At 67.8% G+C, this 57,671-nt stretch carries 45 protein-coding genes (1 of these 45 only partly in view); 29 read left to right on the forward strand and 16 right to left on the reverse strand.

All coding sequences use genetic code 11. From position 1 onward, the window contains the following. Positions 1-306, forward strand: the end of a protein-coding gene (locus tag QSJ18_RS07365; RefSeq protein WP_286325686.1) for a DUF3558 family protein. The gene continues 573 nt to the left of window position 1, outside the view; only the last 306 of its 879 coding nucleotides appear in the window; the start codon falls outside the window, past its left edge; the stop codon is at positions 304-306. After that, complete coding sequence (locus QSJ18_RS07370) at positions 303-854, forward strand: DUF3558 domain-containing protein (protein ID WP_286325687.1); 552 nt, start codon at positions 303-305, stop codon at positions 852-854. Before QSJ18_RS07365 ends, QSJ18_RS07370 begins: the two co-directional genes overlap by 4 nt. 75 nt (positions 855-929) lie before the next feature. Here the strand turns inward: QSJ18_RS07370 and QSJ18_RS07375 are convergent, their stop codons facing one another. Continuing rightward, positions 930-1,757, reverse strand: coding sequence for an acyl-[acyl-carrier-protein] thioesterase (locus QSJ18_RS07375; RefSeq protein ID WP_286325688.1), 828 nt, complete (start codon positions 1,755-1,757; stop codon positions 930-932). Positions 1,758-1,856: 99 nt separating this feature from the next. Between QSJ18_RS07375 and QSJ18_RS07380 the strand changes: the two genes are divergently transcribed. The 5 genes from QSJ18_RS07380 to QSJ18_RS07400 all read left to right on the forward strand — a co-directional run bounded on the left by QSJ18_RS07380 (position 1,857) and on the right by QSJ18_RS07400 (position 7,601). Next, positions 1,857-3,536, forward strand: a complete 1,680-nt coding sequence (locus QSJ18_RS07380) for an FAD-dependent oxidoreductase (protein WP_286325689.1) — start codon at positions 1,857-1,859, stop codon at positions 3,534-3,536. Between the two features lie 2 nt (positions 3,537-3,538). Further along, a complete protein-coding gene (locus QSJ18_RS07385; protein ID WP_286325690.1) occupies positions 3,539-4,801 on the forward strand; it encodes a glycosyltransferase family 4 protein in 1,263 nt (420 codons plus the stop codon). Continuing rightward, complete coding sequence (locus QSJ18_RS07390) at positions 4,801-5,526, forward strand: class I SAM-dependent methyltransferase (RefSeq protein WP_286325691.1); 726 nt, start codon at positions 4,801-4,803, stop codon at positions 5,524-5,526. The genes QSJ18_RS07385 and QSJ18_RS07390 overlap by 1 nt, the downstream gene beginning before the upstream one ends. Next, positions 5,523-6,578 carry a prenyltransferase/squalene oxidase repeat-containing protein gene (locus QSJ18_RS07395; RefSeq protein ID WP_286325692.1) on the forward strand — a complete coding sequence of 352 codons (1,056 nt, stop codon included), beginning with the start codon at positions 5,523-5,525 and terminating at the stop codon, positions 6,576-6,578. Before QSJ18_RS07390 ends, QSJ18_RS07395 begins: the two co-directional genes overlap by 4 nt. 165 nt (positions 6,579-6,743) lie before the next feature. Next, positions 6,744-7,601 carry an LLM class F420-dependent oxidoreductase gene (locus tag QSJ18_RS07400; protein ID WP_286325693.1) on the forward strand — a complete coding sequence of 286 codons (858 nt, stop codon included), beginning with the start codon at positions 6,744-6,746 and terminating at the stop codon, positions 7,599-7,601. A 48-nt stretch (positions 7,602-7,649) separates the two neighbouring features. On the opposite strand, the gene QSJ18_RS07405 is transcribed toward QSJ18_RS07400, so the two are convergent. Beyond that, complete coding sequence (locus tag QSJ18_RS07405; protein WP_286325793.1) at positions 7,650-8,252, reverse strand: TetR/AcrR family transcriptional regulator; 603 nt, start codon at positions 8,250-8,252, stop codon at positions 7,650-7,652. A gap of 131 nt (positions 8,253-8,383) precedes the next feature. On the opposite strand from QSJ18_RS07405, the gene QSJ18_RS07410 reads away from it, so the two are divergent. The 3 genes from QSJ18_RS07410 to QSJ18_RS07420 are packed head-to-tail and all read left to right on the forward strand — an operon-like array spanning position 8,384 to position 11,489. Further along, positions 8,384-9,811 carry a flavin-containing monooxygenase gene (locus QSJ18_RS07410; RefSeq protein WP_286325694.1) on the forward strand — a complete coding sequence of 476 codons (1,428 nt, stop codon included), beginning with the start codon at positions 8,384-8,386 and terminating at the stop codon, positions 9,809-9,811. Continuing rightward, positions 9,808-10,728: an alpha/beta hydrolase gene (locus tag QSJ18_RS07415; RefSeq protein WP_286325695.1), complete on the forward strand. Its 921-nt coding sequence runs from the start codon at positions 9,808-9,810 to the stop codon at positions 10,726-10,728. Before QSJ18_RS07410 ends, QSJ18_RS07415 begins: the two co-directional genes overlap by 4 nt. Further along, a complete protein-coding gene (locus QSJ18_RS07420) occupies positions 10,725-11,489 on the forward strand; it encodes an SDR family NAD(P)-dependent oxidoreductase (protein ID WP_286325696.1) in 765 nt (254 codons plus the stop codon). The genes QSJ18_RS07415 and QSJ18_RS07420 overlap by 4 nt, the downstream gene beginning before the upstream one ends. 16 nt (positions 11,490-11,505) lie before the next feature. Here the strand turns inward: QSJ18_RS07420 and QSJ18_RS07425 are convergent, their stop codons facing one another. Continuing rightward, positions 11,506-12,207 carry a class I SAM-dependent methyltransferase gene (locus QSJ18_RS07425; RefSeq protein WP_286325697.1) on the reverse strand — a complete coding sequence of 234 codons (702 nt, stop codon included), beginning with the start codon at positions 12,205-12,207 and terminating at the stop codon, positions 11,506-11,508. Positions 12,208-12,389: 182 nt separating this feature from the next. Between QSJ18_RS07425 and QSJ18_RS07430 the strand changes: the two genes are divergently transcribed. The 4 genes from QSJ18_RS07430 to QSJ18_RS07445 all read left to right on the forward strand — a co-directional run bounded on the left by QSJ18_RS07430 (position 12,390) and on the right by QSJ18_RS07445 (position 16,402). Continuing rightward, entirely contained in the window at positions 12,390-13,358 is a 969-nt protein-coding gene (locus QSJ18_RS07430) for an NADPH:quinone oxidoreductase family protein (RefSeq protein ID WP_286325698.1), read from the forward strand. Between the two features lie 40 nt (positions 13,359-13,398). Further along, entirely contained in the window at positions 13,399-13,668 is a 270-nt protein-coding gene (locus tag QSJ18_RS07435; protein WP_286325699.1) for a DUF2277 domain-containing protein, read from the forward strand. Between the two features lie 227 nt (positions 13,669-13,895). After that, a complete protein-coding gene (locus QSJ18_RS07440; RefSeq protein ID WP_286325795.1) occupies positions 13,896-15,620 on the forward strand; it encodes an ABC transporter substrate-binding protein/permease in 1,725 nt (574 codons plus the stop codon). Between the two features lie 11 nt (positions 15,621-15,631). After that, the gene (locus tag QSJ18_RS07445) at positions 15,632-16,402 is read left to right on the forward strand and encodes an amino acid ABC transporter ATP-binding protein (RefSeq protein WP_286325797.1); all 771 of its coding nucleotides are present in this window, start codon (positions 15,632-15,634) and stop codon (positions 16,400-16,402) included. Here the strand turns inward: QSJ18_RS07445 and QSJ18_RS07450 are convergent, their stop codons facing one another. Beyond that, positions 16,403-17,626: a CoA transferase gene (locus QSJ18_RS07450; protein ID WP_286325700.1), complete on the reverse strand. Its 1,224-nt coding sequence runs from the start codon at positions 17,624-17,626 to the stop codon at positions 16,403-16,405. A gap of 80 nt (positions 17,627-17,706) precedes the next feature. Between QSJ18_RS07450 and QSJ18_RS07455 the strand changes: the two genes are divergently transcribed. Beyond that, positions 17,707-19,116: an amidohydrolase family protein gene (locus QSJ18_RS07455; protein ID WP_286325701.1), complete on the forward strand. Its 1,410-nt coding sequence runs from the start codon at positions 17,707-17,709 to the stop codon at positions 19,114-19,116. On the opposite strand, the gene QSJ18_RS07460 is transcribed toward QSJ18_RS07455, so the two are convergent. Both QSJ18_RS07460 and QSJ18_RS07465 read right to left on the reverse strand, forming a co-directional pair. Next, positions 19,117-20,076 (reverse strand): amidohydrolase family protein, encoded by a 960-nt coding sequence (locus QSJ18_RS07460; protein WP_286325702.1) that lies wholly within the window; start codon positions 20,074-20,076, stop codon positions 19,117-19,119. Further along, positions 20,073-20,819 carry a TetR family transcriptional regulator gene (locus QSJ18_RS07465; RefSeq protein WP_286325703.1) on the reverse strand — a complete coding sequence of 249 codons (747 nt, stop codon included), beginning with the start codon at positions 20,817-20,819 and terminating at the stop codon, positions 20,073-20,075. Before QSJ18_RS07465 ends, QSJ18_RS07460 begins: the two co-directional genes overlap by 4 nt. Before the next feature lie 315 nt (positions 20,820-21,134). Here QSJ18_RS07465 and QSJ18_RS07470 point away from each other — a divergent pair, with 315 nt between their 5' ends. Further along, positions 21,135-22,382: an ABC transporter substrate-binding protein gene (locus tag QSJ18_RS07470; protein ID WP_462476008.1), complete on the forward strand. Its 1,248-nt coding sequence runs from the start codon at positions 21,135-21,137 to the stop codon at positions 22,380-22,382. Between the two features lie 148 nt (positions 22,383-22,530). Here the strand turns inward: QSJ18_RS07470 and leuS are convergent, their stop codons facing one another. The 3 genes from leuS to QSJ18_RS07485 all read right to left on the reverse strand — a co-directional run bounded on the left by leuS (position 22,531) and on the right by QSJ18_RS07485 (position 28,137). Continuing rightward, complete coding sequence (gene leuS, locus QSJ18_RS07475; RefSeq protein WP_286325704.1) at positions 22,531-25,377, reverse strand: leucine--tRNA ligase; 2,847 nt, start codon at positions 25,375-25,377, stop codon at positions 22,531-22,533. 45 nt (positions 25,378-25,422) lie between these two features. Further along, positions 25,423-25,956, reverse strand: a complete 534-nt coding sequence (locus QSJ18_RS07480) for an OsmC family protein (protein WP_286325705.1) — start codon at positions 25,954-25,956, stop codon at positions 25,423-25,425. A gap of 165 nt (positions 25,957-26,121) precedes the next feature. Then, positions 26,122-28,137, reverse strand: a complete 2,016-nt coding sequence (locus QSJ18_RS07485; RefSeq protein WP_286325706.1) for a CocE/NonD family hydrolase — start codon at positions 28,135-28,137, stop codon at positions 26,122-26,124. Between the two features lie 188 nt (positions 28,138-28,325). Between QSJ18_RS07485 and QSJ18_RS07490 the strand changes: the two genes are divergently transcribed. From QSJ18_RS07490 to QSJ18_RS07520, 7 genes are all read left to right on the forward strand, one after another. Then, the gene (locus tag QSJ18_RS07490) at positions 28,326-28,907 is read left to right on the forward strand and encodes an SdpI family protein (protein WP_286325707.1); all 582 of its coding nucleotides are present in this window, start codon (positions 28,326-28,328) and stop codon (positions 28,905-28,907) included. A gap of 22 nt (positions 28,908-28,929) precedes the next feature. Then, positions 28,930-29,922, forward strand: a complete 993-nt coding sequence (locus tag QSJ18_RS07495; RefSeq protein WP_286325799.1) for a bile acid:sodium symporter family protein — start codon at positions 28,930-28,932, stop codon at positions 29,920-29,922. Positions 29,923-29,994: 72 nt separating this feature from the next. After that, complete coding sequence (locus tag QSJ18_RS07500) at positions 29,995-33,456, forward strand: DUF4132 domain-containing protein (protein ID WP_286325708.1); 3,462 nt, start codon at positions 29,995-29,997, stop codon at positions 33,454-33,456. Next, positions 33,453-34,568, forward strand: a complete 1,116-nt coding sequence (locus QSJ18_RS07505) for an ATP-binding protein (RefSeq protein ID WP_286325709.1) — start codon at positions 33,453-33,455, stop codon at positions 34,566-34,568. Before QSJ18_RS07500 ends, QSJ18_RS07505 begins: the two co-directional genes overlap by 4 nt. 4 nt (positions 34,569-34,572) lie before the next feature. Then, entirely contained in the window at positions 34,573-37,011 is a 2,439-nt protein-coding gene (locus QSJ18_RS07510; RefSeq protein WP_286325710.1) for a DUF5682 family protein, read from the forward strand. Continuing rightward, positions 37,008-38,186 carry a VWA domain-containing protein gene (locus tag QSJ18_RS07515; protein WP_286325711.1) on the forward strand — a complete coding sequence of 393 codons (1,179 nt, stop codon included), beginning with the start codon at positions 37,008-37,010 and terminating at the stop codon, positions 38,184-38,186. Before QSJ18_RS07510 ends, QSJ18_RS07515 begins: the two co-directional genes overlap by 4 nt. Continuing rightward, entirely contained in the window at positions 38,183-39,937 is a 1,755-nt protein-coding gene (locus tag QSJ18_RS07520; RefSeq protein ID WP_286325712.1) for a hypothetical protein, read from the forward strand. The genes QSJ18_RS07515 and QSJ18_RS07520 overlap by 4 nt, the downstream gene beginning before the upstream one ends. A 35-nt stretch (positions 39,938-39,972) precedes the next feature. Here the strand turns inward: QSJ18_RS07520 and QSJ18_RS07525 are convergent, their stop codons facing one another. Both QSJ18_RS07525 and QSJ18_RS07530 read right to left on the reverse strand, forming a co-directional pair. Continuing rightward, complete coding sequence (locus tag QSJ18_RS07525) at positions 39,973-40,587, reverse strand: DedA family protein (RefSeq protein WP_286325714.1); 615 nt, start codon at positions 40,585-40,587, stop codon at positions 39,973-39,975. Between the two features lie 21 nt (positions 40,588-40,608). Beyond that, a complete protein-coding gene (locus QSJ18_RS07530) occupies positions 40,609-41,289 on the reverse strand; it encodes a YqgE/AlgH family protein (protein WP_286325715.1) in 681 nt (226 codons plus the stop codon). A gap of 49 nt (positions 41,290-41,338) precedes the next feature. Between QSJ18_RS07530 and QSJ18_RS07535 the strand changes: the two genes are divergently transcribed. After that, positions 41,339-42,661 carry an MFS transporter gene (locus QSJ18_RS07535; RefSeq protein ID WP_286325716.1) on the forward strand — a complete coding sequence of 441 codons (1,323 nt, stop codon included), beginning with the start codon at positions 41,339-41,341 and terminating at the stop codon, positions 42,659-42,661. A 4-nt stretch (positions 42,662-42,665) separates the two neighbouring features. On the opposite strand, the gene QSJ18_RS07540 is transcribed toward QSJ18_RS07535, so the two are convergent. Next, complete coding sequence (locus QSJ18_RS07540) at positions 42,666-43,205, reverse strand: hypothetical protein (protein ID WP_286325717.1); 540 nt, start codon at positions 43,203-43,205, stop codon at positions 42,666-42,668. A 92-nt stretch (positions 43,206-43,297) separates the two neighbouring features. Between QSJ18_RS07540 and QSJ18_RS07545 the strand changes: the two genes are divergently transcribed. Continuing rightward, positions 43,298-44,389: an aminotransferase class V-fold PLP-dependent enzyme gene (locus tag QSJ18_RS07545; RefSeq protein WP_286325720.1), complete on the forward strand. Its 1,092-nt coding sequence runs from the start codon at positions 43,298-43,300 to the stop codon at positions 44,387-44,389. A gap of 31 nt (positions 44,390-44,420) precedes the next feature. On the opposite strand, the gene QSJ18_RS07550 is transcribed toward QSJ18_RS07545, so the two are convergent. Further along, positions 44,421-45,962 (reverse strand): glycerol-3-phosphate dehydrogenase/oxidase, encoded by a 1,542-nt coding sequence (locus tag QSJ18_RS07550; protein ID WP_286325721.1) that lies wholly within the window; start codon positions 45,960-45,962, stop codon positions 44,421-44,423. Further along, positions 45,962-46,561 carry a TetR/AcrR family transcriptional regulator gene (locus QSJ18_RS07555; protein WP_286325722.1) on the reverse strand — a complete coding sequence of 200 codons (600 nt, stop codon included), beginning with the start codon at positions 46,559-46,561 and terminating at the stop codon, positions 45,962-45,964. Before QSJ18_RS07555 ends, QSJ18_RS07550 begins: the two co-directional genes overlap by 1 nt. Before the next feature lie 20 nt (positions 46,562-46,581). On the opposite strand from QSJ18_RS07555, the gene QSJ18_RS07560 reads away from it, so the two are divergent. Continuing rightward, positions 46,582-47,553: a diacylglycerol/lipid kinase family protein gene (locus QSJ18_RS07560; RefSeq protein WP_286325723.1), complete on the forward strand. Its 972-nt coding sequence runs from the start codon at positions 46,582-46,584 to the stop codon at positions 47,551-47,553. A gap of 53 nt (positions 47,554-47,606) precedes the next feature. Here the strand turns inward: QSJ18_RS07560 and QSJ18_RS07565 are convergent, their stop codons facing one another. Continuing rightward, on the reverse strand, positions 47,607-49,052 hold the full coding sequence (locus tag QSJ18_RS07565; RefSeq protein ID WP_286325724.1) for a CCA tRNA nucleotidyltransferase: 1,446 nt from the start codon (positions 49,050-49,052) through the stop codon (positions 47,607-47,609). Positions 49,053-49,165: 113 nt separating this feature from the next. Here QSJ18_RS07565 and QSJ18_RS07570 point away from each other — a divergent pair, with 113 nt between their 5' ends. The 3 genes from QSJ18_RS07570 to murJ are packed head-to-tail and all read left to right on the forward strand — an operon-like array spanning position 49,166 to position 56,608. Beyond that, complete coding sequence (locus QSJ18_RS07570; RefSeq protein WP_286325725.1) at positions 49,166-50,332, forward strand: NUDIX hydrolase; 1,167 nt, start codon at positions 49,166-49,168, stop codon at positions 50,330-50,332. Then, positions 50,325-52,946 (forward strand): DUF6049 family protein, encoded by a 2,622-nt coding sequence (locus QSJ18_RS07575; protein WP_462476019.1) that lies wholly within the window; start codon positions 50,325-50,327, stop codon positions 52,944-52,946. Before QSJ18_RS07570 ends, QSJ18_RS07575 begins: the two co-directional genes overlap by 8 nt. After that, a complete protein-coding gene (murJ, locus tag QSJ18_RS07580) occupies positions 52,943-56,608 on the forward strand; it encodes a murein biosynthesis integral membrane protein MurJ (protein ID WP_286325728.1) in 3,666 nt (1,221 codons plus the stop codon). The genes QSJ18_RS07575 and murJ overlap by 4 nt, the downstream gene beginning before the upstream one ends. A 19-nt stretch (positions 56,609-56,627) precedes the next feature. Here the strand turns inward: murJ and QSJ18_RS07585 are convergent, their stop codons facing one another. Next, on the reverse strand, positions 56,628-57,665 hold the full coding sequence (locus QSJ18_RS07585; RefSeq protein WP_286325729.1) for an alpha/beta hydrolase family protein: 1,038 nt from the start codon (positions 57,663-57,665) through the stop codon (positions 56,628-56,630). Between the last annotated feature and the right edge of the window lie 6 nt (positions 57,666-57,671).

Below are 57,671 nucleotides of genomic sequence, written 5' to 3' on the forward strand. Positions count from 1 at the left end.
TGCGAATGGGACACCGACGGCACGCGCACCGGCGCGACGGCCTCCTTCAACTGGTATCGGGGCTCGCCGATCGGGCGTGAGCGGGCCACCGAGCAGTTGTCCCGCCAATCGACCACCGACATCGAGATCAACGGGCACCACGGCTTCATCGCCTCCGACGTCGGCATCTGCGAGATCGGTATCGCCTTCGACGCCGACTTCTTCGAATGGTCGGTGAGCGCCGGAACCGGATCCGAACGCACCACCGAACAGATCTGTGACTCCGCACGGCAACTCGCCCGCATGTCGATCGAGCGTGCGTCATGAACCGGCGCGTGCTCGCGGTGCTGCTCGCGCTGCTGCTGGTCTTCGCCGGTGCGGTGGGCTGCGCCCGGACCGTCGACGGTCAGGCGGTCTCCGCCGACGCCGGTGGCGGTGGCGACGACACCGGGAACGTCGACACCGACGAGTTCGACAAGCTCACCCTGGAGTGCGCGATTCTCTCCGAACCGGAGATCGCCAAGGCGGTCGGCGGGACATCGGCGCGCAGCACCTTCAACGGTGCGATCTGCCGGTGGATCGTGAACGGTCCGGCGCTGGTCAACGTGACGTTCAATTGGTTCGAGTGGGGTGACTACACCGTGGAGAAGGACGTCGCGAAGCGGCTCGGCTACCAGACCGAGAACATCAAGGTGGCCAGTCAGGTGGCGTTCACCCAGGTCAATCCGAAGCGGCCCGGATCATGCGGGGTGACCACCCGGGCACCCAGTCGCGGCATCTACACCTGGTGGGTCGAGTCGAGCGGTTCGACGGGTACGGACTCCTGCGCCGCTGCGACCAAGCTGATGGAACTCGTCCTGCACGGCGGGCAGTAACCCCGACAACCGCCGTCCCGACACCGGCCGTCCCGGCGCCGGCAGTCCCGGCAACCGGTCCGGCGGCCCCGGTGGTCACTCCGGCCGGGCGTGTACCGACACCGTCGCCGCGACCACCGGCTCACCGGCCGCGTCGGGGATCAGGAACCACACCATCAGCCCGTCCTCGTCGCGATGGCGGCGCAGGGTGATGGGAGTGCCGGGAACGATGGGCCGGATGTATTCGATGATCGCTCGGTGCGGTCCGGCGATCAGGTCGGGATGGTCGACGAGTTCGTCTTCGACCGCCTCCAGGTAGGCGGCGTTGTTCAAATGTTTGAACGGGTCGAAGTCCGTGCTGCGCAGGATGTGTTCGCGGTCGGGCAGGGCGACGTCGGCGGGTGCGGGCGCCTTCTCCGGGTTCATCGCCTTCCACCGCAGCCGATGCTCGTCGTTCATCGACGACAACATCTCGAATGCGTCATCCGACAGGCGGGACGGCATGCCCTGATCGTTGACGTTGATCCAGAAGGCCTCGGTCTCGATCAGACCCGGCTTGCGCGGGTCCGGATTGAAGCGGTTGGTCTCGTGTTCGGCCTGCAACCGGACCCGCATATTCGTCCAGCGCGTCGACAAGGCTCCGCACCACCGTTCTGCGGTGAAGCCTGCGGGCCAGGAGAATGGGCGGATGACGTCGATGATGGTTCTGCGCACGATCCAGAACGGATCCGACGAATGGAATGTCGTCGCTTCGATGTTGTCGTTGGCGACGTCTTGCAGATACCGTGCGACGGAGTCGAGTCGGACCCGCATCTGTTGGTCGACATCACCGGTGCGTACCCGATATCCGGCTTCGAAGTACTGCGCCCCGTCCTTGCGTTCGGGGAGTGATTCGGGGCTGGACGCCGAAGTTGGAGCACTCACGCGGATCCCTTCTCGTTTCTCTGTGGGGGTTCCGGTTAAGATACAGTCAGCCCGAAAACTAGAACACGTTCATCGTGTTGGACTCCGAGGAAACAGCAGATGGCGCACGTAATTACCAGACCATGTTGTAACGACGCCAGTTGCGTCAGCGTGTGTCCGGTGAACTGCATTCACCCGACGCCTGACGAGCCTGAGTTCCTGACGGCGGAAATGCTCTACATCGATCCCGAAACCTGCATCGATTGTGGCGCGTGCATCGACGAGTGTCCGGTCGAGGCGATCATCCCGGATGATTCGCTGGAGGCTCAGGACGAACCTTACCTGCAGATCAACGCCGACTACTACAAGGACCACGACGTCGACGGTGGGCTCGTCCCGCCCAAGAAGGGTCCGCAGCTGCCGGACAAGGAACTGCACGTCGCGATCATCGGCGCCGGTCCGGCTGCCTTCTACGCGGCCGAGGAACTCGTCCGCAAACCGCAGATCAAGGTCGACATGTTCGACCGGCTGCCGGTTCCGTACGGCCTGGTCCGCGCCGGTGTCGCGCCCGATCACGCCGCCACCAAGGGCGTCGAGAAGACCTTCGCTTCGATCGCGAACAAGAAGAACTTCCAGTACTTCCTCAATGTCGAGGTCGGCAAGCACATCAGCCACGACGAGCTCACCAGTCGCTACCACGCGATCGTCTACGCCGTCGGCGCCGCGACCGACAAGCGGCTGGGGCTGGAAGGCGAGGACCTGCCCGGTTCGCTGCCTGCCACCGAATTCGTGGCCTGGTACAACGGGCACCCCGACTACGTCGATCTCGACGTCGACCTGTCCGCGGAGCGCGCGGTGGTGATCGGCAACGGCAACGTCGCACTCGACGTCGCGCGCATCCTGGTCAGCGATCCCGACGCGCTCGCCACGACCGACATCGCCGACCATGCACTGGCGAAGCTGCGCGAGTCGAACGTCAAGGAGGTCGTGCTGGTGGCCCGCCGTGGCGTCGCACAGGGCGCCTACACCAACAGCGAGTTCCTCGCACTCGGCGACGTGGATGGTGTCGACGTCATCATCGACCCCGCCGACCTCGTGCTCGACGACGCCACGCAGGCCGCGCTGGACAGCGATTCGCTCGACTCGACGATCGCGACCAAGATCCGGTTGGCACGTGAGTTCGCCGAGCGTCCGACGACACCGGGTAACAAGCGCATCGTGTTCAAATTCCTGGCGTCGCCGCTGGCGATCGCCGGGGACGGCAAGGTCACCGGCCTCACCTGCGTGCGCAACGAGTACGCGGCAGCCGGTGACCGGGTGTCGGTTGCGCCGACCACCGACCAGTTCGACATCGAGGCGGGGTTGTTGCTGCGCGCGATCGGATATCGCGGTGTCCCCGTCACCGACCTGCCCTTCGACGAAGGACACGGCGTGGTGCCCAACACCGAGGGCCGAGTGCAGGACGCGGCCGGCGGCGAGGTCATGCGCGGCCTCTACGTCACCGGCTGGATCAAGCGTGGCGCCACCGGCGGTATCGGCATGAACCGCCAGTGTGGTCAGCAGACCGCGGAATCGGTGCTCGCCGACTTCATCGGCGAGGCGCTGTCGGATCCGTCGGTCTCGCGTGAGGATGTCGCGGCGATCGTCGCCGATCGCGGCGCGCACCGCATCGATCTGGCGGGCTGGAAGGCCATCGACGCAGCCGAGAAGGCCGCGGGCAAAGCCGCGGGCCGCAAGCGCCTCAAGTTCGTCAGCATCGCCGACTTCGAGGCGGCCGCGGCGGCCGGGCAGGTGCAGTAGCCGTGCGGATCGCGTTGCTGTCCTACCGCAGCAAACCGCATTGCGGAGGACAGGGCGTCTACGTGCGCCATCTGTCGCGGGAACTGGCGTTGCTCGGGCATTCGGTGGAGATCTTCTCCGGCGGGCCGTATCCCGAGCTCGATCAGTCCGCCGTCGACGCCGGGGTCACCGTCACCAAGGTGCCCAGCCTCGAGCTCTATGACGAGCCGGACCCGTTCCGCACGCCGCGGCTGAGCGAGTACCGCGACTGGATCGACGCCATCGAGGTCGGCTCGATGTGGACGGCGAGCTTCGGTGAACCGCTCACCTTCAGCCTGCGCGTCGCCCGTTTGCTCGCCGACCGTCGCGACGACTTCGACATCGTGCACGACAACCAGTGCCTCGGCTACGGTCTGCTGCAGATTCAGAAGGCCGGATTCCCGCTGATCGCCACCATTCACCATCCGATAACGCGGGATCGGACCTTGGCGGTGAAAGCGGCCAAGGGCTGGCGCAAGATTTCCGCCTGGCGCTGGCATTCCTTCCTGCGCATGCAGGGCCGGGTGTCACGACGGATCCCCGAACTCCTGACCGTTTCCCGCAGCAGCGAGGTCGACATCCGCAAGGCCTTCGACATCCCGGCGGGCCGGATCACCACCATCCCGCTCGGCGTCGACACCGAGGTCTTCGCACCGGCGGTCGAGCGGGTGCCCGGGCGCATCGTCTGCGTGGCCAGCGCCGACGCTCCGCTCAAGGGTGTGTCCTATCTCCTGGAGGCGGTCGCCAAGCTCAGTGCGGAGCGCGACGTCGAATTGGTACTCGTGTCCAAACTCGACCCGAATGGTCCGTCCGCCAAGATGATCGACGATCTGGCGATCGCCGACCGGGTCTCGGTGCGGTCGGGGCTCACCGACGAGGAACTGGGGCAACTGCTCGCCTCGGCCGAGGTGGCCTGTGTCCCGTCGCTGTATGAAGGGTTCTCGCTGCCCGCGGTGGAGGCGATGAGCTGCGGAACCCCGCTGGTCGCCACCCGGGCTGGGGCGATCCCGGAAGTGGTGGGGGAGAACGAAGAAGCGGCACTGCTGGTGCCGCCGCGCGATTCGGGACGTCTGGCGCAGGCTATCGGCCGGCTGCTCGACGACCCGCAACTGCGAATCCGCATCGGCGACGGTGGCCGTCGTCGGGCGGTGGAGAACTACAGCTGGGCCGCGGTCGCCGCGAAGACGGCGGCGCACTACGAGACAGTGCTGGCAAAGGCCGGTCTGCCGACGGAAGGGAACTCCTAGTGCTGACAGTGGATTTCGATCGGCTCGGAGTTGGTCCGGGCACCACGGCGATCGACATCGGGGCGGGACAGGGTAGGCACTCGTTCGAGATGTTCCGGCGTGGCGCCGACGTGATCGCCTTCGACCAGTCGGAGAGTGACATGTCCGACGTGGCGGAGATGTTCGACGCGATGATGGCCGAGGGGCATGTGCCGGCGTCGGCGAAGGCGCGGGCCGAGGTGGGTGACGCGCTGCGGCTTCCCTACGCCGACGACTCCTTCGACGTTGTCCTGATGTCGGAGATCCTGGAGCACATCCCGTCGGATGAGGCCGCCATCGCCGAGATGGTGCGCATCCTCAAGCCCGGAGGCGTGGCCGCGGTAACGGTGCCGCGCTACTGGCCGGAGAAGGTGTGCTGGGCGCTCTCCGACGAGTATCACGAGGTCGAAGGTGGCCACGTTCGCATCTACAAGGCCTCCGAACTCGCGGGCAAGGTGCGCGCCGCCGGCCTGGAGGTCACCGGTACCGATCACGCCCACGCACTGCACGCGCCCTATTGGTGGCTCAAATGCGCTGTCGGCGTGGAGAACAACGACAACTTGCTGGTCAAGGGGTACCACCAGTTGCTGGTGTGGGACATGATGAGCAAGCCGCTGCTGACCAGGGTCGGCGAGCAGGTGCTCAACCCCTTCATCGGGAAGTCGGTCGCCCTGTACCTGCGTAAGCCGGACACCGCGTCTTCATGACGGCGATCCCCGCGATAGCGGGTGTCGTCTCCGCGGGGCAGATCCACGCCACCGGTGCCGCCATCGCCGCCATGCAGGAGGAGTCCGGGGCGTTGCCCTGGTTCCCCGGCGGTCAAACCGATCCGTGGGATCACATCGAATCGGCGATGGCCTTGTCGGTGACCGGCTTCGTCGCCGAGGCTCAGGCCGCCTACGAATGGTCGAGGCGGACACAGCGTGCGGACGGGTCGTGGCCGATCCGGATCGTCAACGGACACATCGAAGACGACGGCGTGGACAGCAATTTCTGCGCGTATATCGCGGTCGGCGTCTGGCATCACTACATGATCACCGGCGACCTCCGCTTCTTGGAACGTATGTGGCCGATGGTGTGGTCGGCGATGGAATGTGTCTTGCGCTTCCAGCGGTCCGACGGCGTATTCCGCTGGGGCGGTGATCATCACACCGGGGCGATGTTCTCCGAGGCGCAGATCACCGGCAATGCCAGCATCTTTCAGTCGTTCGACTGCGCCATCCGGATTGCGGCGGAGATGGATCAGGATGACTCGCTCTGGGTTGCGGCGCATACCGTCCTCGGTGACGCCCTCCGCGCCGACGTCGCGCGTGAGGAGTTCGAGATCTTCGTTCCGCCGTCGGAACATTCGATGGATTGGTACTACCCGGTCCTCGGTGGGGCGGTGCGCGGCAAACTGGGGCAGGAGCTGATCGCGTCCCGCTGGAACGACTTCGTGGTGCCCGAACTCGGTACCCGCTGTGTCGATCATCGGCCCTGGGTGACCGGCGCCGAGACGAGTGAACTGGCACTCGCGCTCGATGCGCTCGGCGACACCGCCGACGCGATCGAACTGATCAAATCTATTCAGCACCTTCGGGATCCGGACGGCTCCTACTGGACGGGGCTGGTCTATGCGGATGGTAAGCGCTGGCCGGTGGAGAAGAGTTGCTGGACTTCGGCCGCCGTCGTACTCGCCGTGGATGCGGTCAGCCGCACCAGCGTCGGCAACGGCATCTTCCGCGACGTTCGGCACCGGTTGAGCGCTCGCGTCGGCTGAACCTCCAACACGCCAAAACCACCACAAATGGACAGAACCACCGGTTGCAGGCCGGTGGTTCTGTCCATTTGTGGTGGTTTTGCATCCCAGGGTCTGGCCTGCGCGGGCGTCGTCAACTAGACTAGTGTCCAGTCAAATGTCCGGAAGGCGTCAACGGAGGGCCCAATGGAATTCGGAATCGTGCAGTTCACCAGTGATCGCGGACTCAAGCCGCAGGTGCTGGCCCCATTGATCGAGCAGGCCGGTTTCGCCTCGTACTACGTCCCCGAGCATGGGCACATCCCCACGCGACGCGACGCGGCCCACCCGCGCACCGGCGACGCCTCGCTCCCGGACGATCGCTACACCCGGACGCTCGATCCGTGGACGTCGCTGGCCGCGGCGGCTGCTGTCACCGAACGGATCCGGCTGGCGACCGCGGTAGCGCTGCCGGTGCAGTCCGATCCCATCACGCTCGCCAAAACCCTTGCGACGCTGGACCACATCTCCAATGGGCGGCTGACGCTGGGTGTCGGGTTCGGCTGGAACCTCGACGAACTGTCCGATCACAAGGTGCCGCCGGGGCGTCGTCGCACCATGCTGCGCGAGTACCTGGAGGCCATGCGAGCGCTGTGGACTCAGGAAGAAGCCGAATACCACGGCGAATTCGTAGAATTCGGTCCCAGCTGGGCCTGGCCGAACGCCACCCAGGACCGCATCCCGACGCTGGTCGGGGCGGCAGGCAACGAGAAGAACTTCAAGTGGATCACCCGTAGTGCCGACGGATGGATCACCACCCCCGGTGAAGAGGATATCGAGGGGTCGGTCGAACTCCTCAAGCGCATCTGGGCCGACGCGGGTCGTGTGGGTGAACCGCAGATCGTCGTGCTGGACTTCAAGCCGGTACCGGAGAAGCTGGAGCGCTGGCGTGAGATCGGCGTGACGGAGGTGCTCTACGGCCTGCCCGACGATACCGTCGAACGTGCCTCCGGCTACCTGGCCAAGCTGGCCGGGAAGCTCGGCGTCGCCCCCGCCGTCGTCTGACCCTGGCGGCGCTGTTCGTCCCCTGCCTTCTGCGGGGCGGGTTCGGGCCTAAGGTGCGGGTGGCGTCCGCAATCCCGGCATCACGTAGCGGTCGATGTGGCGTCGTACCTGTGCTGCGTCGTCGGGGTCGATGGCATCGCCGGGTGCGGTGCCCAGGCTGATCTCGACGCGGGCGATCCATTCGGCCACCTCGCCGAGGTCGTGCGCCGGGTCGATCTCCCCGCGTGTGGCCGCGGCGTCGACGTACGGACGCCAGAACAGTGCCAGGGCGGGAATGAGTCCGGCGACGCCCGCCCCGGCGCATGCGGCGAACTCCTCGGGTTCGGACGTTCGTAGGCGTAGCAGTAGCGCGCCGGGGTCGTCGTAGGCGCCCCGGCCGATCCGCACGCCCGCGGTGAGCTGTCCGGCGAAGTCGGGGATCGAGTCGAGTTCGATGCGGGCATCGTTCCAGAATGCTTCGTTGAGGCGGACGATGGTCGCTCCGATCATCGCCTGCTTGTCGGGGTAGTGGCGATAGAGCCACGCTCGTGACACACCTGCCAGCTCGGCAACCTGCTGCATGGTCGTCGACCGAATGCCCTTGTCCGCCAGTAGCTTCTCGGTGGCGATCAAGAGCCGTTCGGATACGGTCTCTGGTGTCGTCTGGGTCATGTCGTCGGTCGCCTCTCGCTGATCACGTCCAATCATCGCACCGCGACTAGACAGTTCTCTGAATCTGTATACAACGCCGTGTCGCGTCGTGTAGACAGAATGAAGATTGTGTCTACCTCATGGGAGTTTGGATGAGTTCACCGACGGTGGCGATCATCGGCGCCGGCATCAGTGGCCTGACCGCAGGCAAGATGCTCGCCGATTACGGAGTGACGTATACGTGTTTCGAGAGTTCCGACCGCATCGGCGGCAACTGGGCTTTCGGGAATCCGAACGGGCACAGCAGCGCCTACCGTTCGCTACACATCGACACCTCCAAACATCAGCTGTCCTTCCGGGACTTCCCGATGCCCGACGAATATCCGGACTTCCCGCACCACACCGAGATCAAGAAGTATCTCGACGACTACGCGGAGGCCTTCGGGCTGTTGGAGAACATCGAGTTCACCAACGGGGTGGTGCATGCCGAGCGGTTGCCCGGTGGCGGCTGGGAACTGGAAACCCAACGCGGAGAACGGCGACGATTCGATCTCCTGGTCGTCGCGAACGGTCACCACTGGGATCCGCGGGAGCCGGAGTTTCCCGGCCAGTTCAACGGCACCACGATGCACGCCCACCATTACATCGATCCGAAGACCCCCCATGACTTCACCGGGAAACGAATCCTGGTGGTGGGGCTGGGGAACAGTGCCGCCGACATCGCCGTCGAACTGTCGTCGAAGGCGCTGGAGAACAAGCTCACCCTGTCGACCCGGTCCGGTGCGTGGATCGTCCCGAAGTACTTCGCCGGGAAGCCGGCCGACCGCTACTATCACACCTCGCCCTATATCCCGTTCTCCTGGCAGCGCAAGTTCATGCAGGTCATGCAGCCGGTGACGGCTGGGCGTCCGGAGGACTTCGGCCTGCCGACCCCGAATCACAAATTCTTCGAGGCACACCCGACGCAGTCGGTCGAACTGCCACTGCGGCTGGGGTCCGGCGACGTCATACCGAAACCCAATATCGACCGATTCGACGGTGACACGGCCTATTTCGAGGACGGCACCTCCGACGATTTCGACATCGTCATCTATGCCACCGGGTACAACATCGCCTTCCCGTTCTTCGACGAGAACTTCATCAGCGCCCCCGACAATCGCATCGACCTGTACAAGCGGATGTTCTATCCGGGTATCGACGATGTGGTCTTCGCGGGCTTCGCGCAGGCAACCCCGACGCTGTTCCCGTTCGTCGAATGCCAGGCCAGGCTGATCGGTGCCTATGCCATCGGCCGCTACCGACTGCCGTCGCTCGAGCAGATGCATCAGACGATCGCCGACGACACCGAGTTCTACACCGGGCATATGCTCGATCGTCCGCGGCACACCCAGCAGCTCGACCACTATCTGTATGAACACAATCTGCGGGTCAAAGAGATCCCCGCGGGCGCCCGGCGGGCCGCAGCACAGGGGCCACCACGCTGGGCCGAGGTGGAAAGCGCCGACGATGCGATCGTCGAATCTGCCGCCGCAACAGGAGGACTGGCGCCGGAAGAGATGACCACGGGGGGAATGCAGTGACGACGACGCAGACGCGTGCCGATGTGACCTTCGATTCGGGCGGTACGGAGTGTGCAGCCTGGTTCTATCCGGGCTGTGACATCTCGCCGTTCGCAACCGACGCGGGACGGCCGGTCGTCGTCCTCGCACATGGCTTTGCCGGGACCAAGGATTCCGGCCTGGATGCCTTCGCGCGACGGTTCGCGGCCGCGGGTCTGGCCGCCTTCGCCTTCGACTACCGCGGCTTCGGCATGTCCGGAGGGATTCCACGCCAGCACATTTCGATGCAGGCGCAGGCTCAGGACTATCGCGCGGCGATCGAGGCTGCGAAGAAGCAACCCGGTGTCGATCCCGGGCGCATCATCGTCTGGGGGGTGTCGCAGTCGGGCGGTCATGCGCTCAACGTCGCCGTCGACCGCGACGACATTCGTGCCGTGATCGCCATGGTGCCGCTGGTCAACGGGCTGGCCGCGGGTAAACACGCCTACCCGCAGACCGGTGCGGGTGCGATGGCGCGGTCCGCGGTCCGCGGGATGTCGAGCGCGATCGGTGGCAAGCTCGGCCGGCGCCCGATCATGATGCCGGTGGTCGGCAGACCAGGGGAGCGCGGAGCGTTGACCGCACCCGGTTTCTACGAGAGCTACACCGCGATCGCCGGACCGTCGTGGCGCAACGAGGTCGACGCGGCCGTCACCACCGAGGTCGGTGGCTTCCGTGCCGATCAGCACGGCGATCGTATTCGTGGCAAGGTGCTGGTCCAGATCGCCGACTACGACCGGGGGGCACCGCCGCACGCGGCGGCGAAGGCGGCCTTCAGGGCGCACGCCGAGGTTCGTCACTACCCGTGCGATCACTTCGACGTCTTCGAACCCAACGACTGGTTCGAAGCGGCCGTGACCCACCAGCTGTCCTTCCTGACAAGGCATCTCGGCTCGTGAGCACATCGTCGCCGGGGGTGGCGGTCGTGGTCGGCGGGGCGTCGGGAATCGGGCTGGCGTCGGCTCGACGCCTGCGCGCGTCGGGTTTCGACCTGGTCATCGCCGATATCAACGACGAGGCCGCCGGCACCGTGGCCGCCGAACTCGATGGCCGTGCGATTCATCTCGATGTCACCGACGAGGGGTCGGTGACAACGGGTTTCGCCGGTATCGAGGACCTGCGGGCCGTGGTCAATTGTGCCGGACTGTCCATTCCGGGAGCGATCACCGAACTGGAACTGGCCGGTTGGCAGACGACGGTCGACATCTGCCTCACGGGTAGCTTCCTGGTGCTCAAACATGCCGGTCGGCACATCGCCGACGGGGGAAGTATCACGATGATCGCTTCACTAAACGGACGTCAGCCCGGAACCGGGATGGCCGCCTACTGCGCGGCGAAGGCCGGTGTGCTGATGTTGGTCGAGGTTGCGGCGCTGGAACTGGCCGAACGTGGCGTGCGGGTCAATGCGGTGTCGCCGGGTCTCGTTCAGACCCCGCTGACCGAGCCGCTGTCCTTCATTCCCGGGCTGACCGAGGAATATCTGGAGAACACCCCACTGGGACGGGTCGGGCAACCCGACGACGTCGCCGCCACGGTCGCCTTCCTCGCCTCCGCGGATGCCGGTTGGATGACCGGTGCCGCAATCGATCTCAACGGCGGTGCGCACCTGCAGCGGTACCCCGACATCCTCGGGAAGGTGCGCGCGCTGGCGCAGCCCTGACGCCGGGATCGGCTGATCAGGCCGATGCCTGGACCAGTCGTTCGCCCACTTCGCCGGAGATCCGTTCGAGCACCCGCAGCGAACCTTCGGCGCGCACCTCGACGAATTGACCGGTAGCCAGTGCCTGGCAATAGATCTCGTAGGGCGGGCGGCCGCCGTCGGCCGGATCGGGGAAGACGTCGTGGATCAGCAGTGCCCCACCGACGCGAACCCACGGCGCCCAGCCGTCGAGGTCGTTCTGTGCTGCCTGCATGCTGTGACCGCCGTCGATGAAGACGAAGTCGGCGGGGGATCCCCAGATTCGTGCGGCGACGGTGGACGGGGCCAGCACGCCGATCACGGTTCGTTCCAGGTCGGCTTCGAAGATGGTGCGGCGGAAGCGCGCCGACGTGTCCAGCGTGCCTGCGTGCGGGTCGACGAGCTCGGGATCATGGTATTCCCAGCCCGGCTGATGCTCTTCGGAACCTCGATGGTGGTCGACGGTGACGATGGTGGCGCCCAGTGGTGCGGCCGCGGATCCGAGAAAGACCGTCGACTTGCCGCAATAGGTGCCGATCTCGATACCCAGTCCGACCGAATCCGTTTGTGCCAAAATTCCTTCGGCGATCTCGAACAGCGTCATCGCCTCGTCGAGCGGCATGAATCCGGGTGCGGCTTCGGCGGCGGCGAGTCGCTCGGTGGTGAGTCCGCCGGTGGTCGAGGTCTGCGATGCGCTCATGCCGCCGATCCTATCGAATGGGTGACCCGGGACACACATGAGGAACCGGTGGGCGCGCGCGAGGGGCCCCGGAGCCGTCCGCGCCTCGTGTCATCTCGATCGAAACGGTGCCCGACGTCGGCGCCCACCGGTGCGCGTCGAACCGTACGAACGTTCGATCTGTGCCGAGTAGGGTTGGCCCCATGAAAGCTCAGGTGCTCACCGCTGAAACCGGACCCTCCGCCCTCGAACTGACCGACCTGCCCGATCCGGTCCCGGCCGAGGGACAGGTGGTCGTCGACATCAAGTCCTGTGGCGTGTGTTTCCCGGATCTGCTGATGAGTCAGGGCAAATATCAGCTGCGCGTGCCGACGCCGTTCACGCCGGGTACCGAGGTGGCCGGTGTGGTGCGCAGCGCCTCCGCGGGCGCATCGGTCGCGGTGGGCGACAAGGTGCTGGTGGCCTCGATCGTCGGCGGATTCGCCGAGCAGGTCGCAGCGGCACCCGAGCAACTCCTGCCGCTACCGGCAGGTCTGACCTTCGACCAGGGTGCCGCAATGGGCATCAACTACCAGACCGCGCTGTTCGCGCTGAAGGTGCGTGCACAGACCGCGCCGGGCGAGATCGTCGGCGTGCTGGGTGCCGCCGGTGGTGTGGGCACCGCGTCGATCGCCGTCGCCAAGGCGATGGGGGCCAAGGTGATCGCGATCGTGCACCGCACCGGCGCCGAAGAGCTACTCCGGGAGGCTGGTGCCGACGAGATCGTGCAACTCGAAGAGGGCTGGGGCGCCAAGCTCAAGGAGGTCGCGCCCGAAGGTGTCGACGTGATGATCGATCCGTCCGGTGGTGAGGTCTTCGACGAGGCGTTGCGGCAGGTCGCGCCGGACGGCCGCTACGTGGTCATCGGATTCGCAGCGGGTGGTATCCCGACGGTCAAGCTCAACCGGGTCCTGTTCCGCAACATCGCCGTGGTCGGCGCGGCATGGGGTGAGTATGTGCGCACCCACCCCGACCTGCCTGCTCTGCTGCATGACGAGCTCACCGAGATGATCGAGGCGGGTCTGGTGCCCCTGGTCAATCAGACCTACACCCTCGATCAGCTGCCGCAGGCGTTGACCGATCTCGCCGAGGGGCGGATCCTGGGCAAGGCAGTCGTCAAGATCGCCGAGTGACCGGGCGCCCCCAGGGCCGCCCGATCTGAAGGAGTGCCGGATGTGCCGCAACATAACCGAACTACGAGGCCTCGAACCGCCCGCCACCGGTGAGGAGGTGGAGGCGGCCGCGCGGCAGTATGTGCGCAAGGTCAGTGGTGTGCGGCACCCATCGGCGGCCAACGAGGAAGCCTTCGAAGCCGCGGTGGCGGCGGTCACGGCCGCCACCAGGGTCCTCCTCGACGCGCTGCCGGACCGTCGACAGCCACCCAAGACCGTCCCGCCGCTGCGCCGGCCCGAGGTGCAGGCGCGCATCGCCGCACGCCACTGACATCGGGTCATCGCCCGGGCAGATCGGATGACCGTCGGCACTACACCGTGAGGTAGATGTCCACCAGGGTTTATTGGTGTGACGCGTGGAATGTTTGCCTGCGAAGTCGCAGTACTCGTTAGTGTTCCTTAGTGACCAGAAGATCATCGGGCGCGGGTTCGGTGCCCGCGCGTACGCCCCGGTCCATCACCATCGTTGCTTTTGCGGTGCTGTTCGTTCTCGTCGGTATGCTCACCGCCTGCGGCGATGGCAGCACGTCGTCGTCGGATAGCTGTTCGCCGCCGGGGATCGAGTCGGCCTCGGCCGCGCCGGTGAACCTGGCCGCGGCCGCCCAGGGCGGGGAGGACCGCTACACCACCCCGACGACGACGCCGGTCGACCAGATTGACACGGGCTCGCTGGAACTGAACGTCCCCGGCACGATCTCGGTGGGCACCTTGTCCGACGCCGGGCCCAGCATCTGCCTCAACAGTGCCGGCAGCTTCACCGGCTTCGACAATGAACTTCTCAAGGCGATCGCCGCCAAGCTCGGGCTGCGGATCGAGTTCGCCGGCACCGAGTTCTCGGGTCTGCTGGCACAGGTCGCCAACGACCGGTTCGACGTCGGCTCGTCGTCGATCACCACCACCGACGAACGCCGTCGGACCGTCGACTTCACCAACGGCTACGACTTCGGCTACTTCTCGCTGGTCGTCGCGCACGGCAGCCCGATCAAGGGCTTCGGCGCGCTGTCCGCCTCGACGCGCATCGGCGTCGTACAGGGCACCGTCCAGGACGATTACGTGGTCAACACGCTGAAGCTGGATCCGGTCAAGTTCCCCGACTACGCCACGGCATACGCCAACCTCAAGAGCGGCTTGATCGATGCCTGGGTCGCCCCGTCGCAGCAGGCCGAAGGTGCGGTCGCCGACGGTGGCGCGACGATCATCGAGAACACCTTCAGCGTCAACAATTTCGTCGGTTGGGCAGTCGCCAAGAACAAGCCGCGTCTGGTGGCGGCGCTGAACTCCGGGCTGGACGCGATCATCGCCGACGGAACTTACTCGCGGCTGTACACCGACTGGGTACCGCGGGAACTCCCACAGGGCTGGAAGCCGGGGAGCAAGGCCGCGCCGGCCCCGCAGCTGCCCGACATCGCCGCGATCGCCGCGGCCAACGCCGCGAACGGCGGCGGACCCGCCGAGGCCGCCGACGAGAAGAGCACCCTGCAGAAGCTGGGGGACACCTTCTTCGACTGGGGGCTGTACAAGGATTCCTTCCCCGATCTGATCAAGACCGGACTGGTCAACACGCTGATCCTGTCGCTGGTATCCGGCATCCTGGGCACCATCCTGGGCATGCTGCTGGCGGTCGCGGGTATCTCGCGGACCCGCTGGCTGCGCTGGCCGGCACGGATCTACACCGACATCTTCCGCGGTCTCCCAGCGGTCGTGATCATCCTGATCATCGGACTCGGTATCGGGCCGGTGGTCAAGGACCTCACCAACGGGAACCCGTACTGGCTTGGTGCGATTGCGCTGGCGCTGCTGGCCGCGGCCTATATCGGCGAGATCTTCCGGTCGGGCATTCAGAGCGTCGACGACGGCCAGATGGAGGCCTCGCGTGCCATCGGCCTGTCCTACCGGCAGTCGATGTGGCTGGTCATCGTCCCGCAGGGCGTACGACGGGTGTTGCCCGCCTTGATGAATCAGTTCATCAGTCTCATCAAGGACAGTTCGCTGATCTACTTCCTGGGTCTGCTGGCCAGCCAACGTGAACTGTTCGCCGTCGGCCGGGATCTCAACGCCCAGACCGGTAACCTGTCGCCGCTGGTCGCGGCGGGCATCGTGTACCTGGCGCTGACCATTCCACTGACCCACCTGGTCAACTACATCGACAAACGGTTGCGTACCGGCCGACCCTCGACCATCGAGGATGACCCGCTGCCCGTCACCGCCGTGGAGAAGGGATAGCCGTGTCGGACATCAACACCAGAGGGATCGACTCCCCGCGAATCAGCGACGGGCTGCCCGCGGTGTCGCTGACGGGTAGCGGACTGCACCTGTCCTTCGGCAAGCACCATGTGCTGCGCGGGGTCGACATCCAGGTGAATGCCGGAACGACGACGTCGGTGATCGGACCGTCGGGGTCGGGCAAATCGACGCTGCTGCGCGTACTCAACCGGCTGCACGAACCCGACGCCGGGGACATTCTGCTCGACGGGCGTTCGGTGCTGACGGACAACCCCGACGAGTTGCGGCGCCGGATCGGGATGGTCTTCCAGCAGTTCAACCTGTTCCCACATATGACGGTTGCGGAGAACATCGCCCTCGGGCCGCGCAAACTGCGTGGGCTGAACAAGGAGCAGGCGCGGGCACTGGCGCTAGAACAGCTGGCGATCGTCGGGCTGGTCAACAAGGCGGACGCTCGCCCCGGGAATCTGTCCGGTGGCCAGCAGCAGCGGGTGGCGATCGCACGTGCGCTCGCGATGGCGCCGCAGGTGATGTTCTTCGACGAGGCGACGTCTGCGCTGGATCCCGAACTGGTCAAGGGGGTGCTGGCGTTGATGGCCGACCTCGCCGGACAGGGGATGACGATGGTCGTCGTCACCCACGAGATGGGTTATGCCCGCAATGTTTCCGACAACGTGCTGTTCATGGACCACGGTGCGGTCGTGGAAACCGGTGAGCCGGAACAGATCTTCACCGACGCCAAGTCCGAGCGGCTGCGCGCGTTCCTGTCGCAGGTGCTGTAGTCAGCACCGTGCGGCGACGAGCCGGCGTACCTCGACGTTGTCGGCGCCCAGTTCGGATGCCCGTGGGACGCCGCCCACACCCACAGGCGGCTGCGGTTCGGCGACCGCGGTATCCCCACTGGCGCGTTCGGCCGAAACAGGGGTGAGCGCCGCATATGTCGCGGCGACGTGTGCGAGTGCGATGTCGACGGTAACCCCGCCGCCGTTACCGAGAGCCGCGGCGACACTGGCCGCGGCCTCGATGCCGGTGAGCGGGTCGGCGATGGCGTCGCCGCAGAATGTCGGGCCGGTGGGGGTGTCGGCGACCAGGCCACCTGCGACGGCAGCGTCGTCGCCGAAACCGATCCACTCGTCGCCCGGCGGTCGGGACCCGTGGGCCGTCAGTCGTACCCACACCTGACCGGGTCGCGGCGAGAGTTGATCTGCGGACAGCCCCAACGCCCGCAGAGCGCGCGGCCGGGAGCCCTCGATGACGACATCGGCGACACCGATCAGCTGGGCGAGATGATCCCGGTCGGTGTGGAAGTCGAGTGCGTACGAGAGCTTTCCGGCGTTCATCCAGTCGTAGAAGCGTGACTCGCCGCGGCGGGTGCCGTCCGGTCGGTGCGGGCTCTCGACCTTGACGACGGTGGCCCCGGCACGGCTCAGCAGACGGCTGCACAGCGGGCCGGCCCATAGCGAGGAGAGATCGGCGACGAGGATCTGCGACATCGGCGGACTCGCGGCTCGCTCACCCCGGCTGCGCACCTCCGGCGCGCGCGGCGCGGTCTCACCTCGAACGGCCGCAGGCAGGCCGAGGAGCCGTGCCCGGTCGACGACCTGCGCGGCGGGCCGGTGCCGGGAGTCGGCTACGACGGCCCGCCATGGGTCGCCGTCGACGTCCCCGCCGAGCAACGCGGGTACGAGCGCCAGATCGTCATTGCGGGCCAGCGACAAGGCGAACCATCCGTCGGCGGCGCGGATCAGCCGGCACGCTCCGCCCACGGAGATCTGCCCGCGTCGGCGATGGCCGGTCAACCCGGCACGGCCCGCGAGGAGTTCGGCGGCATCCACGTCGCCGAGATCGGTGCCATCTCCGCCGAATGCGGTGGCGAAGGCGGTCAGGCGGGCTCGGGCCTGCGCGAGGACCGGGGCGCGTGAGAGGTCGGGCGGACCGTCGGACCGCCCGGTCACCGCGGCCAGGCCCGACCGCGCCCAGTCCTCGATACGCGGATCGGTGGCCATCTGCTCTCCCGGGTCGGGGTGCGCCACCGGACATCGGTGACGAAACCACAAGTACCAGGTGTGCTGGCTAGGATGCGGGAATGGGAGCGGGTGTGGTCGTGGTCGGTGCCGACACCGGATCGGATCGGCATCTACAGATCCGCGTCGAGTCCCACGACGAGACGGCCGTCATCACCGAGATCGCCGAGAACCTCGATTCCGGCGGTGCGCCGGTCGTGGACGCCGGGGGCCGTGCGGTGCTGCCCGGATTCAGCGATCATCACCTCCATCTCTTCGCCCTCGCGGTCGCGGACGCCTCGGTGCGGTGTGGCCCTCCAGCGGTCGCCGACGCCGGACAGCTCGGTGCCGCGCTGAGGGCTGCGCGTCCGGACGGTGTGGGATGGATCCGGGGCACCGGCTACGTCGAGTCGGTTTCCGGGGACCTCACCGCGAAGCGCATCGACGCGCTCGAATCGGCACGGCCCGTGCGTATTCAGCACCGCAGCGGTGCGATGTGGATGCTCAACAGCCGTGCCGTGGCGCAGTGCGGCCTGGCCGCCGCCCGCCATCCCGGCATCGAACGCGACGACGCGGGCTACCCAACCGGACGGGTCTGGCGGGCCGACGACTGGCTGCGGGAGCGGTTACCCGACACCGGTTTTCCCGCTCTCACCGGTGTCGGCGATCGCTTGCGTCAGCTGGGGATCGTCGAGGTCACCGACGCCACCCCCGATCTCGACGACCGGGCGGTCGCCGCCGTGGTCGACGCGGTGGACCGCGGCGAGATCAGTGGGCGCGTGCAGTTGTTGGGGGCCGGATCCGAGGTACGGATCGACCATCCGCGGATCACGGTGGGCCCGGTCAAGATCGTCATCGGCGACTCATCGCTACCCGGCCTCGACGAACTCGCACACGCCGTCGCGGCATCCCACGACGCCGGCCGGGCGGTCGCCGTGCACTGCGTCAGCCGGGTCGCGCTGGCGTTGCTACTGGCCGCCTTCGACATCGCCGGGACGCGCCGCGGTGATCGTATCGAACATGGCGGCATGATTCCCGCCGATGCTGTCGCCGACCTGGCCCGGCGAGGCCTGACCGTCGTGACCCAGCCGGGTTTCCTCGCCGACCGCGGCGACGACTTCCTGGCCGGCACCGCCCCCGCCGACCACGATGATCTGTATCGCTGCGGCAGCCTGATCGACGCCGGGGTTCCCGTCGCGCTGAGCAGCGATGCCCCCTACGGACCACTGAACCCGTGGACCACCATCGCTGCGGCCGTCGACCGCCGCACCGCGTCGGGACGACGGGTCGGCGCGTCGGCGGAACGGATCACGGTGGCGCAGGCGCTCGCCCGGCACCGCACCCCGATCGGTGCCCCGGCCGGAGCTGCGCGCCGCATCGCGGTCGGGCAGCCCGGCGACCTCATCGTCGCCGATCGCCCCTATGCCGCGGTGCTCGACGATCCGGGGTCGGTGTCGGTGACCATCAGGGTCATCGGCGGCCGGGTCTGCTGATCAGATGCCGACACCGAACAGCTGTGCCGCATTGTGGTAGAGCACATTCCGCAGCCAATCGGCGCCGAGATCGAGACGGACCAGCGCTTCGACGGCGTGCGTGTAGGTGTACGGGATATTCGGGAAGTCGCTGCCGAAGAGCACTTTGTCCCCGAGCGCGGCCAGCCTCGGCCGCAACTCGACCGGGAACGGGGCGCTCGCCTCGGAGAAGTCGGTGAACGACATCGTCGTATCCAGTGCGACGTTGTCGAAACGCTCGGCGAGGTCGAGGAACTCCGCGTACTCGGGGGTGCCCATATGTGCGACGATCAGATGTAGGGACGGAAAGCGTTGCAGGAGAGCCGCAATCGGCTCCGGGCCGGTGTAGTTTCCGGGAGCGGGGCCGGAGCCGCAATGAATGACGATCGGCGTACCAACGTCGGCCAGCTGGGCCCACACGCCGTCGAGCATCGAGTCGAGTGCGGAGAAGTCGCCGACCTGGATATGGCATTTGAAGATTCGGGTTCCGGCGGCGATGGCCCGGCCGACGTAGGCCGGAGCCGACGGCTCGGGGTAGAACGTTGCGGTGTGCAGGCAGTCGTCATGTGCGGCGGCGAAATCCGCCGCCCACCCGTTGAGCCATTCAGCCATGTCGGCCTTGTGTGGATACACCAGTGACGAATAGGCGCGAACACCGAACGCCCGAAGTGCGTCGATGCGGGCCTGTTCGTCGGCACGATAGGTGACGGGCCATTCGCGCCCGAGGAGCGGACCCGCCGAATCGAAATAGGCCCACACCTTGTCCATCACCCGACGGGGCATGAAATGGGTGTGCACATCGATGATGCCCGGCAGGCCCAGATCTGCGGAGAACGCTTGTACTGCTGCGGCTTCGGCATCGCTGAAGGGGGCGGCGTACCCATCCGAGGCGTTGTCCGGAGGGGCGCCGGTAGGCGTGCCGCAGCAGTCCGGGCCACTCATACGGTCAGCCTACGCTCGGCCGCGGAGATCATTGCCTCGAAACCGAAGTCGAAGGCCATGTCCTCGACGTTGGTGATCTCGTGGCCCTTGCCCGCCAGATCGGTGAACAGTGGAATCGGTACGCGATCGCCGGTTCCGCGTCCGGGAGCACCGCCGGAATAGGTGCTGAACATCTCCTGGTAGTCGACCATCGCGGCGCCACAGACGTGCGCCATGAGCGCGAGATAGATCTCCAGGGCGTCGTCGATCGCAAAGCCGACCTCGACCATCGCCGACACCACCGAGTCGACGAGATCGGCGGTGGCGGGCTGTGATTGGGCGTTGAGCCGATCACGCCGGGAGCGCAGCAGGATCAGCTCGACGAGTACGGGACGACCACGCAGGATGCGACGGATCGCATTGAAGTGGCGGCGCAGGGCATCCTGCCAGCTGTCGACTCCGTCGAAGGGGGTCGTGTCGTGGTAGTAGCTGTAGGCCTCGTCGGTCATCGCATCGAGCAGGTCTTCTTTCTTGCGGAAATGCCAGTAGAGACTCGTCACGCCGACGTCGAGGTGTTTGGCGAGCATCGGCATGCTGAAATCGGCCAGCGACACCTCGTTGGCGACCTCGAAGGCGGCGGTGACGATATCGGCCGCGGTCAGCGAACCGCGGGCGAGGCGCGCGTTGGCGCCCCGCTTGCGCCGCGGCTTCTCACCTGCCGTCTTCTTCGCTGCCGCACCGTTCGCGGTCCTGGCCGTCGTCATCGTCTGTATCTCCCTGTCATCCGTGCCCGGCACGGCTCCGGACGTATCCGACCCTACGTGGACGACCGCCCATCTGGCGGCCCGCGTAGCCGTGTCCGATGCCCGCACGGTTTCGTCTTCGGTGCCTGCACCCTGCCCGTCGGCGCCGGATCTCCCGCAAAAATCGCGAAACCGACCCATCGGCGCACAAGCGACGTTATCTTGCTCACAGAAGGTTCTACAGTGCCTCTTACTGTTGACACTTCAGTTCGACTTATTTGCTGGTCAGCAAGGTATTTGCGGATCAGTTGTGTCACAGAGCTCGAAGGGAAAAACGTGCACACATCATCTCGCCTGAAGCGGGTCCTGCGGTCGGTGACCATCGTCGGGGCGGCCGGAATGCTCGCACTGGGCGGACTGACCGCCTGCGCCGATGACAGCAGTGACAACGACGTCACCGCCAATGCAGGCTCGACGACCGAACTGCCGAACAATCCGGCCACCGGTGAGCCGATCAAGATCGGCTTCATCAGCGCGGAGGGCGGCGCGGTCGATGTCCCGTCGGTGCGCGAGGGCGGTGAGGCCGCGGTCCAGTACCTGAACAACAACGCCGGCGGTATCGGTGGGCACAAGGTCGAACTCGTCGTCTGCAAGCAGCACGAGGAGCCGACGTCGGCCACCAAGTGTGCGCAGCAGATGGTGGCGGCGAAGGTTGCCGCGGTCGTCAGCCCGATGGGTGCGCAGGGTGCGGTGATGCTACCGATCGTCACCGGCGCGGGCATCCCCTACATCGCGCAGGCGCCGGTCTCGCAGGCGGAGATGGCGGCACCCAACTCGTTCATGCTGTCCGGCGGCATCGTCGCGGCGCTCGGCGGTCAGGCGCAGGTCGCTGCGCGCGACGGCGTCAAGAAGGTGACCGTACTCGTCGGCGACACCGGCGACGCGGGTGCCGCGCTGAAGGCCCTCGGCGGGATGCTGTTCAAGCGGGCCGGGGTCGAACTCGACGTCGTCACGATTCCGCTGAGTGTCGCCGATCCCACCCCGCAGATCCAGGCCGCGTTGGCCGGCAAGCCGGGTGCGGTGTCGATCCTCGGTGACGGCCGTCAGTGCATCAGTGCGCTGAAGGTGCTGCAGACCGCCGCTCCGGACGTCGCGAAGTACCTGATCTCGGCCTGCCTCGACCACAAGGTCGTCGAGGCAGTCGGCGCGGACGCGGTTGCCGGCGGTAAGGCGTTCACCACCGTCGCCATCGGTTCCGATGATCCCAGTGTCGTGCTCTACCGCTCGGTGATCGCCAAGTACGCCCCGAACACCGATCCGGCCGGCCTGGCGTACATGGGTTACCAGGTCATGGTCGCGCTCGGTGAGGTCGGCAAGTCGCTGACCGGTCCGGTAACCCCGAAGGCTGTCGCCGACGCCTTCAAGCAGGCCACCGATGTCCCGCTGCCCGCAGCACCCGGCATCACGTTCAGCTGCAATGGCACGGCTTTCCCGCCGCTGCCGGCCCTGTGCAGTCGCGCCATCCTGGTCAGCGACGTCACCGACACCGGCAAGCTCGAGAACGCGACCGTAGTCAACAACTGACCGTCGCCTCTCCCTGATACCGGGCGTGGGGGGGGGGGGGGGCCCCCCCCCCCCCCCCCCCCCCCCCCCCCCCCCACGTCGTCGTGGATGAGCGCATGCACCGTACCGCCGACGCACGGCCGATCAGCTCGCACGCCACGACGATCGGTCAGGGAACGACGTTGACCATCCGGCCCGGAACGACGATCACCTTGCGCGGTTCACCGTCGAGCAGCGCCGCGATCTTCTCGTCGGCCAGGGCCGCGGCCCGGATCGTTGCCTCGTCCGCGTCCGCCGCCACCTGAATACGACTGCGCACCTTGCCCTTGACCTGGATCGGGATCTCGACGGTGTCCTCGACCAGCCACGCCTCGTCGGCGACCGGGAACGGCCCACGCACCAGGAGGGCGTCGTGACCGAGCCGGTGCCACAGTTCCTCGGCGATATGTGGGGCCAGCGGCGCCAGCATCAGCACCAGCGGTTCGACGATCTCGCGCGGCGCACCGTCACCGTAGAACTTGGTGAGGTGATTGGTGAGTTCGGTCAGCTTCGCCACCGCCGTGTTGTTGCGGAGCGCGGCAAAGTCTTCGCGAACACCGGCAATCGTCTTGTGTAGCAGCTTCTTCGCGTCGTCGGACGCCGCCACGTCGACGACCCGGGGACCCCCGGTCTCCTCGTCCACCACCAGTCGCCACACCCGCTGCAGGAACCGCTGCGCGCCGACGACGTCCTTGGTGGCCCACGGTCGCGACTGATCGAGCGGACCCATGAACATCTCGTAGACGCGCAAGGTGTCGGCCCCGTAATCGCGGCAGATGTCGTCGGGCGCCACCGAATTCTTCAGCGACTTGCCCATCTTGCCGTATTCCTGATTGACCGGCTGATCCTGATAGAAGAACTCGCCGTCCCGTTCGACGACCTCTTCGGCGGGAACGTAGACGCCGCGCGCGTCGGTGTAGGCATACGCCTGGATCATGCCCTGGTTGAACAGCTTTCGATACGGCTCCCGGCTGGTCACATAGCCGAGGTCGAAGAGCACCTTGTGCCAGAACCGCGAGTACAGCAGGTGCAGCACCGCATGCTCCACACCACCGATGTACAGATCCAGTCCACCGGGATCGTTCGGGCCGTGCAATGCCGGACGCGGGCCCATCCAGTACGCCTCATTCTCCTTCGCGACGAACTCCTGCTCGTCGGTCGGGTCGATGTAGCGCAGCTGATACCAGGAACTACCCGCCCACTGCGGCATGACGTTGGTGTCGCGGGTGTAGGTCTTCGGGCCGTCACCCAGGTCGAGTTCGACGGTCACCCAATCGGTGGCCTTGGCCAGCGGCGGCGACGGCTCGCTGTCGGCGTCGTCGGGGTCGAAAGACACCGGTGCGTAGTCGTCGACCTCCGGAAGTTCCACCGGCAGCATCGATTCCGGCAGAGCGTGGGCCTGCCCCTGCTCGTCGTACACGATCGGGAACGGTTCACCCCAGTAGCGCTGTCGGGCGAACAGCCAGTCCCGCAGCTTGTACTGGATGGTGCCCGAACCCTTGCCCTGCGATTCCAGCCAGTCGATCATGGCGGTCTTGGCGTCGTCGACCGGCAGACCGTCGAGGAAGCCGGAGTTCACCGCGGGCCCGTCACCGACGTAAGCCTCGGTCGCTACGCCCTGCTCGGAACCGATGACCTCGACGATCGGCAGTCCGAACACGGTCGCGAACTCGTAGTCGCGCAGGTCGTGCGCAGGCACCGCCATGATGGCACCGGTGCCGTACCCCATCAGCACATAGTCGGCGATGAACACCGGAATCGACTCACCGTTCACCGGATTGACGGCGAAGGTGCCGGTGAAGACGCCGGTCTTCTCCTTGTTCTCCTGCCGCTCCAGATCCGACTTCGCCGCGATACCCGCGCGGTAGCTCTTGATCGCCTCAGCCGGCGACGACGCGCCACCCTTCCAGCGCTCGTCGGTGCCCGCGGGCCACTCCGCCACGGTCAGCACGTCGACCAACTCGTGTTCGGGGGCCAGCACCATGTAAGTGGCGCCGAACAAGGTATCCGGACGGGTGGTGAACACCTCGATGGTGGCGTCGGTACCGGCCGCGGCGAAGTCGACACGGGCACCCCGCGAACGCCCGATCCAGTTGCGCTGCATGGTCTTGACCTTCTCCGGCCAATCCAGCAGCTCCAGATCGTCGAGCAGCCGGTCGGAGTAGGCGGTGATGCGCATCATCCACTGCCGCAAATGTTTACGGAACACCGGGAAGTTGCCGCGATCGCTGCGGCCGTCGGCGGTGACCTCCTCGTTGGCCAGCACGGTGCCCAGACCCGGGCACCAGTTGACCAGCGAATCACTCTGGTAGACCAGGCGGTGATCGTCGATGATCGCGGTCCGTTCCGCCGCGTCCAGCTCTGCCCAGACCCGACCACCCGGCACCGGACGGGTCCCGGCGGCGAACTCCTCGACCAGTTCGGAGATCCGACGCGCCTTCTGCCGATCGACGTCATACCAGGCGTTGTAGATCTGCAGGAAGATCCACTGGGTCCAGCGATAGAAGTCGACGTCGGTGGTGGCGACACGACGGCGTTCGTCGTGGCCGAGTCCCAGGCGTCGGATCTGACCGAGATAGCGCTCGATATTCGCCTCGGTGGTGGTACGCGGATGGGTACCGGTCTGCACGGCGTACTGCTCGGCAGGCAGGCCGAAGGAGTCGAAGCCCATGGTGTGCAGCACGTTGGCGCCGGTCATCCGCTGGTAGCGCGCGTAGACGTCGCTGGCGATGAAACCCAGCGGATGCCCGACGTGCAGGCCCGCGCCCGAGGGATACGGGAACATGTCCTGGACGAACAGCTTGTCCGCGGCGTCCGCGCCGCTACCGTCGAACGCGCTCAGGTCACCGGCGAGCGGTCCGACCGGATTCGGCGCCTCGAAGGCGCCCTGTTCGGTCCACGTCTGCTGCCACCGCTGCTCGATCTCACCGGCCACGTCGGCGGTGTAACGGTTGCGGTCCGAATCAGCTGAAGTCACCCGACCAGCGTAAATCGTCGTGTTTCGGCCGATCCAGCCGGTCCCTCACCCGCGCGGTGGTGCGGCCAGCTCGATGTTCACCGGCACTGCGTGCGACAGCGTGTGACCCACCGGCGAGGAGGCCAGCACCTTGGTGTGCAGTTCGTCGATCTGTTCGGGCGCGGCCGAGGACGTGAGATGCACGGTCGCGGTGATCGACTCGAAACCGGCGTGCCCCTCCGCGAGCCCGAGGAAGACCCGCAGGTCCAGGTCGCCTTTCAGGTCGATGCGCAGGTCGTCGATCGCGATCCCGGCAACGCTCGCGTTGGCGATGTAGCCGACCGTCAGGCAGTTGCCGAGTGCGCCGAGCAGCTGTTCGACCGGATTCGGGCCGGTGTCGCCGCCGCCGAGCGCGGCGGGTTCGTCGGAGCGGATCGGATCGAAGTTCCGGATGCGCGCCGACGATGCGAACGCGGAGTCCCAGCGCACGTGGGCGGCCCAGGTGGTCTGCGCCTTGCCTGGGTCGTCGTTGATCGCGTCCACCAGTCCGGTGACGGCGTCCAGGTCGACATCGTTGAGGCGGGTGGTGGCTTGGGTCATCGCGGTACTCCGGTGTGTCGGGCCCACCCGGATGGGTCGGGCTTTCGCCGCCGACGCTAGGGCCGACCGGCGCCCGGGTCACCGATTGCGACCGGCCTCGGCGAAACTCTCGCCGAGGCCGGTCATCGGTATCACGAGGCCCTTGCCGCCTCGGTTATCGCTCCGTCAGGGCAGCGGCTCCGACAGCGGAATGTTGACGAAGCTGGGCTGATTCGGATCCAGCTGGATGTGGATGGGACGCAGCTGCGATTCGTTCAGCAGCGGCCGCAACTGGAGTCCGCGCGGGAAATTCGACGCGAAGACGTCGATGCGCAGCCGGTGTCCGGCCCGGATGAGCGCCTCGGTCGGCAGTAGACCGATGTCGAGGGTGACCGGACGTCCCGGCGTCACCCGCTGTCGGGACGACAGCGTCAGCTTGTAGAACGGGTCGATCACGTCGCCGTTGGCGGCGAAGGTCGACTGTGCCGGATCGATGGCCCGCAGCGACGCCATGATCTGGCCGGAGCTGATCACCTTCGACGTGCCGTCGGGAGCGACGTCGTTGAGGGTCGCCGTGTAGTAGCCGTCGGTGGCGTCCATGACCGCGTTCAGGCGTAGGTTGCTGTAGCCCGAGACCGACCGTGTGCTCCGCACCGGTGCGGTGGTGAAGCTCAACGCGCCGTGTTCGGAGATCCAGGCGTTGTCGGAGCAGAACGGGAAGATCGCCAGCGCGCCGGCCATCTGCTGGGTCGCATCCCGCGAGCAGAGCGTCCACAGGTTCGGGGCGACGGTGAACCGTGCCCGCGAATTCGGTTTGCCGGTCGACAACCCACCGTCGCGGACGGCGTGGGCGGCGGTACCGCTACGACGATCGGTCAGGTACAGCCGCTGGCGTTCCATACCTGCGCGGGGGAACTGCTGGGCCCGGATCCACCGATCACCGACCTGCTTGAGCGTGGCCGGACCGTAGGTCTCGATGCCGTTGTCGATGCCCTTGATCCACTTGTCGAACCAGGCGCGTTGCAACACATCCAGCCGCGGCGGGCGACCCACGCCGCCCTGTCCGCCACCGATGGTGAGGTGGTAGCCGTCGCCCATCAGCAGCTGCTTCTGGCCTGCGGGTAGCGGGATCTTGTTGAACATCCGCACCTCGCTGTTGGTGAACAGGTCGAACCAGCCGCCGTAGATGAAGGTCGGGACGTTGATCTGCTCGGCCCGGGCCTGCCAGGACTCGCGCGGCTCGGTGCCGTCCTCCAGCAGTTCCTTGAGCTCCTTGGGTACCGACGGGATGTCGGGGGTGAGCAGCGCGGCGAACAGCTGCGGGAAGAAGGTCACCGGGTCGGCGACTCGGTCGGCGAGCCATTTCCAGTCGAAGGTGCCGTTCAACATCGACGCCACGTTCGGGATCATCTTGGTGGTGTTGACCAGGGTCAGCCACATCGGCAGGAAGCCGACACCGAGTGCGCCGCCGGGGGCGACGATGTCGCGGATCAGATCGCCACCCGGTTCCACCGGGAAGATCGCCTTGAGCGCCTTGGGCCGCTTGTTGGCCGCCTGGATCTGGTTGATGCCCGAGTAGGACACGCCGGACATGCCGACCCGGCCGTCCGACCACGATTGCTTGGCGGCCCAGTCGATCACCTCGACCGAGTCCTGTTGCTCACGCGACTGGAAGACGTTCCATCGGCCCTGCGACCAGCCGGTACCGCGGACGTCGACGACGACCTGCGTGTAGCCGCTGCGGACGAGTGCGGTGTCGACGGCGAAGTTGCGGACGCCGCCGTCCCGGGCAGCACCGATGAGCTGGTCGAATCCCGACAGCGGGGTGCCGCCGAGCTGAATGGCGTTGAGGATCTGCTTGAGATACGGCTCGAGGACCGGGTTCTGCAGGGTCGCCACGGCGAGCGAGGTGACCATCTTGGTGTAAGGCGTCAGATTGAGGATGACCGGCGTCTTCTTCGCGATCGGACGCTGCGCACGATCGGCGGGCCGGTAGATGTTGCCGCGCAACACGGTGCCGTCGCTCATCCGGATCGGCACATTCCACTGGACCGCGACACCCGGATATTGCTGCGGACCGTCGTGCGTCCGCGCCCACCCGACGCCCTGCGCGCCCGCATCCACACGTGGTGACGCGCCGACCGTCGCCGGTGTCACGACCAGCGTCAGCGCGGTCAGCACCGACCCCACTCCGATGACCATGCGTTTCGAGGACAAGCGCGCGAGGCGACCTCGTCTCATTTCGAACCCCCCACTGATAAGAACCTGAGAAACTACCGAACGGTAACACGAAGGTTGCACAGATCACAGAAGGGTCTCGCAGGTGGTTCCGGCCACCGCGCAGCGCTGGGTGGTGGACCGCAATTCGGCCAGGTGACGGCGACGGTCGTATGGTTGTGACCGTGAGTGTGCTGTCCATCGTTATCGCATCGCTGCTGATCGTCCTGGCCGTGGTGTGGTCGACGACCGGCATCCTCGGGCTGACCGGCCGCCTGCAACGCAATCGCTGGATCGGTGTGCGCGCCGACGAGACGATGCGTTCCGCAGCCGGCTTCACCCTGGCCAACCGGGTCGCCGGTCCCGGTCTACTGGGCGCGAGCCTCATCCTGGTCCTCGGCGCGGTGCTCACCGTCGCGATCTCCGGCTGGTTTTCACTGCTGTGCGCCGTCGTCGCCCTGACCGCCGCACTGGCCGTCGTCGGTGTGGTGAGCGGACTCGGTGTCCGCGCGGCCGCCACCATCCCGGCCGAGTCGGCCGACGGGGGCTGCGGGTGCTGTTCCGGCGGTGACGATCACGCGCACGACGCGCCTGCGGCCAGCACTTCTGGGGGCACCACTTCTGGGGGCACCACTTCTGGGGCCGACGCCGGATGCGCCGCACCGCACGACGACCCCGCGGCCGACTGTGGCACCAGCAGCTGTGGGGCGTGCTCGCTGCGCGGTATGTGCACCACCGAAACCGCGCAGGCCTGAGGCCCGCGAGCCGGTGCCGATCATCGACTTCTTCCGCAGGCTGCTGCAACGATCCCCGATCGACGGCTTTGTCCTATCGATCCTGGCCGCCGTCGTCATCGCCGCCTTCCTGCCCGCCGAGGGCGCCACGGCCGACATACTGGACTGGGTCGTCACGATCGCGATCGGTGCGCTGTTCTTCCTCTACGGCACCCGCCTGCATCCGCGGGAGGCCCTCGACGGACTCCGACACTGGCGTTTGCACCTGACGATCCTGGCCTTCACCTTTGTCGCGTTCCCGTTGATCGGCCTGGCACTTCGGCCGATCGCCGAACCACTCGTCGGCGACGATCTGTACGCAGGTCTGCTGTTTCTGTGTCTGGTTCCGTCGACCGTTCAGTCCTCGATCGCCTTCACCTCGATCGCGCGCGGCAACGTGGCCGGCGCCATCGTCAGCGCGTCGACGTCGAACATCCTCGGCGTGTTCCTGACGCCGCTGCTGGTGGTCGCGCTGATGAGTACCGCGGGCGACATCCACATCGACGCGTCGTCGGTGTTGAAGATCGTGGCCCAGATCCTGGTGCCGTTCATCGTCGGCCAGATCGCGCGGCCGTGGGTGGGACCGTTCTTCAGCAGGCACGCCGCGCCCACCAAATACGCCGATCGCAGCGCGATCGTGCTCGTCGTCTACGTCGCCTTCAGCGAGGGTGTGCGTGAGGGCATCTGGTCGCTGGTGAGTGCCGCCGACGTCATCGCCGTCGCGATCATCTCGCTGCTGTTGGTGATCGTGATGCTCTTCGTGACCCGCTGGCTACCTCAGCGCCTCGGCTTCGACCGCGCCGACACCATCGCCATCCAGTTCTGTGGCACCAAGAAGAGCCTGGCAACCGGCCTGCCGATGGCCACCGTGCTGTTCTCCGGATCGGTCGTCGGTCTGATCGTGTTGCCGCTGATGATCTTTCATCAGATCCAGCTGATTCTGTGTTCGTGGCTGTCGGCGCGCTACGCCCGCGAGCTCGACGAGTCGACCGACTGACATCACGGCCGGTTGTCGGGGCCCGTCACTACAGTGGGCTTGCACGATGGAAGCAGAGGGGACGAGACGGGTATGGCTTTGTTCCGGCGAGCCGACCGCACGACGCCGACTACCGCCGATCGTGAGTTCATCGCCGCCCTCCGCCGGTCCATCGCCACCGACCCCGCCATCGCCGACCCGGACGAGCGGCAGGCCATCGCCGATCGGGTGGCCGACCAGTTGCGCACCGGCACCGATCCCGAAGTCGCGGCCGCGATCGCCCGCGCTCACGGCGGCTGGTGGTCGTCGTCGTACCTGAACGACACCGTCCCCGACCTCCGGCACCGGGCCTATGCACTCCTCGATCAGGTCACCCCGATCGTCGCCCGACGCTGGGCACAGGTCCTCACCGGCTATCGGGCGTCGCCACCCACGCTGACACCCGTCGCAGGGGACCACGGCGCCGAACGGTTGATCGACGACATCGCCAAGTGTTTCCGGCATCGGGCCGGATTCGCCTCATCCGGGCCGCTCCCGGTCCACCTGGCCACCCTCGATGCGATCGTGGTCGCCGGCGGTGGCCGCCCGGGCGAACTGCTCGAGGCGGTGTTCTCCTACGACACCACATTTCGCTACGCGGGACTGACCGGTATTCGCAACATCATTCGCGATCTGCCCGACTTCGAGGTGGCGGTCGCCGCGGACAGCGAGGTCCTCGCCGCGCTGGCGGCCCGACAACCAGCCAAGGCCCGCACGGTACTGCTGGAGTTGTTCGACGGTCTCGCCGACGCCGCGTTGGCGCCCTTCGCCGACGTCATCACCGCCGCCCTGGTCGGCACGTCGGTGACCACGGCCGTGGCCGCGGAGAAGTCGGCCACCCGGTGCCCCGCTGATGCGATGATCGAATCCCTCAAACGGGCGGCCAACGAGGGTGACAGCAGTACCCAGATCCGTGCGCTGCGGGCGATCTGGAAACTCGGCCCCACCCCCGACGACCGACGCTGGGCGATCGACTTCGCCGCCCGCGCCACGTCCGCCGCCGCGAAGGCGCTCGCGCGCGAATGGGCCCACCGCGTCACCCAGCTGCCGACCGACGCCGACACTCTCTCGGACACCACGGGTACACGCACTGGCACACCGGCCGAATGGCGCATCGAGATCACCCCGAGCCTGCGCGATGCGATAACGCGGTTCGTCCGTGACATCGGCCATCCCGACGCCGACGCCGACCTGGTCCGGGCGCTCACCAGCGGCCGACGACCGGCCACCGACCGACGCTTCCGCGACCTGTTGCCCTACCAGGCGCAGGACGCGATCGTCCCGGCACTCACCGCATTGTGGCGCTGCCCCGATATGACACCGACCGCCACACTCATCACCCTGCAGTTCATGAACCTGCTGCGCATCCCCAGCGGCGCTGCGCTGAGTACCGCTGCGGTGGAGGCGATCGAGGCCGGCCACGCCGACCGGCCCGGTTTCGACCTTGCCCACCTGCAACTATTGCTCGACACCATGGGTCTGCCCGGTGCCGATCTCCTCGTCGACGCCTACCGCATGTCCTGGAAACGACTGGGCCACGACTGGCCGGCCGCCGATGTCGCCCCGTTCGCGGCCGCCAACCGTGATCGGTTTGTCGCGGCGCTGGCCGACGATACGTCCTACTCCGCCGATCCGACCGCACCTTTCCGCGCCTTCGCCACGTTGCCCGCGCTACCCGCCGACCTCACCGACACCCTGTTTCGGATCGCGCTCGGATCGTCGTCGCGCACCCGTGTCACCGCCCAGGATGTGCTGGTGCCCAACGGCTTCGATGTTCCTGCTGACCGCATCGGCCGCATCCACACCGCGGTCTGTGATCCGGCGGCCGACACCCGCGCGGTCGCCGCGACGTGGTTGGGCCGGATCGGAGCCGCCGGGGCAGATTCCCCCGACGTCGAGGTCATCGAAAGTGCGTACGCCACCGAACGTACCGAACGTGTCCTACAAGCTCAGCTGAATGCCCTTGCCGCCCTGGGACGTTCCCCCGACGTGTACCTCAATAGGGTCACTCTGGCGGCGCAGGTCGCCAAAGCCGCGCGCAAGGGCGGGCCACCTGGCCTGGACTGGCTCGACGTCGGTGCACTGCCGCCCGTACGCTGGGCCGATGATGGCGAACCCGTCCCCGTCGAGACACTTCGCTGGCTGCTCGGTACCGCGGTCCGACTGAAGGATCCGGAACCCACCGTCGCACTGCGCTACTACTGCGCGCTGTTCGACGCCACCGACCGAGCGCGCCTGGGTGACCATCTCCTCGACACCTGGCTGGTCGTCGGAAGTATCAAAACCAAAGGAGTACTGGCGATCTGCGCGTCATGCTGCACGGACAACGCGGCCCCGATCGCCGAACACTACATCCGCACCAACTACGGTCTGGCCGCCGCCCAGTGCAAAGCCCTGCTGGCGATGCTGAGCTGGGTGGACGCCGACAACGCCGTGCAGACCCTGCTGGCGATCTCCACGCGGTTCCGCACGCGCGGTATCCAGGAGGTCGCCGGTATGCAGGTCCGCGCGCTGGCGCAACGGCGGGGCTGGACTCCCGACCAGCTGGCGGACCGGACCGTGCCCGACGGTGGGTTCTCCACGGGCGGCCGGTTGCTCCTGGACTACGGGCCGCGCGAGTTCAGCGCGCGCATCGGACCGGGTCTCACCCTCGCGCTGTTCAACCCGGACGGCAAACCGGTCAAGTCGCTGCCCGCACCGCGCGCCACCGACGATCCCGAGGCGGTGGCCGCGTCGAAGCGGCGGCTCACCGCCGCCCGCAAGGCCGTCAAGACCACCGTGGTCGCACAGCGGGATCGCCTCTACGAGGCGATGTGCACCGAACGACGCTGGTCGGTCGTCGAATGGAGCACCTACCTGCGGCCGCATCCGATCGTCGGGCAGTTGGCCGGTCGGCTCATCTGGCTCGCCGTGGCCGGTGATGAGCACCCGATCGCCTTCCGACCCCTCGACGACGGATCGCTGACCGACGCCGACGACGAGGAGGTGCAGCTCCAGGCGGAGGCCACCATCAGCCTGGTCCACCCCGGCGCGCTGGCCCCGGCCGCGGTGACCGCCTGGCGCACCCACCTCGTCGACTATGAGGTAGATCCGCTGTTCGACCAGCTTGGCGAACCCATCGCCATCGATGACGTCTCCGACGCGGCCACCTCCTACGACGGCTATGAGGGCTATCTGCTCGACGCCTTCACGCTGCGTGCCGCGACGACCCGGCGCGGGTATCTCCGCGGCCCGACCGGCGACGGCGGCATCGTCACCTCCTATGTGAAACGGTTCCCCAGCTCGGGTATCGAGGTGGTACTCGGCTTCTCCGGCATCGCACTCCCGGAGGAGAACCTGAGCGTCGCCCTGACGCATCTGCACTTCACGGATGTCTCCGACGGCGGCAACGGTCGCTGGATACGCTTCGGCGACGTCCCCGCAGTGCTGCTGCGCGAGTCGATCGGCGATCTCGCATCGGTCGCGGCGCTGGGGGCCCACGATCCGAACTGGCGCGGAAAGGTGCGCATCACATGAGCAGTACCGAGGTTCCCGGACCCGCCGGACCGGTTCTCCGCGCCCCCGCCGAGCAGGTATACGCCACGGAACTGGCCGCCCTCGCGGCCGCGGATGCCGGCGCTCGGCCACCGGGATGGCGGTTGTCCCCGCGGGCGGTCCGCAGCTTCGTCGTCGGCGACCGCAGCGCTGGAGTGGTACCGAAGTTCTACGGCGACAACGCCCTCGTGGAGCGCTGCATCGTCACCCTGATGAGCAATCGCGGATTGCTGCTCGCCGGTGAACCGGGGACGGCCAAATCGATGTTGTCGGAACTTCTCTCGGCCGCCATCTCCGGTACGTCTGGACAGGTGGTGCAGGGCAGTACCGGCACCACCGAGGACAAGATCGCGTATTCGTGGAATTACGCGCTGCTCCTGGCCGAGGGTCCGTCGCAGCGGGCGCTCGTCCGCGGTCCGCTGTACACCGCGATGGAAACCGGCACCCTGTGCCGTTTCGAGGAGATCACCCGGGTCCAGCCGGAGATCTCCGACGCACTGATCGGGGTGCTCTCCGACAAGGCCCTACATATCCCGGAACTCCCCGACGATGATGCGATTCTGTTCGCCCGCAACGGTTTCAACGTCATCGCCACCGCCAACCTGCGCGACCGCGGGGTACATGAGATGTCCTCGGCGCTCAAGCGTCGCTTCAACTTCGAGACGGTGACCCCGATCCGTGATCGCGCGCTCCAGGCCGAGCTGATCACCGGCCAGACCGCGGCCCTCCTCACCGAAGCCGGGGTGGGTACGCGTCTCGGCGAGGATGTGGTCGCGCTGCTGATCGACGTCTTCGACGATCTGCGTACCGGCGTCACCGCCGATGGGGTCGCGGTGGAGAGGCCGGCCGCGGTGATGTCGGCGGCCGAGGCGGTCGCGGTCGGCTATGCCGCCGCCCTCGACGCCCACTATTTCGGTGACGGCGCGGTGGACGGCAATCATGTCGCACGGCAGCTGATCGGCACCGTCCTCAAGGACAACCCCGACGACGCCACAAAGCTCGACCAGTATTTCGACGTCGTCGTCCGTCGTCGGGCGAAACGTGGCAACGCCTGGTCGGCTGCGCTGGCCGCCCACCGCGAACACACCGCCTGAACCGATGTCTGCGCTGATCGATGCGTCCGCGGCGCGGGCAACGGCTGCCGGGCTGGTCACCGATGATCTCGTCATCGTGCCGGTCCGGCACCATTCACCGGCGTGTGCGTTGCAGGTGCGTCGTGCCCTGGATCTCCACCGCCCGGCCGTCGTGCTGGTGGAGGGACCGCGATCGTTCACCCCGCTGATCGCCGATTTGGTCGACCCCCGCGCGCAAGCACCGCTGGCCGTCTACGCCTACACCGATCCGGCCCGCCGCGGGCCCGACACCCCACGCCGGGGCGCCTACTATCCGTTCTGCGACTTCTCCCCCGAACTGGTCGCGCTGCGCACGGCCGCCGCACGCGACATCCCGGCCCGCTTCATCGATCTCGACTTCGGCGAGCAGTTGCGGGTCGAACACATCGGTGCGGATGCGCCGGCTCCGTCGCTCATCGACGAACACCATCTGGCGATGAGCCACCGCTTGTCGGCCCTGGCACAGCGACTCGGCTGCCGAGACCACGATGACCTGTGGGAGCACCTCTTCGAGGCCGATGCCGATGCCGTCGATCTCGCCGAACACCTGGCCCGCATGAGTGCGTACTGCCTGCTGGCCCGGGCCGATGCAGAGGCGACACCGGGATTGCTCGATCGCGACGGCACCACCGCGCGCGAGGCGGAGATGGCCTGGCACGTCGGTCAGGCGATCGCCGAACCCGGACGCGACGGCCCGGTCCTGGTCGTGGTCGGCGGCTTCCATGCGGTCGTGCTGGCCGACCTCGTCGCCGCGGGCGTGCCCCGACCTCGGGTACCCGCGACCGCCGAACGGTGCGCGGTCATCCGTTTCGCCTTCGACCGGGTGGAGAAGGTCAGCGGCTACGCCGCCGGAATACCGTCGCCCGCCTGGCAGCAACGCATCCACGACGGTCTTGCCGGGCCGGCACAGCCGTCCGGGAGCACCGACCATCCGCCGCGCGTCGCAGCCACTCTGGAGATGCTGCTCGACATCGCCGCCGACCTCGAGGTGCTCGGCCGTCCGGTCGGTCAGCCCACCCTCGCCGACGCCTTCGCGCACACCCTCGCCCTCGCTGACCTCCGTGGGCATGCCGCGCCGCTGCGCACAGATCTGCTCGACGGGATCACCGCAACCTTCATCAAGGGGGACGCCGACCTGGAGGGCACCGCGATCCTCGCCGCCGCGCACCGCGTGCTCACCGGCACCCGGATCGGCGTGTTACCGCCGACGGTCACCGCGCCGCCGCTGGTGGCCGACACCCTCGATCGGCTGCGCCGGGCCCGACTCGCCGTCGACACCCCGATCCCCGCCCAGGTCACACTGTCGATCTACCGGTCGGCCGGTCATCGTCGGACGAGCCGATTACTGCACGGCCTGTGCGCTCTGGACATCCCGTTCGCCACACCGGTCGCCGGTCCCGATTTCGTCGGTGGCACCGATCTGCATCTGATCGGCGAGCGGTGGGATTACCGCTGGTCCCCAACCACCGAGTCGGCGCTCGTGGAGGCCGCCCGCTACGGAGACACTCTGCCCGACGCCGTCGCCGCCCGCTTCGACGAACTGCTGTCGGGGTTCAGCGTCGCGGGCGGCGCACACGACGCGACGATCGCGACCAGCCTGCTGATGCAGGCCTGTCGGCTGGGTTTACACGCCCACGCACACCGATGCCTGACCGTGGTGGCGCAGGTACTCGCGCGCGATGCGTCCTTCATCGGCGTTGTCCGCGCATGCGGCACCCTCGAACTCCTCGTCCATGCCCGCGAACCACTGGAGGCCGGCGGTCTCGACGGTCTGGGGACACTGCTGCGCACCGCCGTCGAACGAGCCATCTACCTGGGTCGGACGCTGCCCGGCGAACCGCCGGACGAGGTCGTCTCAGCGCTCAGCACGCTCGCCGAGGTGGTCGCCGACCCCGCGCTGATCGACGATCCGGTCGACGTCGACGGTTTCTGGGATCTGGTGACGACGCTGCGCACCGATCATCCCGACGCACAGATCCGCGGGGCGGCCACCGGGCTGGACTACTCGTCGGGTCGCCTGGACGCCGCCCGGACCGCGGCCGCGGTCACCGGTGCGCTCAGCGGCACCGTCGAACCCGGTGCCGCGGTGGACTTCCTGCGCGGCGTGTTGCGAACTGCTCGTGAGATCGCCTGGCAGATCGATGATCTCGTCGATGCGATCGGTGATCTGCTGGCCGGCTGGGCACCGGAGGTGTTTGTCTCCTTCCTGCCCGGTCTGCGACTTGCCTTCGCCGAACTGACCCCGGCCGAGATCGATCGGGTCGCCGCGGTGATCGCCCGCCGGTTGGGGATCACCGATCCGCTGACATTAGCCCCCGCGGTTCCGCTCGACGCGGCGACGGTGACGGAGAACCTGGCGTGGTCGGCGCGCGCCCACGCGCTGCTGGTGGCCGACGGACTCGCCGACTGGGTGGTGTCCGGATGACCGAGATCGACCGGTGGCGTCTGGTGCTGGGGCGCTACGCGCAGCCACAACTCGGTGCACCACAGGAGGGTTCGCCGATCGAACGGCAAGCGCAGGCGCTGGATTTCCTCTACGGACGCGCCTACGCCGGCCGCGGTGTCCTCGATGCCGACGGCGGCGGACAGCAACCAGGCGGCGGCCCGGGGCCGGGCGGCGGCGACCTCGGGCCTGGCGGCGGTGACCAATCCGATCCACGGGTCACCCACTGGCTCGGCGAGATTCACGACCTTTTCCCACCCGACGTCTCCGAGGTCATCGTCCATCACGCACTCGAACGGTTCGGGCTGACCGAGGTGATGGCCGATCCGCGAGTCCTGCGCGACGTCACACCGAGTCCCGAGCTGCTGGCGCTGCTTCTCACCCTGCGACGCACCCTCCCCGCAGCGGTCGACGCCCAACTGCGGCGGATGGTGACCGAGGTCGTCGACGAGTTGCGCCGCCGTCTCGAACCCGAGGTGCGGCGGGTGCTGGCCGGCGCCCGGCGCGGATACACCCACTCCCCTCTGCCGGTCGCGGCGAACTTCGATGTGCAGGGCACCATCCGGCGCAACCTCAAGAATTACGACCCGAACCGGCGTCGGTTGGTGACCACCGACCTGCGGTTCTTCGACCGCCACGCCCGGCGACTGTCCTGGGACGTGATCATCTGTATCGATCAGAGCGGCAGCATGGCCGAATCGGTCATCCACAGCGCCGTCCTGGCCGCCATCCTCGCCGGGCTGCCGAATCTGCGGACCGCACTGATCGTCTTCGACACGTCGATCATCGATCTCTCCGCCCACGCCGACGACCCGATCACCGTTCTGATGTCGGTGCAGCTCGGGGGCGGCACCGATATCGGCCAGGCCGTCCGCTACGCCACCACGCTGGTGGAGAACCCGACGCGGACCATCGTCGTGCTGATCACCGACTTCTGCGAGGGCGGCCCACCGTCCGAACTGGTGCGCGCGGTCGGCGCCCTCGTCGAAGGCGGGGTGCGGACCCTGGGCCTCGCGTCGCTCGCCGAGCAGTCGCCCGGCCGACCGGTGCCCCACTATGACCGCGCGATGGCCCAGCGGCTGGCCGACGAGGGGATGGAGATCGCGGCCTGCACGCCCCGACAACTGGCCGACTGGCTGGTCGAGGCAACCTCATGAGCTCCGAGTTCGGTGTGACCGCTCAGGTTGTGGCAACTGTGTACGCGCGGATCACCGACGAGCAGTGGGCCACCCTCGCCTCACCGGGTCTCCTCCGGCGCGGCCGCAAGGATCTGAGCGCACACACCCCGACCTTGGCTGGCCAGACCGGTGAGTCGGTGCCGATCGATGTCGGCGAACATCGAGTCACCTTGGCGGCGAGCGGCCCCGACCGCGCGGCGTGCAGTTGTCCGGCCATCGGGATCTGCCGGCACATCGTGACCGCCGGACTGTGGTTGGGATCCCTTGGTGAACAGACTGATTCGGGCCCAGTCGGCGCAGCTTCGGACAGCCGGCCGGATCGGGCCGAGGATCTTCCCAGCGCCGGTCCGCCACCGCAGCGCGGCCCGGGACCCCGGAGCAGCCCGGCGCGCGAACGCCGGAGCGCCGATCACGCTCGACTACGGGCGTCGATCCGCACCCTGCTGTCCGACACCGTCGCCCTGGGCACCGCACATGTGTCCGACTCGATGACCGCACGCTTCCGGGCGGCGGCGATCTCGGCCCAGACCGCCGACCACTTCCGCCTGGCTGCCCTGCTCCGGCGGATCGCCGATCACTGCGCGCAGATCGTGGCACGTACCGCCGGGGCCGGGGAAAGCCATGTCGCCGAAGATCTCTCGATCGCACTGGCATTGCTGACGGCGCTGGCCGCGGCCGGCGAGCCTGCGCCCGAACGACTCCGCGGTGTCGGACGGGGCGCCTACCTGGCGATCGGGGACGTCGACCTCGTCGGTCTCGGCAGCTACCCGTGGCGCACCGCGTCGGGCTATCAGGGTGTGACCGCCGCCTTCTACGCGCCGGAACATCAGCGGTTCCTCACCGTCAGCGATGCCCGGCCGCGCCACACACCCGACACCTTCGACGCCGACGCGATCTATCACCGACGATCCCCCGTGTGGCCCGGACTCGTCTCGCTGTCGGCGGCCACCGGCGCCCACGTCGCGTTGCACGACGCCCGGGTCAGCGACTCCGGGCGATTGTCGCGCGGCGCCGAGACCACTGCGCTGGTCACCGTCACCGAGATCGGCGCGATGCGCGCGCAACTCCACCCGATCCGGCGGTGGGCGCACCTGGGCGCCGACACCGGGCGGCCGCTGCTCGATCCGCCCGACCCGAACCAGGCATGGACAGTCATGGCGCCCAGCGACTTCGGCGAGATGGAATTCGACGAGGTGACGCAGACACTGCACTGGACGCTCGCCGACGACGTCGGGGCAACGCTGGATGCGACGCTTCCCTACTCGGATGTGACCGCCCATGCCGTCGCGCGGCTGCGCCACCTGCCGGCACCGCGCCCGGGCACCCTCGTCGTCGGGCGACTGACGAACGGCACCGATCTGGCGGTGGAACCGATCAGCCTCATCCCGCCGACCGACGCGCCGGACGATGTCGTCGTCGATGCACTGCATTTCGCTCCCGCCGGACCGTCCGCCACCTCGGACCCACGCCCGGCCGGGACGAGCAGGGCAGCAATCCCCTCCTCCGCAGGCACCGCGCTGGTCGACTCATTGCAAGGACATCTGATCCGTGCCATCGAACGTGGCACGACGGGCCGCGATGCCGCGGTACGCAGCGAACTGGCACAGCTACTGACCTCGATGCGGGCTGCGGGTCTGACGCTGTTCGCACCACCCGCCGACGACGTGCCGACACCCGAACTGCTGCTGCGTACCTACGCGGTGACGCTGCAACTGCGCCGCCTGCGCTGATTCACCCGTCTCTCGGCACGCCGCACCGCCGGGAATCAGCAGGTCCGGGCGCGGGTGCGCAGCCAGCGGATTCCGTACCAGCCGAGCGCGCCCAACGCGGCCGCCACCCCGGTGTAGAACAGGATCGTCGTACCGAGCGCGGCACCGGCGAAGTAGCCGAGTAACACCACCGCCGACGCCCAACTCGCGGTGCCGACCACATCGGCCGCGGCGAACCGCCTGCGGTGCATACCGGTCATCCCCGCCACCGGCGGCACCACGGTGCGCACGAAACCGATCCAGCGGCCGGTTGCGACGGCGACGAAACCACCGGAGTCGACGTGGTCGCGGGCTCGTTGCCAGCGATGCTCGCCGATTCGGCGCCCGAAACCCGACGCCATCACGCGCGGTCCCGACCGTCGGCCGATCTCATATCCGGTGAGGTCACCGGCGATCGCGGCGATGATGGCCGCCGGGAGTAGACCACCGACATCGGTCGGGCCGACCGCCGCGGCGACACCTGCGGCCACCAGGACCGCCTCGCTGGGCATGATCAGTCCGACGACCAGCGTCGCGGTCTCCACGTAGACGACGCCGCAGGCCACCAGATAGACCGCCCACGATGGAACCGAGGCGATGAGGTCGACCAGCCGGTCGGCAAGCGTATGCACGTATCTCGCAGATCTGGGCGGTCAGTTCACCGAGACGTCGATCGGGTGGGTGGCGAGCAGCGGTATCGGCCACGGCTGGCGCCGCACGATGTCCGACCACACGTCGATCGTCGGCGGTGCCAGCACATCGCGCGGCAACGCCGAGGCCAGCATCCAGCTGCCCTGGTCGATCTCGTCGTCGAGCTGCCCGATACCCCAGCCGGCATAGCCGGCGAAGATGCGCACGCCGTCGAGAACGTCGGCGAAATCCTCGGGATCGGCATCGAGATCGACGAGGACGACCCGTCCGTCGATCGGCCGGAGCGCGCTGAAGCCACTGATGTCGGCCCCCGGCTTCACCACCCCCAGACACAGCGCGGCATCCTGCTTCACGGGACCGCCGACGAACAACGCGCGTGGCGACGCCGCCAGATCGGTCCACTGCGGCAGCAGATTGTGCACCGCGGTCTGACTCATCCGGTTCAGGACGACTCCGAGACTGCCCGCGTCATTGTGCTCGATGACATAAATGATCGACCGCGCAAAATTCGGGTCGAGTAGATCGGTGGCGGAGATCAGCGCGGTGCCTGCACGAACCCGTCGTGCCGAATCCTCCTGCCAGGCAGCGCCGGACGTGCGTCCACCACCACCGGTCCCCGCCGGATGTCCATCGTCGGCGCGGGAGTCGGGGGTCGGATCGTCTGCGTCTTCTGCTCCGGCCACACCTCCATCATGGCACGCCGCCCGAGCCGGATGTCGGTACTCTGGATCGGTGAGCACCACGCCTTCGGGCACGCATCTCCACTGGCGTTCCTTCGTCAGCTCAGTCCGGCATTCCCCCGGTCTCGGTCGTCTGCTCGCAGTACGTCTGACCAGCCAGGGCGCCGACGGTATCTTCCAAGCCGCCCTCGTCGGCGCCGTGCTGTTCAACCCCGAACGGCACGCCGACCCACTCGCCGTCGCCGGTGGCTTCGCGGTGCTGCTGCTGCCCTACTCACTGATCGGTCCGTTCGCCGGAGCCCTGCTCGACCACTGGGACCGCCGCAACGTGCTGCTGTACGCCAACCTGCTGCGCGCCGCGATCATCGGCATCGTCGCCATCTCGGTCGCCGCCGGTTCGCCGGATACGGTCGTGCTGATCAGTGCGCTCGCCGCGACCGGTGCGAGTCGATTCGTCGCGGCCGGCCTGTCCGCCGGACTTCCCCATGTCGCGGCGCGCGAGGCAATCGTCGGCATCAACGCCCTGTTCACCACTCTGGGCGGGGCGATGCTCAGCGTCGGGATCGGTGTCACCCTCGCGCTACGGACCGTCTTCGGCGATGACAACACCGGCAGTGCCCTGACCATGATCGCGGGTATCGTGATCGCGATCGTCGCCGGACTACTCGCGCACGGCTTCGGACAACTCGAACTCGGACCCGATGAACCCGACGATCCCGGCCGGTCTGCGCTACACGCGGTGTCGGTGGGTCTGCTGCACGGCGCCCGGGCGGTAGTGCGCTGCCGTCCGGTGGCAGGTGCATTGTCGGCGATCGGTGCACACCGGCTGGTGTTCGGCATGAACACACTGATGATCCTGGTCATGGCCCGGCACAGCGGCGCGGGCAACAACGGGGTCGACCAGCTCAGCGTCGTCGTCGGCTTCACCGCTGCGGGTGCCCTGATCGCCGCCATCCTGACCCCGATCTCGGTAGACCGCCTCGGCCGGCGGGCAACCCTGATGGGTGCGCTGATCGTCGGTGCGGCCGCCCAACTGACACTGCTGAGCTTCAACATGGCCGTCATCTGCGCGGCCGCCCTGGTCCTCGGGCTGATCGGTCAGATGGCCAAACTGTGCGGCGACGTCGCCATGCAACTCGACATCGACGACATGGTCCGCGGCCAGGTGTTCTCGGTGCAGGATGCCGTGTTCAACATCGCCTACGTCGGCGCGCTGACGATTGCCGCGCTGGCCGTCCCCACCGACGGCCGGGCCACCGGCCTGGTGGTGCTGGGCGTCGCGCTGTACCTGCTCGGTGTGGTCGTGGTGCGGTTCCTCCACACCACCGGCCCACGGCCGCCCGCCGACCTCCAGCCCACCGTGGAAACCGCCTGACCCGTCAGAACCTCGGGTCGCCGGGGCGTAGCGCCAGATCGGCTCGGCCGTCACCGTCGGTATCCACGAGCACCTGATCGTGCGCACCGTCGCCGTCGGAGTCGACGTACAACCGCCCGCCGAGCCGGCCGGTGACCGCCGGACCCACCAGTTCGGCTTCCGGCCGCCCATCACGATCGAGGTCCAGCGGCACACGTGGCGGTGGCGTCGGATGTGGTGATGTCGGATGTGGTGGCGGAGACGGCCGGGGTAGTCGCTCTGACAGGTCCCCGATCCCGGCGCGCGGCCGGTCCCACAACCCAGCCCCGGAATCCCCGAAGAAGGCCTCGCAAACACCGTCGTCGTCCAGGTCGAGCGCGCTCATGTCGGCCACCCCGTCAGCATCGATATCGACCATCGCATCATCGGCCCGGCCATCCCCGTCGAAGTCCAGCGCGACCGCCTCGCGCACACCGTCACCATCGATATCCAGGTCGGCAGCACTGTGCCACGTCGTCCTCGACCCGTCACCCGGGCCGAAGAAGTACTCGATCACCGGATCCATGTCCTATTCGACGCAGCGCAGCCGTTCCCGGTTCCATCCAGCCGTTCGCCCGATGGTTCGCCCGCAGTCGGAATCGAGTAGGTTCATGCCCTATGTACGTGAGCGAACTCGGCGAACAGTGGCACGCGGCCCGAGTCGAACCCGCCTTCGCTCATCTCGACTCGGCATCCGCGGGCAGATCATCCGATGCCGTCATCGAAGCGATCACCGCCCATCTGTGGCGTGAGTCCGAGCGCGGATCGTACGTCGCCGCCGACGAGCTCTCCGACGAAATCGCCAGTGACCGTAGGGATCTTGCTTCACTCGTGGGCCACACCGCCGACGAGATCGCCTTCCGGGAAAGCGCCCGCGCATCCCTGCGCGCCCTGCTGACCCACTGGAGTCTGCCGGTCGCCTCCACAGTGTGGGTAGCCAAGAACGAATTCGGGCCGAACCTCGTCGAATTCGAGCGCCGTGGCTACGCCGTGCGGGTGATGCCCGACGGCGACATCTACGGTCACGTCGACACCGACGCGCTGGAGAACATGCTGCAGTTCGAGCAGCCCGACTTCATCCACATCTGCCACATCGGCTCGATGTCGGGGGTCGTGCAGCCGGTCACCCGGATCGTCGAGATCGCCCACCAGGTCGGCGTGCCCGTCGTCGTGGACATGGCCCAGTCGGTTGGGCACGTCCCCACCGTCACCGGCGCCGACATCATCTACGGCACCAGCCGCAAGTGGCTGACCGGCCCGCGTGGCGTCGGATTCGTCGGCGTCCGGCGTGATGCCCTGCGACATGTCGAGATCGACAGTTCCGAAGCCTTCATCGCCGGCCGACTGGGCCTGGGTGTGGCGGTGTCGGAGGTGCACGCGACCGGACAGCAGCGTGTCTTCCGGGAACTCGCCAAGGTCGGACAGGCCACCCGTGAACGTCTGCACGGCATCGCCAGCTGGGAGGTGCTCGAGCCGATCGACGAACCGTCGGCGATCGTCACCCTGGCTCCGCCACCGGGCTGGCAGCCGAGTGACGTCGCCGCCGCACGTGACAAACTCCTCGGCCTGGGCATCCTCGTCACGGCAGCCGATTCCTGGCGTGCCCCGCTGGCCGGTGAAGGATCTGTCCTGCGGCTGAGTCCCCATCTTGACCTGCGTCGCGACGACCTCGACCGGGTTGCCGATGCCCTACGCACCATGGGCTACTGAGCCCCGTCGTCACGCCTGACACCGGGGCCGACTACCGTCGCGCGACCTCGGCCACGATCTGTTCCACAGCCGGACGAGCACGCTCGGCATCGGCGACCACCAACCCGAGGCGGGTACGCCGGTCCAGGATGTCGTCGGCATCCAGCGCCCCTTCGTGGGTGAGCGCGAACTCCACCTCTGCTCGCAGCACGTCGATGCCGGGTGCCAGCGGCTGCCCCGGGTCGACGACCTCGGCGGCGTCGAGGACCGCCTGCGCCTCCGCCCCGAATCGCGCGACCAAAGACGGGTATTGGGCGAGCAGCACATCCGATTGCTCGGCGCCCACCGCCCCGACCAGCGGAATCGAGGTGGTGACACAGCGACCCGCAGTCAGTCCGGCGGCCCGGACCGCGGTGTCGACGGCGTCCTGGGCGAGGCGCCGATATGTGGTCAGCTTCCCGCCGACCGCGCTGATCAGCGTGCCGTCGGTGATCTGCACCTGATGCTTACGGGACAGGTCGGCGAGGGCGCCGTCCTCGCCGGGTCGGCCACCCACGTCGATGAGGGGACGCAGACCCGCGAAGGTGCCCAGCACGTCGGCCCGCGTAACCGGCCGGGCCAGCCCGACGTTGATCGCGTCGAGGAGAAAATCGATCTCGGTGTCGTCGGGTTGCGGGGCGTCGACGATCGGTCCGTTCTCGGCGACGTCGGTGAGGCCGACGTACACGCGGCCGAGTTGGGCGGGCAACGCGAAGACGAAGCGGGACAGCGACCCGTCCACCGGCACGGTCAGCGCGCCGGTCGGATGCCCGAAGGTGGCCGCATCGAAGACGAGATGCGTTCCGCGACTTGGTTGTAATGCCAGATTGGGATCGACCTGCGGCGCCCAGACGCCGGTCGCGTTGATCACCGCGCGGGCGGCGACCTCCAGCCGTTCCCCGCTACGCAGATCGGTCAGGGTGGCGCCGCGACCGTCCACCGCGGTGGCCCGGGTGTACGTGCAGATCGTCGCGCCGTAGGCGGCTGCGGTCCGGGCCACGCCGACGACGAGTCGCGCGTCGTCGACGAGCTGTCCGTCGGTGTTGGCCACTCCACCGCGAAGGCCGTCGCGCCGCACCGTCGGACAGTGTCCGAGCACTTCCAGCGCCGCCATCTGCATCGGCGGCGCCAGCAGCTGCGGTGATGTCCGGGCGGTCCGCCGCAGTACGTCACCGGCCCGAAAACCCATCCGGATGAGGCTGATCGGTCGTCGGGGACCGACGTCGGGAACGATCTGGCGCAATGGGCGGATCAGGTGCGGGGCGATGGTGGTCATCAGGTGATGGCGTTCGACGGCACTCTCGCGCGCGATCCGCAGGTCGCCCTGGGCCAGATACCGCAACCCGCCGTGTACGAGTTTGCTGCTCCATCGCGACGTACCCGACGCCAGGTCGCCGCGATCGACGAGGGCGACGCGCAACCCCCGCGATGCCGCATCCAAAGCCGCTCCGGCACCGGTGATTCCGCCACCGATAACCAGCACATCGAGGGGTTCGGTAGCCGAGCCCAGCCGTTCGAGTCCGTCGAGTCGCGTCTGCGCCGACAAGATGGCCATCAGGCGAGCCTGTCCCCCGCGCCCGGACGCAGATAGCCGACGAGCAGGCGATACAGCTCGGCCTTCCAGTCGTCGGCGAGGATGTCGTCGAAGAGGACACCCGATTGCAGGAAGGACTGGGCGATCAGCATGACCATCGCGGCCTGTTTCTTGGCATCGCCCGCCCGCGCCCGGCCGTGCTCCTGCGCCTGCGCGATCAGATCGGCCAGCACCGCGAGTACACCCTGCTGGGAGGTGCCCAGGCGGTCGAACACGTAGGGCGCCATGAATTCTCGTCGGCCGGTCCAGAGCACCTGCATCAGCTCGTTCTCGCGGAGTGCGGCCACGCAGTGCACCACGATCTGCGGTAGATCGTCGATGACCACGACGCCCCGGTCGCTCATCCCGGTGGTCCGTTCGACGGTGCCGAGTACCTCGCGCGTCAGCAGCGCCCGGAAGATCTCGTTGATGTCCGGCCAACGGCGATAGACCGTCGGCCGGCTGAATCCGGCTTCGCGGGCGACCTCGGATACCGTCACTTTGGCGCCGTTGCCTCGAATGAGGCATCGGCGAGCGGCGTCCAGAACGAGATCCCCGATCTCCTCGTTACGGATTGGCATGATGTGTAACACTGTAGCGCATGAAGCCCGGGCCAGACGGCCATTTCGAATCCACCGGCCCCGCCACGGTGACCCTGCTGGTCAATCCGTTCTCCCGGCACGGCACCGGCCGTCGCGTCGGCGATGAAGCCGAAGAAGTGTTTCGCCGCAACGGAATTGACGTCAAGAAGCTGGTCGGCGCGAATGCCGACGAGGCGGCCCGGATGGCTGCCGACGCCGCTGCCGACGCCAACGACGCCCTCGTCGTGGTCGGCGGCGACGGCACTGTGCGTCTCGCCGTCCAGGCCGCGTACGGAACCGGGAAACCCCTCGCCATCATTCCCGCGGGCAGCGGTAACGACGTCGCGCGCAATCTCGGCATCCCGGTCGACGACGTGGCAGGCGCGGTCGCCGCGGCCATCCACGGCCACCGGCGCACCATCGACATCGGCCGGCTGACCTTCCCCGACGGCCGGTCCGAGTTGTTCACCACGATCGCCGCGACCGGCTTCGACGCCGAGGTCACCGCACGTGCCATCGACATGCGTTGGCCGCGTGGACAATCCCGTTACACCATCGCCGCCCTGCGGGAGCTGATCCGGCTTCGCTCACGGCACTACCAGGTACGCGTCGACGACGAGCAGTTCGAACACGACCTCGTCTTCGCCGCCATCGGCAACACCAATTCCTACGGCGGCGGCATGCTGATCACCCCGGCCGCCGATGTGTCCGACGGGTTGCTCGACATCACCCTCGCGGTCCGGCCCTCACGCTTCGCCCGAATGACCCTCGCCCGCGTCTTCCCCAAGGTCTTCACCGGCGCACACGTCCACCACCCGATGGTGCACACGCTGCGCGGGCGAGAGATCGAACTGTACTGCGACCCGCCCGCCCGGGTCTCGGTCGACGGCGATCTGGTCGGGCTGCTCCCGATCACCATCGACGTGCTCCCGGCGTCCATGGACTTCTTCGTCCCCGCCGGCGCCGATCCGGGCCGGACCCCGACAACCTAGGCCCGCGAGAACCAGTCAGACCCACGTCAACCGGTCAGGCCCACGTCAACCGGTCAGGCGCCGCGGGCCGCCCACCATTCCCGTAGGGCCTCCTCGGCCTCCTCCCGGCTGAGCGGGCCACGGTCGAGACGCAACTCCTTGAGATGCTTCCAGGCCTCGCCGACCAGCGGACCCGGCGGCAGGCCGAGCAGTTCCATGATGGCGTTGCCGTCGAGGTCGGGCCGGACGCGATCGAGATCCTCGGCGGCCTGCAGCTCGCCGATCCGCTGCTCGAGGTCGTCGTAGTTCTGCTGCAGCCGGCGCGCCCGCCTCTTGTTGCGCGTCGTGCAGTCGGCACGCACGAGTTTGTGCAGCCGGTCGAGCAGGGGACCGGCATCGGTGACGTAGCGCCGCACCGCCGAATCGGTCCAGGCGCCGTCACCATAACCGTGAAACCGCAGATGCAGGTACACCAGATCGGCGACCTCGGACACGATCGCCTTCGGATACTTCAGCGCCCGCATCCGTTTGCGGACCATCTTCGCACCCACCACCTCGTGGTGATGAAAGCTGACCCCGCCGCCGCCCTCATGGCGACGTGTCGCCGGTTTGCCGATGTCGTGCAGCAGCGCCGCCCAGCGCAACACCAGGTCGGGGTCGGATTCCTCCAGGTCGATCGCCTGCCGCAGCACCGTCAGCGAATGCTGGTACACGTCCTTGTGCTGATGATGCTCGTCGATGGTGAGCCTCATACCCGGGATCTCGGGCAGGATCCGATCCGCCAGCCCGGTCTCGACCAGCGCGTCGATCGCCTCGATCGGATGCTGGCCGCAGATCAGCTTGTCGAGTTCGGCGCGGACCCGCTCGGCGGTGATCCGGTCGATCTCGTCGGCCATCGAGCTGATCGCCTCGACGACGCGGGGCACAGGTCGGAAACCCAGCTGGGAGATGAAGCGCACGGCACGCAGCATCCGCAGCGGGTCGTCGTTGAAGGAATCCTCCGGTGCACCCGGGGTATCGATGACGCCGGCCAGCAGAGCGGTGATTCCATCCAGCGGATCACAGAATTCCGCGGCACCGGTACGACCGACGCGGACGGCCATCGCGTTGATGGTGAAGTCGCGGCGGATCAGGTCGCCGTCGAGCGTGTCCCCGAAGGTCACCTCGGGATTGCGGCCGACACGGTCATAGCTGTCGGCGCGATAGGTGGTGATCTCGATGAGATGCTCGCCCTTGCGCAGACCGACGGTGCCGAAGTCGATGCCGACATCCCACACCGCGTCCGCCCACCCCGCGATGAGTTCGGTGATCTGTTCGGGGCGGGCGTCGGTGGTGAAGTCCAGGTCGTTGCCGAGCCGGCCGAGCACCGCGTCGCGCACCGAACCGCCGACGAGGTACAGCTCGTGCCCGGCGTCCTCGAACAGGGCGCCCAGCGGCGCGAGGACGTCGTCGAGTGCGTGCAGCGCGACCGCGGCGGCGGCCAGCAAGCGGGTACGACGATCGGGCGGAGTGTCTGTCACGGCATGTCACCCTACCGCCGCGGTGGCCGCAGCCGGTGTCCAGTTCACACCCGCGACTCACCGCCCGAGGACTCCGGGCAAACTGCAGGTGACCAGCCGCTAGCATCGTGAAGGTGTCCACCAATTCCTCGACCAATCCTTCAGACGTCGCCGGCGACGTCTCGTCGGCCGGTCCGCATGAGGGTGGACAGCATTCCGGGCAACCGTCTCCGACCGGTGGCCGACGCAACCGGCGTGGTCGTCGGCGCCGAGGTCGTCGCAGGTCAGAGGGGGCATCAGCGGCAGTAGCCGGTTCCGATCAGGCGGCCGTGGAGCCGTCCGCCGGCCCGACCCCCAACGACATGGCCCACGCCCGCAAGCCCGGGACGGGTAAGTCGGTGAAGAAGCCGTCGGGACCCAAACCCGGTCCGCGGCCGGGTCCCCGGCAGCAGGCCCCGAAGTCGGCCGCCGCGCCGGACACACTGTCCGCACATACCGACGACGACGGGCCGGTGGCCCCCGATCGGGCGCGCGCTCGGGTGACAGCGCCCAAACCGTCGGATCTGGTGTCGGTGACCGCGACCATCACCAAGACCGGACTGGCCCAGCCGGCCAAACCCACCGGGAAGAACCGGCGTCGCCCACCACGTCCGGAGCGGCCCGGTGGTGAACGGCTGCGCACGGTGCGCGAAACCTCGGCCGGCGGATTGGTGATCTCCGATCTCGGGCTGCCGGTCGACGACCTCGCCGCCGCCCTCATCGGGCGGGTCGATCGTCGGGGCCGGATGATGTGGTCGCTGCCCAAGGGTCACATCGAGACGGGGGAGACCGCCGAGCAGACCGCGATCCGCGAGGTCGCCGAGGAGACCGGCATCCAGGGCACGGTCGTCGCGCCGCTGGGCAAGATCGACTATTGGTTCGTCAGTGAGGGTCGTCGGATCCACAAGACGGTGCACCACTATCTCCTCCGCAGCATCGGCGGTGAGCTGTCCGACGACGACTACGAGGTCACCGAAGTGGCGTGGGTGCCGCTACACGAACTGCCCCGCAGGCTCACGTACTCTGACGAACGGCGATTGGCCCGGATGGCCCGCGGCGTGATCGCCGATCTCGCCGCCGATCCGCATCGCCTCGCGGAATCCGAGGCGATGAGCATTCGCACCGAACCCAACGCGTATGAGAAAGCCGCAGCCGCGCGCAATGAGCGCCGCAACGAGACGCCGCCCCCGGCGCGATCTCGTCGGCGTCGGCGTCGGCCCCGACGGCCCGCGGGCGGTGGCTCGGCAACCGGTGATGCCTGACCGCCGCCGGGTCGGTCGTCGGCTCGCCGCGGTGATGGCGTCGGTGGTGTTGACGCTGCTGCTCGCGTCACCGGGAATGACCACCGCCGCCCCCGAGACGACCCCCGGGACCACCGCCCCGGACACCACACCGGCCGCACGTTTCGCGACGATCACCATCGATTCGATGACGCCGTCGATCGTCACCAGCACGAGCACGCCCCGCGTGGTTCTCACCGGTCAGGTACGCAACACCGGCGACCGCACCATCCACGACCTGACGATCCGCCTCGAACGTGGTGACGCGGTGACCTCGGCGGCCGGGCTGCGCACCAGCCTGACCGAGGAGCATCCGCCGGTCGCGATCGCCGCACCGTTTCGCGAACTGACCGCCGAACTCGCGCCGGGCGCACAGGTCGGATTCCGGATCGATCTGCCGTTGTCGGGGGCCGACCGATCGGGCACCCCCGGACTGGAGATCTCCCGCCCCGGCGTCTATCCCGTCCAGGTGAACGTCAACGGGATACCGGATTACGGCTCCACCGCGCAGGTCGCCGGCTCCCGCACGCTGTTGCCGGTGCTGTCCCTCCCGCCGGACGCCACCCGCGCCGACGGCTACGAGGGCACCGATGCCGAACGCACCGGCGACGGGATTCCCGGGCTCGGACGTGACGGCTCGGTGTCGCCGAACCTGAGCAGTCCGGCACGGATGACCCTGCTGTACCCGCTGGCCGCACCGCCGCAGCTGTCGCCGGGTATCCCCGGCGGCAACACCCAGCCGGTTCGCCTGGCCAACGAGAACATGGCCCGGTCGCTGTCACCCGGTGGCCGCCTGCACAATCTGCTGACCGCACTCGACGGCGCCGACAGCTCGAGCTCGACCAAGGTGACCGAGGGACTCTGTCTGGCCATCGACCCGGATCTGCTCGTCACCGTTCGCGCCATGTCGCTGGGCTATGAGGTCTCCGACGATCCCGGCAATCCCGAGTCGGGCACCTACGACGGCACCGGGGTGGACGCGGCCGGCGACTGGCTGTCCACCCTCCGCCGGATCGCGGCCAATCTGTGCGTCGTGGCGCTGCCCTTCGCCCAGGCCGACCTGAACTCGCTGGCGCAGATCGACAGCCCGGGCCTGAGCATGGCCGCGCTCACCGCCCCGGCGGACGTGGTGGATGCGATCCTCGGCGTCCGCAGCGTCCGCAACCTCACCATCCCGGCACTCGGGGCCATCGACGATGCCGGCGCCAAGGTGCTGACCGACAGTCGGGTGACCTCGGTGGCACTCACCGCCGGTTCCGTCGACCCGACGCGCAGTCCGTCGCCGTCGGGGATGTATCAGGTCGGCGCTCTGGGGGTGCAGACCTACGACGCCCCGATCACCGCGGCCTTCGGCGGGCTGGGCACTGCCCCGTCCACCCCCGCCATCACCCCCGTCGGGCAACGCGTCGATCTGTCCGCCGAGTCACCACTGAGCCGTCGGCAGGCCGCACTCGCGGCGATGGCCTATCCCGCCATCGCCGCCCCGCCCGCCGACTCCGGACGCCGCGAGCCCACCTCGACACCCGACTCACCGCGGGTCGGCCGCAGTGAACTGCTCATGCCGCCGACCTACTGGTCGCCGACCACCGACGACGCGAGCGCACTGTTCACCACGGCCCGGCTTCTGCTGTCCTCGGGCGCGGCGGTCGCCACCCCGCTGTCGACGCTGGTCAACGAGCTGCCCGGGGCATCGACCTCGGCCAGGTTTGTACGCCCACCGGGAGTGACGTCACTCGAGCGGACCGGTTCTGTCCTCGATCCGGTCACCACCCGCGCCATCGCCGACGCCACGGAGGTGAGCTGGCAGCTGCAGGGTTCACTGGTCCGGTCGGCGGATGTCGCCGCCACCCCCGAGCGTTACCTGTCACCGTTGCGCGAGGATCTGCTGCGCGCCATCCGCAGCCCGGACCAGGCGGGTGCCGCGGTCCGGGCCGAACTCACCGCCGAGCAGCGGACACGAGTCCGAGCGGTCGGGTCGACGCTCGGCCGGATGCGGTCGCAGGTGACCATTCTCGACCCCGGTGCCCGCTACACCCTCGCGTCCGAACGCAGTCCGATCCTGCTCGTCGTCCGCAACGGCCTGGAACTGCCCGTCCGGGTAAAGATCACCGCCGCGGCACCGGCCGAACTCGACATCGGCGATCTCGGTGTCATCGAGATCCCGGCGAACGGCACCCGCCAGATCCAGTTGCCAACGCATGCGAACTCGTCAGAGGCGCTGACCGTCAAGATCACCCTGACGACGACGACCGGCCTGTCACTGGGGGAGCCGATAGCGCTGTCGTTGCGGTCCAACGCCTACGGTAAGCCGCTGTTCATCATCACCATCATCGCGGCCGCCGCACTGGTCCTGCTGACCGCGCGCCGGTTGTGGCATCGATTCCGCGGTCAGCCCGATCCGGCCGACGCCGATCGTCCCGAACCCGATGAGCTGGAACGACTGCTCGCGGGGAGCAGCTACCAGACGCGCCGCCGTACCCTGCAGCACGAGGAGACAGACTCCGACGAATACGGTGATCCACAAGCCGTGCATCACAATGGTGAAGCAGGTCCACGGTCAGATCGGACAGAACGGGAACAGGGACAGCAGGAATGAGTCAGCCGCCACGAGGCCAACGGCCACCCGGCACGGCGATCGACCTCAAAGAGGGCGACTCGTCGACCGGTCTGGCACGTGACTCGGATGCGAGCATCCTGCGGACCAGCGGCTCCATCGCGCTGGCCACCCTGACGAGCCGTATCACCGGCTTCATTCGCACCGTGCTGGTGCTGGCGATGCTCGGCCCGGCGATCTCGTCGGCCTTCCAGGCGGCCTATGTGCTGCCGAACATGATCGCCGAAGTCGTGCTGGGTGCGGTGCTGACGGCCATCGTCATCCCGGTGCTGGTGCGGGCCGAGGCCGAGGACGACGACGGTGGTGCCGGTTTCATCAACCGGATCTTCACTCTGACGGTGACGGTGCTCGGCGCCGCCACGATCATCGCGCTGATCGCGGCCCCACTGCTGACCCTGCTCAACGTCGGCGACGGCGAGGTCAACCGACCACTCACCACGGCGCTGGCCTATCTGCTGCTGCCGGAGATCCTGTTCTACGGCCTGTCCGCCCTGTTCATCGCGATCCTCAACATGAAGGGGTTGTTCAAACCGGGTGCCTGGGCGCCGGTGCTGAACAACATCGTGCAGATCGTCACGCTGGTGCTGTACTTCGTGATGCCCGGCGAGATCACCTTGAATCCGGTGCGGATGACCAATCCGCAGCTGCTGGTTCTCGGTATCGGCACCACCCTGGGCGTGGTGTTGCAGGCCGGCGTCCTGCTGCCGTATCTGAAGCGGGCCGGGGTGCGCCTGCAGTGGCGTTTCGGCATCGACGACCGGCTGCGGCGTTTCGGCACGATGGCCCTGGCGATCGTCATCTACGTGGCGATCCTGCAGGTCGGCCTGGTGATCACCTACCGCATCGCGTCGTCGGCCACCGACTCCGGCATCAGCGTGTATGCCACCCACTGGCAGTTGCTGCAGCTGCCCTACGGCGTCCTCGGCGTCACCATCCTGACCGCGATCATGCCTCGCCTGTCCCGCAACGCGGCCGCCGACGATACGCAGTCGGTCGTCGACGACCTGTCGCTGGCGACCCGTCTGACGATGGTGGCGCTGGTGCCGACGGTCGCCTACATGACGTTCTTCGGTCCGGCGCTTGGTGTCGCGATCTTCAACTTCGGCAAGTTCGGCGAACAGGATGCCGGGCAACTCGGCTCGGTGCTGGCCTGGGGTGCGTTCACCCTGATCCCGTACGCGATGACGCTGGTGCAGCTGCGGGTGTTCTATGCCCGCGAGGACGCCTGGACTCCGACGCTGATGGTGCTGGGCATCACCGTGATCAAGGTGGTCTCCTCGTATCTGGGACCGGTCTTGTTCGACGATCCCGATCTGGTGGTGCGCTGGCTCGCACTGTCGAATGGACTCGGCTATCTCGTCGGCGCCGTCGTCGGCCATTACCTGCTGCGCAACAAGCTGCACAACGCGCATCTGGTCGACGTCAAACGCACCACCATCGTCTCGATCGCGGTGTCGGTGGGGGTCGCGCTGGCGGTCTGGGCGATCGCCACCTGGTCCGGACTGGACGGGCTGGTCGGCGAATTCGGCAAGGTCGGCTCGATCGTGTACCTCGGCCTGACCGCCGCGGTGGTGCTCGGTGTCACCTATGCGCTGCTCGCCGCGGCCAAGGTGCCCGACGTGGTCGCGATCGGCAACGCGGTGCGCCGCGTGCTCGGCCGGTTCATCCCGGCGCTCGCCCCGCCGCCGTCGCCGCAGTCGGAGAGTTCCCCGACGATCACGGTTCAGTTTCCGCGGATCACCGCCGACGAATCCCTCCCGTACTCTGGTCAGGTACAGCTCGTGCGCCGCTTCGATCGGGGCACGGCTACCTGGCAGTCGTATTCCGTGCATTCCGGTGGCGTCACCGGCAACCGGGATGCACCGCGCCTGCAACCCGCTCCGCCCCCGGCTGGAGCACCCCGTGACATCAGGTATCGGCGGAAAGGAGTCCGGCACGTGAGTGACAGCGATGTCGGCACCACTGCTCCCCGCGACGCCGAGCAGCCCGCATCCGCGCCCGAACCCGAGAACACCTCGGCGGCAACGCAAGCGGGTCGCCCGACCGAGCAGGTCAACGCATCCCGGCCCCGTGGCCCGCGCCTGGTGCCGGGTGCGGCGGTGGCCGGCGGGCGGTATCGATTGCTGGATCACCACGGGGGTACCCGTGGCCTACAGTTCTGGCGCGCCCTCGACGTCAATCTGGACCGGCAGGTCGCACTGACCTTCGTCGACGCGGAGCAGCTCGCGCCGCCGCTGGAACACGGCGCGGAGGTCAAGGCCACCGATCACGGCCCGCAGGCGGTGCTGTCGCGGACACTTCAGCTCGGGCAGCTCAGCTCGGCCGGTGTGGCCCGCGTCCTCGACGTGGTCCGCGGGTCGTCGGGTGGCATCGTCGTGACCGAATGGGTCAACGGTTCATCCCTCGCCGACGTGGCCCGGGCCGAGCCGTCCGCGATCGGGGCCGCGCGTGCCGTCCGGTCGCTCGCGGCCGCGGCCGAGATGGCACACCGTGCGGGCGGCGCACTGTCGATCGATCATCCCGACCGTATCCGCATCAGCAACGACGGAAACGCGGTACTCGCCTTCCCCGGGACCCTCGCCGGTGACGACCGTGCCTCGGACGTCCGCGGACTGGGTGCCGTGCTGTATGCGCTGCTGCTCGAACGCTGGCCCCTCGACGCCGAGACCGGTCACCAGCTGGTGACCACTGCCGCCACCCGCACGCCGGTCGGCGGTCTCGCCATCGCCGATCCTGGCCGCGACGGTGCACCGGTGGAACCGCGTGAGGTCGACGCCGAGATCCCCTTCGAGATCTCTGCGGTCGCCGCGCGCGCCCTCGACGGCAGCAAGGGCATCCGGACCGCCGCGACCGTGCAGCATGTGCTCGATCAGGCGACGGTCCTCGATCTGCAGACCGACATGCTGCCCGCCATCACCGACGTCGACGGGCCGGCACCGGTACGGGCCACCCCGACCAAGACCCGAACAGCCACCAGCGGGGCAGGCACGACCGGGGACGCCGATGACGAGACGCCGCGCAGGCGCAACATCGGGCTGCTCGTGGGCATCGCGATGCTTGTGCTGTTCCTGATCATCGCGGTGATCGTGTGGGCGTCGGGGATGTTCAAATCGGAGGACCCGGCGACTGATCTCAACTCGCTGCTCACCACCACCTCGGCGCCGCCCGCAGCGGGTGCAACCCCGGCGCCGGCACCGGTGACCGGAGCCGACATCACCCTGACGGCAGTGCGCCTGGTCGACTTCTCCGGGCAGAGCGGTGACAGTTCGGCGACGGTGCGCAACGTGCTCGCCGGGACTGGTTCGCCGTGGCAGTCGGATTCCTATTTCGGCCCGAATTTCGCGGGCCTGAAGAAGGGCCTGGGATTGTCCTTCGACCTCGGCGATCCGCAGTCGGTCACGTCGGTGACCGTCCGCACCCCGTCTCCAGGCTTCAAGGTGTCGGTGCGGACCTCGCCTACCGCACAGCCGACCAATCTGGACCAGACCACCGAGATCGGCTCTGGCAGAATCGATCAGCAGTCGACGACGCTGCGAATCAGCGGCTCCCCGCAAGCCCAGCACATTCTGCTGTGGATCACTGAACCGCCCGCGGTCGGCGGCGGTTACCGGGTGGCGATCAACCAGGTCAGCATGACCAACTGAACCACCCCCGGGCTTCTTGTCAGCCGGGCGGATTGCCCGGGGCAAACCTCTGCTGCAATCGACCGAGGGTGTCTCCGCTGGGATCCACCAGCAACTCGACGATCTCCCGATATCCGATCGCCCGTGGATGGGCCGGCATGCCGTGCGCACCACCCGGAATCACCAGCATCTCGACCGGGGCTCCCGCTCGCCGCGCGACGGTGACGTAGCTGCGTGACCAGGCGATCGGCACCAGCCGGTCGCGGTCGCCGTGCACCACGATCACCGGCATCAGCGGATCGATGGTCGCCGCCGGGTCGACCTGCCGGTAGCGGTCGGCCACCTCGTCGGGGGTGCCACCGAGGATGTTGACGATCCGGTCGTTACCGTCCCGCACCGCATGCACCAGGTCCAGCGGACCCGAGATGGCGACGATCCGGGCTGGGCGAAACCGCGGCCTTCCACCGATATCGTTGGGCGCCAACCTATTTCGGGTTCCCGCCCAGGCCGCGAGCTGCGCCCCGGAGCTGTGGCCGACCAGCGTTGCCCGGTCGATGTCGAGTTGCGGATGGGTGCTGCGCAAGGAGCTGACCGCGTCGAGGGCGTCGGCGACGTCGGTGAAGGTCGTCGGCCAGCCGCCACCGGTGCCGATCCGGCGGAACTCGATGTTGTAGACGGCAACTCCGCGGCGGGCCAGGTCGGTCGCGAGATGGCGCAGGTCGTTCAGGTCGATATCCGATCGCCACGATCCACCGTGGATGAGGAGGACCAGCGGCACCGTCGCCACTGCGTGATCTCCTACCGGCAGATAGAGATCCGCGAAGTTCTGCACCGGATCGGCGACCCCGCGGGTCGGATAGGCGACGCGGGTGGTGGTGAATCGTCGGGGTCCCGACGGGATGGGGGCAGGCACCGCGACCGGGGTGATGGTCTGCGACGACGCCGACCCAGAGATCGGGGTGGCGACCGCGGATGGGGGAGTGGCCTCCGGTCGCGGCGAGGTGCCGCAGGCCGTCGTGACGGCCAGAACTGCGACGACACCGGCGAGTGCCCCTCGTTTGCCGGCCGTCGCAGTCATAGTGGT

Origin of the sequence: Gordonia heveisoli (assembly GCF_030315745.1) — a bacterium.
Lineage (GTDB): Bacteria > Actinomycetota > Actinomycetes > Mycobacteriales > Mycobacteriaceae > Gordonia.

Excerpts from the sequence above, each read along its gene's own strand:
- QSJ18_RS07370 (WP_286325687.1), top strand. The coding sequence starts at position 303 with ATGAACCGGCGCGTGCTCGCGGTGCTGCTCGCGCTGCTGCTGGTCTTC.
- QSJ18_RS07380 (WP_286325689.1), top strand. The coding sequence starts at position 1,857 with ATGGCGCACGTAATTACCAGACCATGTTGTAACGACGCCAGTTGCGTC.
- QSJ18_RS07395 (WP_286325692.1), top strand. The coding sequence starts at position 5,523 with ATGACGGCGATCCCCGCGATAGCGGGTGTCGTCTCCGCGGGGCAGATC.
- QSJ18_RS07400 (WP_286325693.1), top strand. The coding sequence starts at position 6,744 with ATGGAATTCGGAATCGTGCAGTTCACCAGTGATCGCGGACTCAAGCCG.
- QSJ18_RS07405 (WP_286325793.1), bottom strand. The coding sequence starts at position 8,252 with ATGACCCAGACGACACCAGAGACCGTATCCGAACGGCTCTTGATCGCC.
- QSJ18_RS07410 (WP_286325694.1), top strand. The coding sequence starts at position 8,384 with ATGAGTTCACCGACGGTGGCGATCATCGGCGCCGGCATCAGTGGCCTG.
- QSJ18_RS07425 (WP_286325697.1), bottom strand. The coding sequence starts at position 12,207 with ATGAGCGCATCGCAGACCTCGACCACCGGCGGACTCACCACCGAGCGA.
- QSJ18_RS07430 (WP_286325698.1), top strand. The coding sequence starts at position 12,390 with ATGAAAGCTCAGGTGCTCACCGCTGAAACCGGACCCTCCGCCCTCGAA.
- QSJ18_RS07435 (WP_286325699.1), top strand. The coding sequence starts at position 13,399 with ATGTGCCGCAACATAACCGAACTACGAGGCCTCGAACCGCCCGCCACC.
- QSJ18_RS07440 (WP_286325795.1), top strand. The coding sequence starts at position 13,896 with ATGCTCACCGCCTGCGGCGATGGCAGCACGTCGTCGTCGGATAGCTGT.
- QSJ18_RS07450 (WP_286325700.1), bottom strand. The coding sequence starts at position 17,626 with ATGGCCACCGATCCGCGTATCGAGGACTGGGCGCGGTCGGGCCTGGCC.
- QSJ18_RS07455 (WP_286325701.1), top strand. The coding sequence starts at position 17,707 with ATGGGAGCGGGTGTGGTCGTGGTCGGTGCCGACACCGGATCGGATCGG.
- QSJ18_RS07460 (WP_286325702.1), bottom strand. The coding sequence starts at position 20,076 with ATGAGTGGCCCGGACTGCTGCGGCACGCCTACCGGCGCCCCTCCGGAC.
- QSJ18_RS07465 (WP_286325703.1), bottom strand. The coding sequence starts at position 20,819 with ATGACGACGGCCAGGACCGCGAACGGTGCGGCAGCGAAGAAGACGGCA.
- QSJ18_RS07480 (WP_286325705.1), bottom strand. The coding sequence starts at position 25,956 with ATGACCCAAGCCACCACCCGCCTCAACGATGTCGACCTGGACGCCGTC.
- QSJ18_RS07485 (WP_286325706.1), bottom strand. The coding sequence starts at position 28,137 with ATGGTCATCGGAGTGGGGTCGGTGCTGACCGCGCTGACGCTGGTCGTG.
- QSJ18_RS07490 (WP_286325707.1), top strand. The coding sequence starts at position 28,326 with ATGGTTGTGACCGTGAGTGTGCTGTCCATCGTTATCGCATCGCTGCTG.
- QSJ18_RS07500 (WP_286325708.1), top strand. The coding sequence starts at position 29,995 with ATGGCTTTGTTCCGGCGAGCCGACCGCACGACGCCGACTACCGCCGAT.
- QSJ18_RS07505 (WP_286325709.1), top strand. The coding sequence starts at position 33,453 with ATGAGCAGTACCGAGGTTCCCGGACCCGCCGGACCGGTTCTCCGCGCC.
- QSJ18_RS07510 (WP_286325710.1), top strand. The coding sequence starts at position 34,573 with ATGTCTGCGCTGATCGATGCGTCCGCGGCGCGGGCAACGGCTGCCGGG.
- QSJ18_RS07515 (WP_286325711.1), top strand. The coding sequence starts at position 37,008 with ATGACCGAGATCGACCGGTGGCGTCTGGTGCTGGGGCGCTACGCGCAG.
- QSJ18_RS07520 (WP_286325712.1), top strand. The coding sequence starts at position 38,183 with ATGAGCTCCGAGTTCGGTGTGACCGCTCAGGTTGTGGCAACTGTGTAC.
- QSJ18_RS07540 (WP_286325717.1), bottom strand. The coding sequence starts at position 43,205 with ATGGATCCGGTGATCGAGTACTTCTTCGGCCCGGGTGACGGGTCGAGG.
- QSJ18_RS07545 (WP_286325720.1), top strand. The coding sequence starts at position 43,298 with ATGTACGTGAGCGAACTCGGCGAACAGTGGCACGCGGCCCGAGTCGAA.
- QSJ18_RS07550 (WP_286325721.1), bottom strand. The coding sequence starts at position 45,962 with ATGGCCATCTTGTCGGCGCAGACGCGACTCGACGGACTCGAACGGCTG.
- QSJ18_RS07555 (WP_286325722.1), bottom strand. The coding sequence starts at position 46,561 with ATGCCAATCCGTAACGAGGAGATCGGGGATCTCGTTCTGGACGCCGCT.
- QSJ18_RS07560 (WP_286325723.1), top strand. The coding sequence starts at position 46,582 with ATGAAGCCCGGGCCAGACGGCCATTTCGAATCCACCGGCCCCGCCACG.
- QSJ18_RS07575 (WP_462476019.1), top strand. The coding sequence starts at position 50,325 with ATGCCTGACCGCCGCCGGGTCGGTCGTCGGCTCGCCGCGGTGATGGCG.
- murJ (WP_286325728.1), top strand. The coding sequence starts at position 52,943 with ATGAGTCAGCCGCCACGAGGCCAACGGCCACCCGGCACGGCGATCGAC.
- QSJ18_RS07585 (WP_286325729.1), bottom strand. The coding sequence starts at position 57,665 with ATGACTGCGACGGCCGGCAAACGAGGGGCACTCGCCGGTGTCGTCGCA.